This is a genomic window from Shewanella sp. 5_MG-2023 (assembly GCF_030547465.1).
In the GTDB taxonomy this organism is placed as follows: Bacteria; Pseudomonadota; Gammaproteobacteria; order Enterobacterales; family Shewanellaceae; genus Shewanella.
In genome coordinates this window covers 1-57,671 of the sequence record NZ_JAUORC010000028.1, presented here as the reverse complement: position 1 = coordinate 57,671, position 57,671 = coordinate 1, and the positions used below count along the sequence as shown (strand labels likewise).

45 protein-coding genes and 1 pseudogene (1 of these 46 running past the window's edge) are annotated in these 57,671 nt (G+C 42.4%); 28 read left to right on the top strand and 18 right to left on the bottom strand.

Annotation, left to right across the window (positions count from 1 at the left end):
- The 3 genes from Q4557_RS16120 to Q4557_RS16110 all read right to left on the bottom strand — a co-directional run.
- On the bottom strand, positions 1-1,290 hold the 5' portion of the coding sequence (locus Q4557_RS16120) for a mechanosensitive ion channel family protein (RefSeq protein ID WP_102437613.1). Its footprint begins 537 nt before the window's first position; 1,290 of the gene's 1,827 nt are visible here — the first part of the coding sequence; it begins with the start codon at positions 1,288-1,290; its stop codon lies off the left edge, out of view.
- A 268-nt stretch (positions 1,291-1,558) separates the two neighbouring features.
- Positions 1,559-2,089, bottom strand: a complete 531-nt coding sequence (locus tag Q4557_RS16115; protein ID WP_102530689.1) for a GNAT family N-acetyltransferase — start codon at positions 2,087-2,089, stop codon at positions 1,559-1,561.
- 2 nt (positions 2,090-2,091) lie between these two features.
- Positions 2,092-2,541 carry a cold-shock protein gene (locus tag Q4557_RS16110; protein ID WP_241900980.1) on the bottom strand — a complete coding sequence of 150 codons (450 nt, stop codon included), beginning with the start codon at positions 2,539-2,541 and terminating at the stop codon, positions 2,092-2,094.
- A gap of 168 nt (positions 2,542-2,709) precedes the next feature.
- Between Q4557_RS16110 and Q4557_RS16105 the strand changes: the two genes are divergently transcribed.
- The 6 genes from Q4557_RS16105 to Q4557_RS16080 all read left to right on the top strand — a co-directional run bounded on the left by Q4557_RS16105 (position 2,710) and on the right by Q4557_RS16080 (position 10,643).
- Positions 2,710-4,062, top strand: coding sequence for a M20 family metallopeptidase (locus Q4557_RS16105; RefSeq protein WP_303413939.1), 1,353 nt, complete (start codon positions 2,710-2,712; stop codon positions 4,060-4,062).
- Between the two features lie 101 nt (positions 4,063-4,163).
- Positions 4,164-4,658 (top strand): peptidylprolyl isomerase, encoded by a 495-nt coding sequence (locus Q4557_RS16100; protein ID WP_102437617.1) that lies wholly within the window; start codon positions 4,164-4,166, stop codon positions 4,656-4,658.
- Positions 4,659-4,709: 51 nt separating this feature from the next.
- Positions 4,710-5,489 (top strand): EcsC family protein, encoded by a 780-nt coding sequence (locus Q4557_RS16095; protein ID WP_102437619.1) that lies wholly within the window; start codon positions 4,710-4,712, stop codon positions 5,487-5,489.
- A 157-nt stretch (positions 5,490-5,646) separates the two neighbouring features.
- Positions 5,647-7,320 carry a VCBS repeat-containing protein gene (locus tag Q4557_RS16090; protein WP_303413936.1) on the top strand — a complete coding sequence of 558 codons (1,674 nt, stop codon included), beginning with the start codon at positions 5,647-5,649 and terminating at the stop codon, positions 7,318-7,320.
- Positions 7,321-7,619: 299 nt separating this feature from the next.
- Entirely contained in the window at positions 7,620-9,281 is a 1,662-nt protein-coding gene (gene hcp / locus Q4557_RS16085) for a hydroxylamine reductase (protein ID WP_303413934.1), read from the top strand.
- 102 nt (positions 9,282-9,383) lie between these two features.
- Positions 9,384-10,643, top strand: coding sequence for a hybrid-cluster NAD(P)-dependent oxidoreductase (locus Q4557_RS16080; protein WP_303413932.1), 1,260 nt, complete (start codon positions 9,384-9,386; stop codon positions 10,641-10,643).
- Between the two features lie 106 nt (positions 10,644-10,749).
- On the opposite strand, the gene Q4557_RS16075 is transcribed toward Q4557_RS16080, so the two are convergent.
- The gene (locus Q4557_RS16075) at positions 10,750-11,076 is read right to left on the bottom strand and encodes a DUF2956 domain-containing protein (RefSeq protein WP_102437626.1); all 327 of its coding nucleotides are present in this window, start codon (positions 11,074-11,076) and stop codon (positions 10,750-10,752) included.
- Between the two features lie 186 nt (positions 11,077-11,262).
- Between Q4557_RS16075 and Q4557_RS16070 the strand changes: the two genes are divergently transcribed.
- A complete protein-coding gene (locus Q4557_RS16070; RefSeq protein ID WP_102437627.1) occupies positions 11,263-11,529 on the top strand; it encodes a YecH family protein in 267 nt (88 codons plus the stop codon).
- A gap of 114 nt (positions 11,530-11,643) precedes the next feature.
- On the opposite strand, the gene gltS is transcribed toward Q4557_RS16070, so the two are convergent.
- From gltS to Q4557_RS16055, 3 genes are all read right to left on the bottom strand, one after another.
- A complete protein-coding gene (gltS, locus tag Q4557_RS16065) occupies positions 11,644-12,867 on the bottom strand; it encodes a sodium/glutamate symporter (protein ID WP_076538815.1) in 1,224 nt (407 codons plus the stop codon).
- Positions 12,868-13,434: 567 nt separating this feature from the next.
- Positions 13,435-13,644, bottom strand: a complete 210-nt coding sequence (locus Q4557_RS16060; protein WP_076538818.1) for a molybdopterin-binding protein — start codon at positions 13,642-13,644, stop codon at positions 13,435-13,437.
- A 306-nt stretch (positions 13,645-13,950) separates the two neighbouring features.
- Positions 13,951-14,958, bottom strand: a complete 1,008-nt coding sequence (locus Q4557_RS16055; RefSeq protein WP_303413927.1) for a class I SAM-dependent rRNA methyltransferase — start codon at positions 14,956-14,958, stop codon at positions 13,951-13,953.
- A gap of 430 nt (positions 14,959-15,388) precedes the next feature.
- Between Q4557_RS16055 and Q4557_RS16050 the strand changes: the two genes are divergently transcribed.
- Positions 15,389-17,347, top strand: a complete 1,959-nt coding sequence (locus tag Q4557_RS16050; RefSeq protein WP_303413925.1) for a tetratricopeptide repeat-containing diguanylate cyclase — start codon at positions 15,389-15,391, stop codon at positions 17,345-17,347.
- Between the two features lies 1 nt (position 17,348).
- Here the strand turns inward: Q4557_RS16050 and Q4557_RS16045 are convergent, their stop codons facing one another.
- The 3 genes from Q4557_RS16045 to arfB form a co-directional block, all read right to left on the bottom strand.
- Positions 17,349-17,741, bottom strand: a complete 393-nt coding sequence (locus tag Q4557_RS16045; RefSeq protein WP_102437633.1) for a DUF3859 domain-containing protein — start codon at positions 17,739-17,741, stop codon at positions 17,349-17,351.
- A gap of 37 nt (positions 17,742-17,778) precedes the next feature.
- The gene (gene aroQ, locus Q4557_RS16040; RefSeq protein ID WP_076538836.1) at positions 17,779-18,222 is read right to left on the bottom strand and encodes a type II 3-dehydroquinate dehydratase; all 444 of its coding nucleotides are present in this window, start codon (positions 18,220-18,222) and stop codon (positions 17,779-17,781) included.
- Between the two features lie 129 nt (positions 18,223-18,351).
- On the bottom strand, positions 18,352-18,768 hold the full coding sequence (gene arfB / locus Q4557_RS16035; RefSeq protein WP_076538839.1) for an alternative ribosome rescue aminoacyl-tRNA hydrolase ArfB: 417 nt from the start codon (positions 18,766-18,768) through the stop codon (positions 18,352-18,354).
- A gap of 172 nt (positions 18,769-18,940) precedes the next feature.
- Here arfB and Q4557_RS16030 point away from each other — a divergent pair, with 172 nt between their 5' ends.
- The 12 genes from Q4557_RS16030 (at position 18,941) to Q4557_RS15975 (ending at position 37,263) form a co-directional block, all read left to right on the top strand.
- Entirely contained in the window at positions 18,941-19,294 is a 354-nt protein-coding gene (locus Q4557_RS16030) for an STAS/SEC14 domain-containing protein (RefSeq protein WP_102437635.1), read from the top strand.
- 34 nt (positions 19,295-19,328) lie between these two features.
- Positions 19,329-19,514 (top strand): DUF3012 domain-containing protein, encoded by a 186-nt coding sequence (locus Q4557_RS16025; protein ID WP_102476524.1) that lies wholly within the window; start codon positions 19,329-19,331, stop codon positions 19,512-19,514.
- Positions 19,515-19,672: 158 nt separating this feature from the next.
- Positions 19,673-20,083, top strand: a complete 411-nt coding sequence (locus Q4557_RS16020; RefSeq protein ID WP_241903494.1) for a hypothetical protein — start codon at positions 19,673-19,675, stop codon at positions 20,081-20,083.
- 226 nt (positions 20,084-20,309) lie between these two features.
- Positions 20,310-21,677 carry a TolC family protein gene (locus Q4557_RS16015; protein ID WP_241903495.1) on the top strand — a complete coding sequence of 456 codons (1,368 nt, stop codon included), beginning with the start codon at positions 20,310-20,312 and terminating at the stop codon, positions 21,675-21,677.
- A gap of 162 nt (positions 21,678-21,839) precedes the next feature.
- Complete coding sequence (locus Q4557_RS16010) at positions 21,840-23,189, top strand: efflux RND transporter periplasmic adaptor subunit (RefSeq protein WP_241903496.1); 1,350 nt, start codon at positions 21,840-21,842, stop codon at positions 23,187-23,189.
- A 13-nt stretch (positions 23,190-23,202) separates the two neighbouring features.
- Positions 23,203-26,397 (top strand): efflux RND transporter permease subunit, encoded by a 3,195-nt coding sequence (locus Q4557_RS16005; protein ID WP_303413919.1) that lies wholly within the window; start codon positions 23,203-23,205, stop codon positions 26,395-26,397.
- Positions 26,398-27,175: 778 nt separating this feature from the next.
- Positions 27,176-28,732: an ammonia-forming cytochrome c nitrite reductase subunit c552 gene (locus Q4557_RS16000; protein WP_303413917.1), complete on the top strand. Its 1,557-nt coding sequence runs from the start codon at positions 27,176-27,178 to the stop codon at positions 28,730-28,732.
- A gap of 401 nt (positions 28,733-29,133) precedes the next feature.
- Complete coding sequence (locus Q4557_RS15995) at positions 29,134-29,508, top strand: BlaI/MecI/CopY family transcriptional regulator (protein WP_102436565.1); 375 nt, start codon at positions 29,134-29,136, stop codon at positions 29,506-29,508.
- The gene (locus tag Q4557_RS15990) at positions 29,505-30,731 is read left to right on the top strand and encodes a TonB family protein (protein ID WP_241903462.1); all 1,227 of its coding nucleotides are present in this window, start codon (positions 29,505-29,507) and stop codon (positions 30,729-30,731) included. Before Q4557_RS15995 ends, Q4557_RS15990 begins: the two co-directional genes overlap by 4 nt.
- 138 nt (positions 30,732-30,869) lie before the next feature.
- Complete coding sequence (locus Q4557_RS15985; protein WP_102436567.1) at positions 30,870-31,139, top strand: hypothetical protein; 270 nt, start codon at positions 30,870-30,872, stop codon at positions 31,137-31,139.
- Positions 31,140-31,594: 455 nt separating this feature from the next.
- The gene (locus Q4557_RS15980) at positions 31,595-34,429 is read left to right on the top strand and encodes a hypothetical protein (RefSeq protein ID WP_303413913.1); all 2,835 of its coding nucleotides are present in this window, start codon (positions 31,595-31,597) and stop codon (positions 34,427-34,429) included.
- Between the two features lie 161 nt (positions 34,430-34,590).
- On the top strand, positions 34,591-37,263 hold the full coding sequence (locus tag Q4557_RS15975) for a TonB-dependent receptor (RefSeq protein WP_303413911.1): 2,673 nt from the start codon (positions 34,591-34,593) through the stop codon (positions 37,261-37,263).
- A gap of 339 nt (positions 37,264-37,602) precedes the next feature.
- Here the strand turns inward: Q4557_RS15975 and Q4557_RS15970 are convergent, their stop codons facing one another.
- Positions 37,603-39,537 (bottom strand): radical SAM protein, encoded by a 1,935-nt coding sequence (locus tag Q4557_RS15970; protein WP_303413909.1) that lies wholly within the window; start codon positions 39,535-39,537, stop codon positions 37,603-37,605.
- 307 nt (positions 39,538-39,844) lie between these two features.
- Here Q4557_RS15970 and Q4557_RS15965 point away from each other — a divergent pair, with 307 nt between their 5' ends.
- On the top strand, positions 39,845-40,897 hold the full coding sequence (locus Q4557_RS15965) for a hypothetical protein (protein WP_303413907.1): 1,053 nt from the start codon (positions 39,845-39,847) through the stop codon (positions 40,895-40,897).
- Between the two features lie 50 nt (positions 40,898-40,947).
- Here Q4557_RS15965 and Q4557_RS15960 read toward each other — a convergent pair whose 3' ends face one another.
- The 3 genes from Q4557_RS15960 to Q4557_RS15950 form a co-directional block, all read right to left on the bottom strand.
- On the bottom strand, positions 40,948-41,532 hold the full coding sequence (locus Q4557_RS15960) for a protein tyrosine phosphatase family protein (protein WP_241904995.1): 585 nt from the start codon (positions 41,530-41,532) through the stop codon (positions 40,948-40,950).
- A 23-nt stretch (positions 41,533-41,555) separates the two neighbouring features.
- A complete protein-coding gene (locus Q4557_RS15955) occupies positions 41,556-42,569 on the bottom strand; it encodes an aldo/keto reductase (protein ID WP_303413905.1) in 1,014 nt (337 codons plus the stop codon).
- Positions 42,570-42,649: 80 nt separating this feature from the next.
- Positions 42,650-43,012: a DUF4156 domain-containing protein gene (locus tag Q4557_RS15950; RefSeq protein WP_303413903.1), complete on the bottom strand. Its 363-nt coding sequence runs from the start codon at positions 43,010-43,012 to the stop codon at positions 42,650-42,652.
- A 166-nt stretch (positions 43,013-43,178) separates the two neighbouring features.
- Here Q4557_RS15950 and Q4557_RS15945 point away from each other — a divergent pair, with 166 nt between their 5' ends.
- Positions 43,179-43,496 (top strand): GRAM domain-containing protein, encoded by a 318-nt coding sequence (locus tag Q4557_RS15945; RefSeq protein ID WP_102436583.1) that lies wholly within the window; start codon positions 43,179-43,181, stop codon positions 43,494-43,496.
- Positions 43,497-43,611: 115 nt separating this feature from the next.
- Here Q4557_RS15945 and Q4557_RS15940 read toward each other — a convergent pair whose 3' ends face one another.
- The 3 genes from Q4557_RS15940 to Q4557_RS15930 all read right to left on the bottom strand — a co-directional run bounded on the left by Q4557_RS15940 (position 43,612) and on the right by Q4557_RS15930 (position 47,908).
- The gene (locus Q4557_RS15940) at positions 43,612-44,538 is read right to left on the bottom strand and encodes a manganese-dependent inorganic pyrophosphatase (protein ID WP_102476533.1); all 927 of its coding nucleotides are present in this window, start codon (positions 44,536-44,538) and stop codon (positions 43,612-43,614) included.
- A gap of 178 nt (positions 44,539-44,716) precedes the next feature.
- Complete coding sequence (locus tag Q4557_RS15935; RefSeq protein WP_303413900.1) at positions 44,717-47,080, bottom strand: aminotransferase class V-fold PLP-dependent enzyme; 2,364 nt, start codon at positions 47,078-47,080, stop codon at positions 44,717-44,719.
- A 366-nt stretch (positions 47,081-47,446) separates the two neighbouring features.
- The gene (locus Q4557_RS15930) at positions 47,447-47,908 is read right to left on the bottom strand and encodes a YhcH/YjgK/YiaL family protein (RefSeq protein ID WP_102436589.1); all 462 of its coding nucleotides are present in this window, start codon (positions 47,906-47,908) and stop codon (positions 47,447-47,449) included.
- 158 nt (positions 47,909-48,066) lie between these two features.
- Here Q4557_RS15930 and Q4557_RS15925 point away from each other — a divergent pair, with 158 nt between their 5' ends.
- The 6 genes and pseudogenes from Q4557_RS15925 (at position 48,067) to Q4557_RS15900 (ending at position 54,475) form a co-directional block, all read left to right on the top strand.
- Entirely contained in the window at positions 48,067-49,122 is a 1,056-nt protein-coding gene (locus Q4557_RS15925) for an alpha/beta hydrolase (protein ID WP_303413897.1), read from the top strand.
- 338 nt (positions 49,123-49,460) lie between these two features.
- Positions 49,461-50,063, top strand: a complete 603-nt coding sequence (locus tag Q4557_RS15920) for an LON peptidase substrate-binding domain-containing protein (RefSeq protein WP_303413895.1) — start codon at positions 49,461-49,463, stop codon at positions 50,061-50,063.
- A 177-nt stretch (positions 50,064-50,240) separates the two neighbouring features.
- Entirely contained in the window at positions 50,241-51,206 is a 966-nt protein-coding gene (locus Q4557_RS15915) for a pseudouridine synthase (RefSeq protein ID WP_303413893.1), read from the top strand.
- A gap of 120 nt (positions 51,207-51,326) precedes the next feature.
- A pseudogene (locus Q4557_RS15910) lies at positions 51,327-51,554 on the top strand (pseudouridine synthase); the annotation flags it as partial.
- Positions 51,555-51,628: 74 nt separating this feature from the next.
- Positions 51,629-53,134 (top strand): EAL domain-containing protein, encoded by a 1,506-nt coding sequence (locus Q4557_RS15905; protein WP_303413891.1) that lies wholly within the window; start codon positions 51,629-51,631, stop codon positions 53,132-53,134.
- Between the two features lie 351 nt (positions 53,135-53,485).
- On the top strand, positions 53,486-54,475 hold the full coding sequence (locus tag Q4557_RS15900; protein ID WP_303413889.1) for a lipid A deacylase LpxR family protein: 990 nt from the start codon (positions 53,486-53,488) through the stop codon (positions 54,473-54,475).
- Between the two features lie 94 nt (positions 54,476-54,569).
- On the opposite strand, the gene Q4557_RS15895 is transcribed toward Q4557_RS15900, so the two are convergent.
- Positions 54,570-57,671, bottom strand: a 3,102-nt coding sequence (locus Q4557_RS15895) for an Ig-like domain-containing protein (protein WP_303413887.1), incomplete at its 5' end; no start/stop codon positions are given.

Genomic DNA, 57,671 nt, shown 5'->3' with positions numbered 1-57,671 from the left:
GTTTTCTAACTCTTGGGATGAAAATACCGAGTTAGGGATATGCACTACGGTGCGATCGAGTTTTCTGATCCGTGTCGAGCGTAAGCCAATTTCTTCAACTACGCCCATAGTGGTGCCAAAGCGGCAAAAATCCCCCGGTTTTATTGGTCTTGCTGCATATAAAGTTAATGCGCCGAAGACATTTTCTAATGGTTTTTGCGCCGCCAAGGCAATGGCTAAACTGCCGACACCTAGGCCGGTTAAAATGGTGGCCATGTTGTATCCTGAGCTTTCAAACCACATTAAGGCAATAACCACCACAATGACGATTTTTAATATTGCTACCATAGGCCTGAGTAAGGCCACGGAGTAGCTTTTATCTTGATCGTTTAATTGCTTGGATTTTATTGCGGAATACAATTCCACTAAACCTAAAATTAGAATGGTGTTGGCGATATACAGCAAGGTGCTGTTATCAAACCAAACCCTTGCCCTAATCGATAAACCTAATGACAGCGCCACATATTGCAAGCTCGAAAGATATAAAAACCAGCGCAAGCTGTTGCCTGAAAAACGGGTTAATCCAGCCAGTTTATGTTCAAATTTAGCGGCAATGGTTTTGGCGGCAATGCTGATTAATCCGGTGGCGATCCAACCAAAGAAAATACACAGAATAAAGATCAGCAGTTGCCAGTTTTCCATATGGAACATGGTGAATTGCGGTAAAACGTTAGCCAGTGCTTCGATTTGCGGGCTGTAGCCATATTCGTCCCATAGCTCAGGAACTTGGGCTATAGTGGCGTTAGAGATCTTCCAAATTTTGCCTTTTTTACCGTCTGGAACTCGCTGTAAATAGACCGGAACAGGGCCTTTACTGGTTTCTAGTACCCCTAACAAATCACGATAGCTTGGCAGTTTATCGTTAAGGTGTCCTTCTGGTTGATCGCTGATCTGCGAAAGGTCGAGGATGTTTTGTTTATTCCATAATATCGCCAGTTTACGCAGTAAATCGGCACCATCTTCGGGATTAATATCTTTGGGCAGGTAACGCAGATCAATAAACTCAGTGGCAGCTTCCCAGTCGTTTTCTTGTACCGCTCGACCGATTTCAATGAGGGCTGATAAAGGAGTTTCGCCATCTCGGGCGAGGGTGAGTCCACCTTGAGCTTCGGCTATGGCTTCACTGCGCTTTTCTGCTTCAGCAACTTTTTTTAAATTGATATCGTCCGCAGCCATGGCGGTTGGCATTAGGCTCGACATCGATAACAACACAAAAGCAGTAAAAAGCGTTCGCCATGTTGTTTGCAGCATGATTTTATCCCTAAAAGTGCAATATCTAGCTCAAATATATGTGTTTTAGCCTCAGACTGCTAGGGCGGCACACTTCTAAGTAAGTAAAAGTTACATAAATGGGTGTCTCAACTTTATCACCAAGATAACTTTTCATATGATACAGCTTCCCAAGGTTTTGTTATCGGCTGGGCAGCGTATTTTTAGCCTTAACTAACGATAAAGAGTTGGATGGATAAAGGGCGCCCTAATAGAAGTCGTTGGCGCTTTTTTTGTGCTTTGAATCCAATTAATCAGCTGGCAGCGGATTACCTTTTAACGAGATTGCGTATCGTAGCAGGGTAAAACCTTCGTCTTCATATTGTCTGATAAACGTCATACCTAACTTTTCAATGATGTTGACTGAGCCAAGATTAAGGTTGACGACTTCGCCGTAAATAATATCTAAATCCATATGTTTCTTAGCATACTCAATACTGGCAAGGTTAGCTTCTGTGGCATAGCCCTTACCCCAAAAATCTGGGTGTAAGCGATAGCCTATATCTACTGCATTAATACGTAAATCATATTTAAACCCACAAAAGCCTATGACTTGTTTGGTTGCTTTTAATTCTACAGCCCAACGAGCAAAACCATATTTCTGGTATTCTGCTAACCAGATGTCCTGAATAATGTTTTTTGCATCTTCGATGTTATTACACATGCCTGCATCGCCAGTGTAGCGGTTGACTTCCTCTGAATTAAACTCAAGCACAGCCTTTGTATCGCCAAGATTAAATTCACGAATGATTAGGCGTTCAGTTTCGATTATTATTGTCACTTTTATTTCCTTGGTTCTTGGATTGGTGCATCTGCTCCAGATGCACCTGCTCCAGATGCATTAGTGATGTCATAGTAAGCTTGATAAGCAAAGCGGCCGATGGCGATAACGATCAGAATAATAATGATCCGGCTCATGGTGCCAGAAGCCGTGGTGGCTTTTTGCATTTTGATCGGCGATCTTTTTTTGCCACTGTTATTTCGTGTTGAGTTTTGGTGAGCATGGCTGTCTGATTTTGTGGCAACTCCCACTATTTGCGCTTCGATCGCCTTAATTTTACCGTCAGCTTGCTGCGCTACGATATACGCAATTTGATCACCTTGAATGGGCTTTCTCGCCATATGTTTAAGGGTTGAAATATGAATAAACACGTCCTTGCCACCTTCATCAGGCTCAATAAAACCGAAGCCTTTACTGCTATTCCAGCGAACTAATCGACCTGTTTCCATCATCACGAGTATGTTTCCTTTTTGAACGGCTAAATGTTTACAACACATTATAAAATTGACCAAGGCTATGCTAGGTTATTAATTCAATATAATAAATAGTAATTATCAGCGACTACGACTTTTAGCAGTCAAGCTTCTCAGTCAAGATGAACAGTCAACAAGGAAGACACCATGACATTATCAGCACGCTTAACAGCCATACTAACAGCATTGTCGATATCACTGGCTTTAGCAGCAACGATAACCACCACCTCGTTACGCGCTGTAGATCTTGATGATTCAGTGACCAAAGCATTACCACAACTTGAACAGCTTTATACTCACCTTCATCAACACCCTGAACTGTCCTATCAAGAGAAAAATACCAGTGCCAGAATGGCAAAAGAGTTACGGCAATTAGGTTTTGAAGTCACTGATAATTATGGCGGCTACGGCGTGGTGGGCATATTCAAAAATGGCGACGGGCCTACGGTGATGATCCGCGCCGATATTGATGGTTTACCTATTATTGAACAAACGGGCAAAGCTTATGCATCGACAGTGACAACCCAAGATGCACATAACAATACTGTGGGCATTATGCATGGCTGTGGCCATGATATTCATATGACCAGCATGATTGGCGCAGCCGAGCAATTGATGTTGCACAAGTCAGCTTGGCAAGGCACTTTGATGATGGTAGTCCAGCCTGCAGAAGAAATGGGCGGCGGCGCAAAAGCCATGCTCAAGCAAGGTTTATTTAGCGAGTTTCCCACTCCTGATAAGGTGTTAGGTTTGCATGTCAGTGCATCTATTCCTGCTGGTAAAGTCGGCTCTATTAGTGGTTATGCATTGGCCAATGTGGATTCGGTGGATATCAGCATTAAAGGCAAAGGTGGCCATGGTGCTTACCCCCATTTAACTATCGATGCTGTGGTTCTGGCGGCGCGCACAGTATTAGCATTGCAAACCATTCCAAGCCGTGAAGTGTCACCCCTTGAGCCAAACGTGGTCACAGTGGGTTCAATTCATGGCGGCTCAAAACATAATATTATTTCCAATGAAGTGAAGCTGCAATTAACTCTGCGATCATATAACCCTGAAGTACGTGAGCAGCAAATCGCTGCCATAAAACGTATCACTAAGGGCATTGCGATTAGTGCGGGTTTACCTGATGAACTGATGCCTGAAGTGTATGTGCATGAAGATGAAAAAATACCTTCGACCTATAATGACCCAGCATTGGCTGCCCAAGTTAAGGCCAGCATTGAAGCTGAACTAGGAAAAGATAATGTGGTGCTAGCGCCACAGGTTATGGCCGGAGAAGATTTTGGCTTATATGGCCGAACTGAGCAAAATATTCCGATCACTTTATTTTGGTTAGGGGCTGTTGAGCCAAGCGTGTATCAAGCCAGTATTGATAGCGGCGACAGCTTGCCATCATTGCATTCGAGTAAGTTTGCCCCAGATTATCCGTTAACTATCAGCACCGGCGTGCGGGCAATGACACGCGCGGCAATGGATTTGTTTAATAGTAGCAAATAAGCTTACTTTATCTGACTTAAAGCATGACGCTTATTTATAGCCTGAAGCATAGGATAAACGCTATAATTGAGCTTAACTTTTCGTTGTTAAATTGAGATCCCATGACCGTTATTTTTACCACCAATGTTGGCGATATCCATATTGAACTGGATATGGAAAAAGCCCCTGTTAGTTCGAAGAATTTTTTACAGTACTGTCAGGATGGCTTTTATGATTACACTATTTTTCATCGGGTGATAAAAGGCTTTATGATCCAAGGGGGTGGTTTTACTGCCAAGATGAAAGAAAAGCCCACTCGCGATCCTATCGTTAATGAAGCTAATCGTGGCTTGAGTAACACACTTGGCACCATAGCAATGGCAAGAACCGATGCGCCGCATTCGGCCACCGGGCAGTTTTTTATTAATACTGCTGATAATAGCTTTTTAGACCACACAGCGACCACCAACAGCGGTTGGGGTTATGCGGTTTTTGGCAGAGTGGTTGCCGGTATTGAAGTGGTCAAAGAAATTGAAAAAGCTAAAACGGCCACGGTAGCAGGTCATGACGATGTGCCTAAAACGGCGATAGTGATTGAGAAAGTCACCATTATCTAGTGAGCTATTAGCGCTGTTGTTAATCGTGCGGCTGTGAAAGAAGGGAAAGCCATGAGTCTATCTGTAGAAGATAATGCCCAATTAGTGCAGGCTAAGCAGTTACTTGAAAACCCCGGCTTAGCAGCCAAAATCACAGATTTTATTGGCTCGCCCATTGAGCAAGGTTTTGCGCTACTGCCTAAAAGTGTCAGTAATGGTATTGGCAAAGTCACAGAAATGGCGTTGATGAAAGCCTCGGATGCGGCGCTATTTACCATGAAAAACATCCCCCATGAGCAATCTTCTGATCGTTGGCACAAACTCGGTGTTGCAGTGAGTGGTGGTGTGGGGGGCTTTTTCGGCTTAAGCGCATTGGCATTAGAGCTACCGATTTCAACCACCATCATGTTGCGATCCATTGCCGATATTGCTCGCAGTGAGGGTGAGCAACTCGATGAAGTGGCCACTAAAATGGCCTGCATAGAAGTCTTTGCCCTAGGGGGTGAGTCAAATGATGACGATCAAGCTGAAAAAGGCTACTTTGCGGTGCGCACCGTGTTAGCCAATTCAATTGCTGAAGCCGCTGAATACGTTGCCACTAAAGGCTTTAGTAAAGAAGCTGCGCCAATGATGGTTAAATTAGTGACCGTGGTGGCAGAGCGCTTTGGCGTGCAGGTGACTCAAAAGGTGGCCGCTCAAGCTGTACCTGCCATAGGCGCTGCGGGTGGGGCGATCATTAACACCTTATTTATCGATCATTTTCAAGACATGGCAAGAGGTCACTTTATCGTGCGTAAACTTGAGCGTAAGTACGGTGAAGAACTAGTAAAGCTAACCTATCAGACACTTTGATCTTGGCAAGATAAGTTGTTAGTCAATTCCTATTCCTTTTACAGCTTGAATCGTTCTCGATACGTAAGTGGTAACAATTTCACTGTATGAACTTTATTCAATCAAGGTTATCTTAACTATATAAGTTAAAGATAATGTTTAAGGATATGTTTTCAGGATGAATAAATTAACCCGCGCGCTATTGGTAGCAAGCTGTTGTATTTTACCTTTTATCCATCCAGCTTTTGCTGCAGATACAGAGCTAAAATTCACCACTTTTACAGTTGATACCGAATTTGAACTGACTCATCCAGTATTAAGCGTTAACTTACTCGATAATGAGGGCAATGAGTTACTAGCACTGGGTGTTGATGATGAACATCAGCGCTGGTTTGCTGTATACGGCATTGTCGATAAGCAATTAGTGATGCTAGATAAAGTATTATTAAACAAAGATATTTATAGCTTTGATATTAATGAAATCGACTCTAATACTGATAGCATGCTTGCGCTGCAACAGCTGTATTTCGTCACTGCAGAGCAATTACTACGTTATGCCCCAGTTACGGCTAATAGCGCTATTAACAAGCTAGATGTGAGTATGCTCCCAGCAGATGCGATCTCCGCTGATGACATGCTAGTGCAAGATCCTTCAGCTTCACTTTCACCTAAACAAATTACCAGCCAACAAACAGATACTGCAGCAAAACCGCTTTCTGGTGAGTTAGTTGCCGTTGCTGATATTAATTCATTAGCTGTTACAGGCCATGCTGATTTTATCTCTCGTGGTGATTTTGTCAGTGATATTAATAATGATGATATTGCTGATGTACTGATAAGTGACTTTAGAGAAATGCATGTATTGCTCGGTGCTGGTAATACTCAATTCATCCGACAATCACTGCCGTTACTGCCTCAAGTTGAGCTGACCAATAATGGCGCTGAATATAGCCGCGCTACGCTTTATCACAGTGATATGAACTTTGATGGTCGCGATGATATTGTCAAAGTCGGTGAGGGCTCGCTCGAAGTGTATTATCAAAACGATCAAGGGCAGTTCGCCGCGATCGCAGAATATATTTCGGTGAGTCAACCCATCAGTGGTATTGATTGGTGGAATAAGCGTGATGCCTATGGCAAATCATTAGATCAAAGTGATTTGCTATACCGTAAAGTTGAGCGTATTGGTGATGTGAATGGCGATGAGATTACTGACTTGGTGGTCAGATATACCAAAAGCTCTGGGGTGTTTGATCGTACCAATGACTATGAAATTTACTTAGGACGTAATAACGATGGTGTGGTGGCTTTTGGCCGCGACCCTGAGACGGTTATTAAAGCTGAAGGCACCTTAACAGGGCTGCGCTTTGATGACATTGATAATGACAATGTCGATGAGGTGATTGTATCAGGCTTTGATATTAGCATTTCGCAGATCGTAAGCGCCTTACTGTCAGGCAGCATTGATCAAGATGTACATGTATTTAAAATGAACACAGCGAGCCAGTTTGCAGATAAAGCCAATGTCAGTAAAGAGGTTGAATTAAACTTCAGCTTAACTTCAGGCCAAAGTGGTGAACCTGTAGTGGCGTTAGCGGATATCAATGGCGATGGTTATAAAGAGTTATTATTGTCTGATGACAATGAAACCTTAGACATTTATCTGGGTCAGGCTGGTAGCGCGCCTTTTAGTAAACGATCTCAGCAATGGGATATGATCATTCCAGTTGAAGGTTCGATGCTGTCGGCAACCGATATCAATGCCGATGGTAAAGATGATTTATTACTTAAATTTGGCAAACAAGATCCTGACAATCTGCAGCGAAGCTTCTCAGTACTATTGGCGCAGTAATCAGTTTTAAGGCTTATAACGCCTCAAAACACACACGAAAAGAACCAGCAATCACTTGCTGGTTTTTTTGTGCTTTCAATTTGGTTTTGGCGATTAAATGAACTACAAAATGACTAATTAAATGATGCCTTTATTGATAAAACCGATGTGAATAGGGCTAAATATTAGTGAATACTGAAACTGATCTAGATCATAAAATCGATTAAATATTGTAAAAATCAGTTTAGATTTTTGCTGATCTAAGTACACTGCATCTAAACATGTAAATATTATGCATGATTAAATTCAGGAGCAAAGTGATGTTTTGTATTCAATGCGAACAAACAGTTAGAACCCCAGCAGGCAACGGTTGTAGTTATTCTCAAGGTATGTGCGGTAAGTTAGCATCTACGTCAGATCTACAAGATTTATTAATCTACATGTTGCAGGGCGTTTCTGCTTATGCGGTTAAGGCGCGTCAGTTCGATATCATCGATGCCGAGATTGATACCTTTGTTCCTAAGGCATTTTTTGCCACATTAACTAATGTGAACTTTGATGATGGACGTTTAGCTGATTACGCACATCAAGCTCAAACTTACCGTAACAAGTTAAAAGCGGCATACGAACAAGCCTGCGCTGAAAAAGGCGTTGCTGCTGAAGAAGTGATAGCTCAAGCTGAATTTAACTTAGCGGCTTCTCAGCCTGAAATGCTACTACAAGCTCCAGTTGCACTGCCAAACCGTGGTGACGATGTTAATGAAGACATCATGGGCTTACGTTTACTTTGCTTATATGGCCTTAAAGGCGCAGCAGCTTACATGGAGCATGCACGTGTACTTGAGCAAACTGATGCCGATGTGGCCGGTGAATTTCACCAAATCATGTCATTCCTTGGCGAAGACTCAGTTGATGGCGACAAGCTATTTGCTACCGCAATGGAAATCGGTCAATTAAACTATCGCGTAATGGCGATGTTAGATGCGGGTGAAACGACGGCATTTGGCCACCCTGAGCCAACTGAAGTAAACACCAAATCATTTAAAGGTAAGGCGATTTTAGTGTCAGGTCATGACATGAAAGATTTAGAACTTATCTTAGAGCAAACCGAAGGTAAGGGCATTAATGTCTATACTCACGGCGAAATGTTACCAGCATTAGCTTACCCAGCATTTAAAAAGTTCTCACATTTAGTGGGTAACTATGGCAGTGCTTGGCAGAACCAACAGCGTGAATTTGGCACTTTCCCTGGCGCTGTTGTAATGACTTCAAACTGTATTATCGACCCAAATGTCGGTGATTACTCAGACCGTATTTTCACTCGTAGCATTGTTGGCTGGCCTGGTGTTTCTCACATCGAAGGTGAAGACTTTAGCGCTGTGATTGATAAAGCGCTTGAGCTTGAAGGTTTTAGCTACGATGAAATTCCACATACCATTACTATTGGTTTTGCGCGTAATGCCTTAATGGAAGCGGCGCCAACAGTAGTTGAAAACGTTAAGAATGGTTCTATTAAGCACTTCTTCTTAATCGGCGGTTGTGACGGCGATAAATCTGAACGTAGCTACTTTACTGACTTAGCTAAATCAGTGCCTGATGACACCATTATCCTGACCTTAGGGTGTGGTAAGTACAAGTTCAACAAACTTGAGTTTGGCGATATTAATGGTATTCCACGTTTATTAGATGTGGGTCAATGTAACGATGCTTACTCTGCTATACAGTTAGCGTTAGCATTAAAAGATATTTTTGACTGTGATATCAATGAACTGCCTTTAAGCTTGGTACTGTCTTGGTTTGAGCAAAAAGCGATTGTGGTGTTACTGACACTATTATCACTGGGCGTTAAAAACATTCGTACAGGCCCAACTCCGCCAGCGTTTTTGACTGAAAACTTAGCAAAAGTGTTAGAAGACCAATTTGGTTTACGTAACACCACTGATGTTGAGTCAGATCTTAAAGCGATGATTAATGCGGCTTAAATAGTGGTTATTGGGTGATATAGGCTTAGCGCTTATATCACCTTTTTATTGTCTGTTTTTTACTTTCTACTTCTAACACATGGTTTCCCATACAGGTGCAATATGAGTTCATCAGGATTTTCATTTTCAGCAGCATTATCAGTAGCCCAATCAACTAAAGATGACAAAAAGCCAGCTGATAAGGTAAAAGCCACCCCGAGTTTCTCAATGTCGGGTGCACTTGCTGCTAAAGCAAAGACACCGGCTGAGATTACAGCCACTGCTGATAATAAAAAGACCACGAACTCCCATGAATCTCTACTCAAAGCGGATGATTGGCAACGGGGTGAAGTGCAATTGCGCTGTACTGAAAAATGGCATGAAACCCATGATGTAGTGAGCTTTCGCTTTCAAGGCTTATCACCAGTTAAGTTTAACTATAAGCCAGGACAATTTATTACTTTCAAGTTAGAGATTGATGGCGAGCTGGTATACCGCAGTTATACCATGTCATCGTCTCCATCTAGACCTTATTCTATTGTGGTGACGGTTAAACGTATTCCTGGTGGTAAGGTTTCTAACTTCTTAGCGGATAGCGTTAACGAAGGTGATGTTATTACGTTAATGGGGCCGGACGGCGCGTTTAACTTAGTGGATATAGCAGCTGAAAAGTATTTATTTTTAAGTGCAGGCAGCGGTATTACGCCAATGTATTCAATGTCTCGTTGGCTGCTCGATACCAAAGTCGGCAGTGATATTGCGTTTGTGCACAGCGCTCGAACAGATGAAGATATTATCTTTGCTGATAGCTTAGGTGCGATGGCTTATCGCAGTGCTCAATTTCAATTAAGTTACCTGCTTGAAAATGCAGATGAGCTTGTTGAAGGCGTTAATCATACTGGCAACGACAGCCGTATGTTAGGCCGTATCGATATTGAAAAGCTGCAAGCATTAGTGCCTGATTTTATGACTCGCACCATTTTTGTGTGTGGCCCAGAGCCTTACATGGTGTCAGTTAAATCCTTGATTGAAACCAGTGGTTTCGAGATGAAAAACTTCCATCAAGAAAGCTTTACTGGCGCGGTTAAATCACCCCCAAGCAGCACAAATACTGCGGCTACAACTAGCAACTTCATGCTTTCAATCAAGGATAAAAAAGTTGCATTATCGGCTGAGCAAACCTTACTTGATGGCATAGAGTCTGAAGGGCTACCGATAATCGCAGCGTGCCGAAGTGGTGTGTGCGGCGCCTGTAAGTGCCAGGTGACCTCAGGGACTACTGAATCTAGCAGTACCATGACATTAACAGCTGAAGAAATTGCCGCAGGGTATGTATTAGCGTGCTCGACTAAAATCACTTCAGATGTCAGCTTAAAAATGTAAGCTAATTTGCAGCAAGATTTAATTTAAGAACAGTCAGCTATGCTGACTGTTTTGCTTTGTGGCAAAAATAATAAATGGGGCGCCTTATCCCCTTAGCTAAGAATGATCAGTTTGCTTGCAGGACATGAGATGCAATAAATCCGACCCAACTGGCGATAAGCAACACCCAGGGTAAATATGACTTCTGAGACTGTGGCGGCTGCTGCTGTTCAACTACATCATGGTTGAGCTGGTTTTTAGCTTTAAGATTCTGTTTCCGCTGTTTATCAGCCCCACGAGCTTTGGCTTTCTGCAACTTCTTATATTCAGCTATACCTTTCTCAATACCTTGAGCGATGAGTTTGGTCTGTTCTTTGGTTTGTGAAGGTTTTTGAGTAGCCTTAGCCATTTTCATTGCTTCAGCTTGGGTTTCTTGAGAGATACTTTTTGCCATGTTGCTCTACTTCTTGATTAGATTGCTGCTTAGTTACTACTTTAACAGCCTCGTGGGCGGCTCACTATAGCCAATCAGCGTCTAGATGATAATTCAGTAGGTTAATTTTTGTTAAACCATGAGCTAACGCAATAGTGGAATAGTGATTGTGTCGTAAAATAGCTTTTTAACTGTTGAGGAATTCTAATGTCAAAATCAATTCATGGTCGTAACGTTATCAAATTGATGAAAGATCAAAATACCCCGCAGCCACAACAACAATGGCTGGCGTTGATGGCAGCAGAATTTGGTGAAAATGCAGAGTTTCATACTTGTCGTGCCAGTGATATGAGCGCCGCACAGTTAGTTGAACTGTTTATTAGCAACGGTCGTTTAACTGAAACTGAAGCTGGTTTTGTGATTAATCAATGTGGCCACTGTGCAGGTAAAGAAACCCAAGAGGCAACGGCTTAGTCGCGGATTCGGTTTTCTTTAAGACAAAAATGCCAGTCACTGACTGGCATTTTTGTATCTGTGTTTAGCTTTAACTAAGCCCTAAAGCGAGCGGTTAAACTCGCGTATTAAGCGCTAGCCCATAAAGCTTAAATAGCCTTGCAAGATAATGGCATTCACAATATCAATAAAGAATGCCCCTACAATAGGCACTACCATAAAGGCTTGTGGCGACGGACCTGTACGTGAAACTAATGCGCCCATGTTCATTACCGCAGTTGGGGTTGCGCCCATACCAAAACCACAATGACCACCAGCCATCACTGCAGCGTCATAGTTTGAGCCCATTAATCTAAAGGTAACAAAGTAGGCAAACACCGCTAAAATAGCCGCTTGAGACACTAAGATGATTAATAGCGGTACCGCTAAATCAAATATTTCCCACAGCTTTAGGTTCATCAATGCCATTGCTAAAAACAGTGACAAGGACACAGTACCTAAAATATCAACACATTCACTGTTGATTTTGTAGCCGCGACTCAACTCAGTGGCGTTGGTGATGACCACGCCAAAGAATAAGGCATAAACAAAGTCAGGCATTTTTAACCATGCAATATCCATGGAGCTAACAAATTTGCCGAACCACTTAGCCCCTGCCACACATAGCAGCAGAATGAATAGCACTTCTAAAATTTTCTTACCGGTAACGCGATCAATTTCTAATTGGTCATAGGTTACTAAGTCAGGATGATCTACGTGATGATTACCACCCACACCATATGAAGAAACAAGATTATGTTTATTGATAAGGCGCTGGGCAACTGGACCACCAATAATACCGCCCATGACTAGACCAAAGGTGGCCGCTGCCATGGCAAACTCTAAAGTATTAATACCATAGTTGTCTTGGAAGGTTTGCGCCCAAGCAGCACCCGTGCCGTGACCACCTGATAAGGTAATTGAACCAGCGATTAAGCCCATTATCGGCTCTAGCCCTAAAGCGCTGGCTAAGCTAACGCCCACCGCATTTTGAATAATGATATATAAAGATGCAATGCCTAAAAAGACAATGACCTTAGTACCGCCTTTCATTAATAGCTTATAACTTGCCGCTAACCCCACGGTACTGAAAAACATCAGCATCAAGGTATTTTGCATTGAAAGAGTAAATTCTAAACTGATTTTGTTGAAGTGTAATATGGTGATTACGCCTGCAACGATAAGTCCACCCACGATGGGTTCTGGGATATTATATTTTCTGAAAGAAGGTACGTGTCGATTAATTGTATGGCCAATGAATAGTACCAAAATTGCCACGAGGAAAGATTCAAGCTCTCCAATAGAATAAACAGTATTCATGGAACTCCTTTTGTTTTGCACTGAATGAGTTACACAATGTGATTAGATATCACAATTAGATATGCATAAATATTTTGCTTTAATTTATTAGTTATATTGATTATAGAGGAACTTAGCGGTAAATATCATGGGGATTGCCTTAAAAGGCCAAGTGTCGTTCATTTGTTGAGCTGATTTAACAAGTTATTAAAAGCTAAACCCTTGATGTTAATTGCAAAGGTGGTTTTGTTAGCTTAATTGCACTGCTTATGTTGTGAATTTGCAGGTGGAGAATCTGAGTTTTGAGGAATAAAAAGTCACTTTAGTGACTGTATCTGGCTCTGTTTAAGATAAATAATTGCCGCTAGACTCAATCAAAGCAGATTACATAGTATGTTTTATGGTGTGTGCTATTTATTCTAAAACTGAAAAATTGCTCATTGGAGTGGTTTGCCGATGCTGATGTTTATAGATATATGAGCGAAATAAAAGGAAGTTCATTTCGCTCATATAGCGCTGGCTAGAGCGGGCGAATAGGTACTTTTATGTACTTTAAATAAACCTGTAACAGCCAAATGCTAAAGGGTATTAATCAACAGCAACCATGACATTACTGGCTTTAATAATCGCGTAAGCATTGCCGCCCACGGTTAAGCCAAGTTGCTGACAAGACTTTTTAGTGACTACTGATGTGATCTCAACTCCTGGTGCAAGTTCAATGACCACTTCATTGTTTACAGAACCCTCTTCGATTGAGGTGATTTTACCAACCAGTGAATTACGAGCGCTGATTTTCATAATATTTAAATTTCCTATTAATGAGTCAATATGCTGATATTAATTATAAAAATAAGGTATTTATAATTTTTAAAGCGAAATGTATGGCTCGTTCCACTGTGCGTAAAAATGAACCATGAGCCTAAGTTTAATTGATAAATTCAATTTTGCTTGTTCAGAGGTTAACTTTTGCGAGGGATAAGTGCTAAAAAATTAGTAAAACCTAATGGGTTAATTGATGGGCGTTATGAATAGAAAATAATGGCCTATAAAGTAAAAAGCCAGCTTGTATCTATGATGCAAGCTGGCTTTTTTTATCATTAAGAATCAATCAATCGTTAGTGCGACAATCTTAAGGGGATGGTTGTCATCAAAAGAAGGGAAGTCTTCATGGCAATTTAACCATTCAATTGAGCTGACACTGCGGTCTTGTTTTTCAACACAGCGCACTAAGCTGTTGAGCCAGGCTTGTCGTTCCACTTTGGCGACATTGTTACAGCACACTATGGTGCCACCACTTTTTGTTGTTAGCATTGCAGGCTTAAATAAACCTTGGTAATCATTAATCAGATCAACGGTGCCAAATGGGCTTTTTGCAAAACGTGGGGGGTCCAGAAAGACTAAATCAAATTGAGTCGCGGCTAGCTTGGGATATTTAGGTAATTTTTGCCCGCGGCGGCCACCGACCTTAAGACCAGCTAATTGACGCAGCGCAGGAAAAGCATCGCTTTGAATAAACTCACAAGTATCTGCTACCTCATTGAGCTCAGCATTCTTTTGGCCTGCAGCCAAAGCAAATGATGAGAAATCCACATTAACTGCCCGAGTTGCACCGCCCATGGCTGCTGCAGTGCCAATACCGCAAGTGTATGAAAATAGGTTTAGCACGGTTTTGCCTTGGCTATTGGCTCTTACATATTCTCTACCGATACGCATATCGAGAAACAATAACGGGTCTTGGCCTTCATGGCGTAATTTTGAGGTGAACTTGATGCCATTTTCTTGGATAACTTGCTCTGAACAGGCAAAGTCATTGAAGTCATCAGCAAGATTATTTTCAATGCGTGAATTACGTTTAGCACGGTCATTGTAGATAATAGGTAACTCAATATGTGCGTTAAGGACTTCAGTTATTTGCGCAAGCTGTTGCTCAGTTAAGGTCTGATGGAATGTTTGAATGAGCCATGCATTACCATAACGGTCAATATTAAGACCATTTTCGCCTTCAACTGTGCCATGAAATACCCGAAAACAATCGGTTTGTTGAAGCGCTGCTTGTTTAAAAAATTCAGCGCGTTGATTAATGGCGTGAGTAAGAGAAGACTGCAATGACATAATTGTGCTCGTTAGCATTAAAAAGGCAAAAAGGGATTATATCAAGCTTCGAGTTACTTGTCGGTATGTGTTACCGCTTCTGAAGGAGGATTTATATGCCCTCTGTAACAAGCACTGAAATCAAGCTCTCATATTTATTTTTAAAAGTAACAAATTGTAGCCTTAGCCATATTTTTCATCGAAAATATCCACACTCTTTAACGAAATCTGTTACCTTTTTACATCCTGTAAATATCTGAAAATAATCGAAATAGTTTTTTATATTGTAATTGTCGAGCGAAATAGCAGATGACTCTAAGTTGGGGTTGTAAGACCATTTATGCTCCGTCAACTCAAGAGTATGCCGTAGCGGTTCTCTGCTTTAGTTATTCCAAGTATTCGCTATTTGATTAATTTTTCGATTTAGTTAGTTGTAAACGACGAGGTTCACTTGAATCACCTGCTGCGCCATTCACTATTACCCGTATTATTGCTTTTTTTTTGCGGTATTTTTTCGACCGCAGCAACTGCAGCAAAGCCGCCAGTTTTCGATTTATTAGATGAGATTGCCTGCATTGAACACGGGCCGCAATTAACGGCGTTATATCTTGGGGCTGATAAAGACCCTGAAGGCACCTTAACGGCTTTAGAGCAACTAAAATCCCAAGGTGTTATCGATGGTAATGACTATTTTAAAACCATTTATTATCTGATCCTTTATAACGTTCAATTTGTACTGTCTGATGTTGAGGCGGCAGAAAAAACCACTAAAACCTTATATCAATTTGGCCTAGATAGCGGCCAAGACTGGATTGTGGCCGAAGGCCTAACCATTAAAGGCACCTTGGCGGCGAGAAAAAGTGAAGGTAAAAAAGCGCTGCGACTGATAGAGCAAGCGATCAGCTTAGCCGAACAACTGCATTATGACCGCTTACTGGCTCGTGCACTTAATATACGAGGCATAATTCACTCACGTAGTTTAGCTTATGAATTAGCGATTGAGGATTATCAAAGAGCGATTAAACTGGCTGAAACCACCAATAATAGCGATTTTGTATTTAAGTTATATTCAAATATATCAGTGCTTTATTCTATGGTTGAAGATTGGCCTAGCGCGATTGAATACAATAAAAAAGCCACTGAGTTATATCTTAAAAGTGATAATGTCAGCTTTGAGTATTTAGTGATTCTATACAGTAATGCTAGTAACAATATGCTAGAAATTAATGATATAGAAGCGGCGACCCAATACAGTGAAAAAAGCATTGCCGTGGCACGGGAGTCCAATAATAACCAGCTTATTGTCAATGCGCTAATGACCCAGACCCACTTATTAATTAGTCAGCAACTCTTTGCTGAGGCTGAGCCAGTGGCAATGGAATGTGTTGAGCTCGCGAAGCAAGTGCATGATCAATTACCTTATAACGAATGCTTAATGGGTCTCGGCGAGGTCAGTTTATTTAAGGGTGATAGCGCCACTGCTGGTGATTATGCCAACAATGCCATGGCCGGGCTTAAGGCCATTGATAACCAGGACTCACTATTAAAGTCCTATGAATTATTGGCGCGAGTCTATCAAGCACAGCAGCGATACCCTGAGGCCATTGAGCAATTAACCACTTATTATGAAGGCACCCAAAAGCTGCTTTTCAATCAGCGTGAAGAACAGTTATTTGCCTTAAAAGCCTTGTATGAAGGCCAGCTTCAAGATGAAAAAATTGCCTTATTAACCGCAGAAAATGAACTGAAGGCCGCCACACTTGATAAAAAAGAGCTACAAGAAAGAATATGGTTGTTAGCTTTGGCTATTTTAGCTATTGGCTTAGTGTTATTAATTAGACGTTACTTTTTAAGTGAAAAGAACATCGATAGCCTGCGAACATCAAATAAAAGTTTGTATAAAGCTTCAAATAACGATCAACTCACAGGACTACACAACCGCCGCTATATCGAGCACTTTATTCATCATGAGCTAACCGCATTTCCGAATGCTTATTATTGTATGTTGATGATTGACTGCGATAACTTTAAAAAAGTGAACGATAATTATGGTCATGATACTGGGGATATCGTGCTCACAGAAATTGCCAAGCGTTTATCGAACAGCATTCGTAAAGGGGATGTATTAGTACGATGGGGCGGTGAAGAGTTTATTATATTATTGCAAGTTGACGAAGCCGACCCCACCTCTCTGGATGAAGTGTTAAGTCGTTTTAATCAGGCGATTAGCACAGAGGCTATTACAACCCCAACAGGCGATTTAATGGTGACAGTATCGATAGGAGCAAGCCAGCCGACTACTGCTAAAAGGCTAGTAGAAGAGTGGGATTCAATCCTCAAACTTGCTGATACGGCTTTATATCAAGCAAAAGATGCTGGACGCAATTGCGCGGTTATTGCAGATAAATAGCTTATTCAGGTAAATGTACTTTAAAGGTTTTATCGGCGATAACTTTGCCGTTTAGCTCTAGGGTCATGCGCCAGTTGCCGACTTTGTTGTCAATTGGCGCCCAAATACAGTCTCCAAGGTAAAACTTCCAATCGTTTTCTTTGATGTACACTTCACCATCGAAAGGCGCTTGAATATTGCCTTCTGCATCGGGAATATCGGGGTGATAAATACAGTAACCTAACACTTGATTTTTGGCTTTGCGAATACGGGTGACAAAGCCAAATTCAATGTCTATTTCAGCAGGCACATGTACGGTGGCTTTTAAAAATCTTGGCAGTTCATCACTATCAGAATCCCATTGACTGAAAATCCCCGCTTGAATAATACTGACATCTGCTTTTAATTTACTCATATCTTGTAGATCTCTATAGCTAACGCTAGTCCTTTCTTTAATCCTTGCTCAGCTGGCTAATAGCGGCTTGCATTGCAAACTCATAGCCCTGAATGCCTAAGCCGCAAATTACCCCGACCGCTTTATCTGATAAATAAGAATGATGTCTAAAAGGCTCGCGAGCATGAACATTTGAAATATGGACTTCAATAAACGGAATATTCACCCCAAGCAGTGCATCGCGCAGGGCGACACTGGTGTGGGTAAAGGCGGCAGGATTGATCACAATAAACTTGGCATCAGTGGCATGAATCGCATTGATAAGTGCATGTTCGGCATTAGACTGGATATGATCAAAGTCTAATTCGGCACCATGGGCTTGAGACTGACACTTTGCCACAATGGTGTCTAAGTTATCGCTGCCATAAAGGCCTGGCTCACGACGGCCTAATAAATTTAAATTAGGGCCATTAACTAGTAAAATCTTGGCTTTGGGCGTCATGCACTTTCCTTAAAATTGCTACTGATGAGTATTGATAATACCGAATAAGGTTAATTTATCATGTAATTATTGCCATAAGTGGATAAATTTTCATGGCTGTATTAAGGCGAGTTTGAAAACGATTGCAGCTTAATAATCAGATTTGTTTTTTCGTAGCGCTTTCGTAGCGCCGCGTTGCTTTTTGGCATCGACTCTGCGGCGTTGACTGCCTTTAGTCGCTTTGGTGGCAATACGTTTTTTTTGCACTATACCGACACTTTTTACTAGCTCAATAAACTGCTCTAATGCCAGCTGACGATTAAAATCTTGGCTGCGGCTTTGTTGGCATTTTATGATCACTTTACCGCTCTTAGTAATGCGATGATCGGCTTTGGCTAATAGCTTTTGCTGATAAAACTCAGGTAGCGATGACTGACGTATGTCAAAAATAATCTGCGCTGCAGTGGAAACTTTATTAATGTGCTGCCCACCAGCGCCGCTTGAACGGATAAATTGCCATTCAATTTCATTATCTTCGATGCTGACGCTGTTGGTTATCTTGATCATTATATGATTCTACTTTTTACCATTTACTTGGGTCTATTTAAGGGGGCTGATTCGAGTTTATTGTTTGTTACCACTTGAGTTTAACAAACTTTTGTTTAGTACTGCGGATAAGATTTGTTACTATCAATAATTATCTAGAAACTAGGCCACATTGACCGTTTGGAGTTGCTTTATGTTGTGCCAAATCCCCGATATCGCTAAAGGCGTTATTAGCTTATTCGTTAGTGGGCGTTTATCTACCCAAGACTATCGCACTCAACTACAACCTTTAATCACAGACTATCGCGAGCAAACTGGTAAGGTTTTCTTATACATAGAGGCGGACGTGTTACTTGAAGGTTGGGATGTCAGCTCCTTGTCTGGGGGCGATAAAGTGCAATTACCCCATTTTGATGCATTAGTGTTTGTCGGTGGCCCTGACTGGGTAGGCAATGCGGTTAATTTACTGGGTCCTTTCATGCAAGGTGAGGTGGCTTGGTTTCCATTAGAGCAAAAACAGCAAGCCATAGCCTGGCTACAACAATAATTTATTTGATTAACCATTCAGGGAATTAGAAAGTATGTCATTAACTCAATCATCTTCAAAAATAGCGGCAGTATTAAGCGCAGGTTTATTAATTATCGGTCTAAGTGCCTGTTCACCAGAAGTAGGCAGTGAGGCGTGGTGTAAGCAAATGAAAGAAAAACCTAGCGGTGATTGGACTGCTAATGAAGCGGCTGATTATGCGAAGCATTGTGTATTTTAATTGATTTTTTAGCATGATAATTTGTGATCTAAGTATTGCTTGATGAATTTAATGGTCGCGAGTGGTGAACTTTCAGTTACACTCGCAGTCATATTTACCGATTCAGTTACACAACTTAATCGCTAAGATTTAATCACTCAGAACCACTAAGGTACGCTTTGCACTCATTGGTCGTTATTCAAAAATATGCCAAGTATATGATCGCCGTTATGTTACTGCAGTTTTTCAGTACTAACTTTGGCGGGCATCAACTGCATCTTGGAGAAAGCGAACAAGAAGACGTAAATCATTCACATTTGGTTTTTTCTGCCCCAGTAGATATTTGTGATAAGAATGATGTTGATAGTTTATTTGCCGTAGCAGACCATCAACATGCGACCAATGATAATACTCAAAACCAAAGCTATGAGCTTTGTTTAGATTGTCAGTGTCACGGTGGTTCAGCCACTGCCATTGGCATTGTGGCTAATCTGCTGCCAAGTATTCCCTTTTCTGAATCACCAAAAACCTTCATTGAAGATTACTTACCGCCTGAATCTCGTCTAAGTTACCGCCCCCCTATCGCATAAATCCTTTTTGATTTTTATGTGATTAATATTATTTCTCACCATTATCTAATTTGTATCAATTCAGCTCAGTAGTGCCATCTAGTCTTTATTGGCTAAATGAGAAACTGTGTATGTGTCTGTCGCTTTTAGCAGTACTAACACACTGAACTTAGATAATTTTTTTACTGAAAAATATTAATCGTAAATTTGACAATAGCGTTTCAGTTAATACTGAAATCTAGGATTTATGATGAGAAAAACCCTCATTGCGACTGCAATTGCGATACCGCTATTTGCAGCTAACGCGCATAGTTCGACACCTGATGTCGACAAAAATATTGGCTCTAATGGGAGTCTCGCGGCACTAACGCAATCACAAACAGCAGTTCATTCAAGTGTGAATGTGTGGCTCCCCGAGTTAATGACGCAATTTGAGCAACTGCCTGAGGTGAGAGCCCAGAAAGTGTTGATGAAGCAAACTAAGCTGGCGTTAACTTCGGCAGATAATGCCATTTATAATCCAGAGCTTGGCTTGGATTATCAAAACGCCCCCGGTGATGACACTTACTCAATCGCAGTGAGTCAAACCATTGATTGGAGTGATAAACGCGGTGAAGCGGTTCGAGTGGCACAGTTAGAATCTGAAATGGTGCTAGCGTCAATTGAACTTAACCGCAGTCAGTTATTATCGCAGCAGTTACTGGCATTGGCTAACCTACAACAGAATCAGAAATTGTTGGCATTTAATCAGCAGCAATTTGATTCAGCCCAAAGGCAATTAGCGCTTGCTAAACAGCGTGCTGAAGTGGGCGATATCTCAATGGTTGAGCTGCAACTGATGCAATTGGATGTGGCCAATAATGCTGCTGACTTAGCGATTGCAGAGCAAGAAATGCTCAACGCAGAAACTGCCGTTTATGGCCTATTAGGGCCAATATTATTTTCAAACCCATCTCAATCTGCTGAAGTCATGACCCATAATTTACTGAATATTGACTACCTTGCCTTAGCTAAAATTCCGAGTTTTCAATCGGTATCGCCGCAATTGCCAGCATTAAAAAGTGCTTATCAACAAGTGATGCTCACCAAGCTGACAGTAAACCAAATGAAAGCTGATCTCGCTGAAGACCCAAGCATTAGCTTAAGTGCTGAGCGCGAAGGCAGTGACAATAAGTTTGCTGTTGGTGTCTCAATTCCATTGCAAATTCGCAATAACTACAGTGATGCAATCGCCACCGCCAGCGAAGATATTAGCATCGCAGAGCAAGCTTATTTAGTGGAAGAGCGACTCATGCAGCAGCAATGGATGCAATTTAATCGAGCGGTGCCGCGGTTGTTACAACGATATCAGCAGTGGGAGGATTTGGTGCAAAAATCAGGTCAGGCTGCATCCTCTGCTTTATCGACGCAATGGCGTAGTGGCGATATTGCCACCAGCGACTATTTGCAAAGTCAGCAGCAAATGAGCAGTAGCTACATTGCCGGCTTAAGGCTGGAGGCAAGCTTGTATGAAAATTGGCTTGCTTGGATGGGCAATAGTGGTCAGCTTGAGCAAATATTGCGTGAGCAATTGACCTCAAGGGATATGACCCAATCACTAAAAATAGCCAATTAAACCCACTATATTAGTTACTGAATATTAAGCATTCTTATGTTGTTGATTGACGTTTATGAACCGATAAACAGTCGCAAATGAACGCTATCGCAAAGCGTTATCAATAACCGCTTTTATATCAGTAAACCCCCGCAATAACTGCGGGACACATAGGTAATAAAGATGAAAAATATGCAACTAAATCCTTCTACACAGGCGATTTATCAATTTAAATCGGATGACATAAGTGCGACCTACTCAAACCGTCTCAAAGGTGGTTTTTTAAGAAGTATTAGCTTTGGGTTATTGATGGCTGTGACTGTTGGTATGGCTGTTGGTATGAGCGGATGTGTTTACGCTAATACGGATGCTGCACAGGCAAATATCCACAGCAGTGAAGAGCATGCTGCAGAAGCTCATGTGACAGAAGAGCAGGCTCCTGAAAATAATGAACCCCAAGATGAAAAAGGCGTAACTGAGACAGCTGCAGCTCTAGTCGAAAAAAGTAATGACACAGTCGATGATCACAGTGATGAAGCGCTGGTATTAAGCGAACAGCAACAACAACTTGCTGGTATTAATGTTGTCAGCCTCAGTGCTGGCACGTTTAATTTAGATGACGTTGCTACTGCCACATTGATTGTCGATCGCGATCGCACCATGACCATAGCGCCGCAATTAGATGTCAGAGTATTAAAGCGCCACGTCGTACCGGGGCAAGAAGTGACTCTAGGACAAGTACTGTTGACCTTAGGGGGGGTCGCAGTTGCGCAAGCTCAGGCTGATTATATTACAGCGGCCGCTGAGTTGAGCCGAGTAAATCGCATGAATAAGAATACCGTAACGGCCAGTCGGCGCTTACTGGCTCAAGTTCAAGCCGAGTTAACCCGAGCAAACCTTGAAGCAATTAAAATGTCGCCTGAACAGATAGTGGCGTTAACTTCAAAGCCGAGTGAAATAGGTAGTTTCAAATTACTGGCACCCATTAGTGGCCGTGTTCAACAAGATGTCGCCATGTTAGGGCAAGTATCTGCAGGCGGTGCGCCATTAATGCAGTTAACTGATGAGTCGCACTTATGGGTTGAAGCGCAACTGTCAGCTATACAAGCTGATGGTATTGAATCTGGCGATAAAGCCATGGTAAAGGTGGGCAAGGTCTCGATTGAAGGCACGATTATTGGTCGTTCGCATGAACTCAACCCGATTACACGTACCGAGCAAGTGCTTGTCAGTATCAATAATACTGAGTACGGCTTGCATGCAGGGCAATTTGCCGAATTATATTTACCTAATGCGCTTAATGGCGGTGTGGTGTTACCCGACGCAGCACTAACTCGCGGCGGTGATGGAGATTGGCAGGTGTTTATTCAAGTTGAGGATGGCTTTGAAGCGGTAGAAGTTGAAGTCGTTGAACGTCAACGTGGCATGAACATGGTTACCGGACTGGCACCAAACAGTCAGGTAGTGATTAGCGGTGCTTTCCTGTTGGCATCTGAATTGGCGAAAGCCGGTTTTGATATCCACAACCACTAGGAAGGAATAAGCCATGTTAGCTAAATTAATAGAGTCTGCCATCCGTAACCGATTGCTTGTCGGCTTAGCCTTGCTATGTATCGCTGTAGCCAGTGCGTTTATGTTACCCAAACTCAATCTCGATGCTTTTCCGGATGTCACCAATGTACAAGTCACTGTCAATACCGCGGCTGAAGGTTTGGCGGCAGAAGAAGTTGAAAAACTGATCAGTTACCCGGTTGAATCGGCAATGTATGCCTTGCCTGCAGTGACTGAAGTGAGGTCATTATCTCGCACCGGTTTGTCGATAGTGACAGTGGTATTTGCTGAAGGCACCGATATTTACTTTGCTCGTCAGCAAGTGTTTGAACAACTGCAAGCTGCCCGTGAAATGATCCCAGACGGCGTCGGGGTGCCAGAAATTGGCCCTAATACGTCAGGGCTAGGGCAGATATATCAATATATTTTGCGTGCAACACCAGAGTCAGGTGTCGACGCTGCAGAGCTTCGTAGTCTTAATGATTACTTAGTCAAATTGATCATGATGCCAGTGAGTGGTGTCACTGAAGTGTTATCTTTTGGCGGTGATGTTCGTCAATATCAAGTACAAATTGATCCCAATAAATTGCTCAGTTATGGCCTGACAATGCAGCAAGTCACCGATGCATTAGAAAGCAATAACCGTAATGCGGGCGGCTGGTTTATGGATCAAGGTCAGGAACAGCTAGTTGTTCGTGGCTACGGTTTATTGCCTGCTGGTGATGCAGGGCTTAAAGCCATTGGCCAAATTTCATTAACCGAAGTCAGCGGCACGCCTGTACGGGTAGCAGATATTGCGACAGTGGCTTATGGCAGTGAAATTCGTGTTGGCGCCGTGACTATGACTAGAAAGCAAGATGATAAAGTCGAAGTCTTGGGTGAAGTGGTCGCGGGTGTCGTACTTAAGCGCATGGGCGCAAATACTAAAGCGACCATTGATGATATCAGTGACAGAGTGGCCTTAATTGAACAATCGCTACCGGAAGGCGTATCGTTTGAGGTGTTTTACGATCAATCTGATCTGGTTAAACAAGCAGTGACGACCGTGGTGAATGCTTTATTAATGGCATTTTTCTTTATTGTCATCATCTTAGCGTTATTTCTAGTCAACATCAGAGCGACCTTACTGGTATTACTGTCTATCCCGATCTCTATTGGTATGGCACTACTTATCATGTCGTATTACGGCATGTCTGCTAACTTGATGTCTTTGGGCGGTTTAGCTGTTGCCATCGGGATGTTAGTTGATGGCTCAGTGGTGATGGTTGAGAATATTTTCAAGCATTTAACCAGAAAGGAAGGCACCTTAGCGGATGGATCAAATACTGATTCCAAAACGACTGACTTAACATCTACCGTTGCCAAAGTGATGAAAGCAGCTAAAGAAGTATGTAGCCCAATCTTCTTTGCTACTGCGATTATCATTGTGGTATTTGCTCCGTTATTTGCACTTGAGGGGGTAGAAGGTAAATTATTCCAGCCAATGGCGGTAAGTATCATTCTGGCGATGATTTCAGCCTTGTTAGTGGCATTAATAGCCGTACCCGCGATGGCGGTATATCTATTTAATCGTGGCGTTACCATCAAAAAAAGCGTGGTTTTAGCGCCGATTGAAGCAGGTTACCGTAAATTACTCGCATCAATCATGAATCGTCCAGTGACAGTGATGGGCACCGCCGTGGTGTTGTTTATTGCCAGCATGATGTTAGTGCCACGTTTAGGCACAGAGTTTGTCCCTGAACTTGAAGAAGGCACCATCAACTTACGTGTCACGCTTGCGCCAACGGCAAGTCTAGGGACATCGCTCGACATTGCTCCTAAAATTGAAGCCATGCTAATGGACTTTCCTGAGGTGGAATATGCGCTAAGTCGTATTGGCGCACCTGAGCTAGGCGGCGATCCTGAACCAGTGAGTAACATTGAAATATACATTGGCTTAAAGCCCGTCAGTGAATGGCAAAGCGCCAGCGATCGCTTTGAGCTACAACATTTGATGGAAGAAAAGCTGAGTATCTTCCCTGGATTATTGTTTACTTTCTCACAGCCTATTGCCACCCGCGTTGATGAATTATTGTCAGGGGTTAAAGCGCAATTAGCCATTAAGATTTTTGGTCCAGATTTAGATGTGCTATCTGAAAAAGGTCAACAACTTACTGAGCTTGTCAGTGCTATTCCTGGCGCTGTAGATGTATCACTTGAGCAAGTCAGTGGTGAAGCGCAATTGGTTATTAGGCCACTTCGCGATCAACTGGCTCGATATGGGTTAAGTGTCGATCAAGTGATGAACCTTGTTAGCCAAGGTATTGGTGGTGTGAGTGCTGGCCAAGTGATTGATGGTAATGCACGCTACGATATTAACGTACGTTTAGCGAAAGAGTACCGTAGCTCACCTGATGTATTAGGTAATTTGATCATGATGGGCGTAAATGGCACCCAAGTGAGATTAGGGGAAGTGGCTGAAGTGGGCGTTGAAATGGCGCCACCGAATATTCGCCGTGATGATGTGCAAAGACGTGTTGTGGTACAAGCAAACGTTTCGGGTCGTGATATGGGTTCAGTGGTTAATGATATCTATGCCATTGTGCCGCAAGCTGAATTGCCTGCAGGCTATACCGTTGTCGTTGGCGGTCAATATGAAAACCAACAACGCGCGCAACAAAAATTGATGTTAGTGGTGCCAATATCAATTGGCCTAATTGCCTTGTTATTGTTTTTCTCCTTTGGCTCGATCAAACAAGTCGCCTTGATTATGGCTAATGTGCCGTTAGCCTTGATTGGTGGTGTAGTAGCGCTTTATGTCACGGGCACTTATCTGTCTGTGCCTAGCTCTATCGGGTTTATCACCTTATTCGGCGTTGCGGTGCTAAACGGGGTGGTGCTGGTGGATTCGATTAACCAACGCCGGTTAACTGTTGAAGCTACTGACGGTGATGAAAGTCTATTTGATAGCGTCTATGAGGGCACTGTTGGTAGATTACGTCCGGTATTAATGACCGCGCTAACCTCTGCTTTAGGCTTAATTCCCATCTTGATCTCATCAGGTGTCGGCAGTGAAATTCAGCAACCCTTAGCGATAGTGATTATCGGCGGACTGTTTAGTTCAACCGCACTGACGCTGCTGGTACTGCCGACTATGTATCAGTGGCTGTATCGAGAGGAAAACGTCACTAAACCGAAGAATGAGTCATGAAGTAATTTAATAAAGGTTAACTAAGCTAAGCCCAATCCTATAATTGGGCTTAGTAGCTATGGCCTATGTGTATTTTCAATATGTGTCACTACATGAAATAAAGACGATATAAGCAGGTCTGAAACGATTTTGTATGAGTGTATTTTAAAATATTTTTGATAAACTCTACTATTAATATTTTTAATATAATTTAATTTGTATAAATTATATTACCAAGTATTTATCGATTGACAATGCACTAAATAATATTATCAAATTTATTGACTATTGATATCTGGTAATAAACCGATTACTAATAAATCAACCTCTAATAAGTTGCCTTTTAATAAATTATGACATGTATTAGATAGATACTTTTATTTTAACAATATCGCTTCTTGTTAATTTTTTAATGCTGGTTTAATTTTCTTTTAAGCTTAATTTAAGAAAACATTTAATGTTATTCGGTATTTAAAATAAATATTAATTATGTTAACTTTCCTGTCATTGTTAGCTTATGTCTATGTTTTAATAGTTTTTTACATTATTTAGTCTTTCGTTATATTATAATTTGGTATTTGTATTATTATGTTTTATTTCTTTTTGTTGCGAATACCTCTAAAGTGGTATGGCTCTGTAGCAAGGTTATTGTATTGGATTAGAACATTGTCACATAAATGGTTTAAATAAATGTGTGTTTATATTGTCTGTGATATTAATTGTTAAGCTTTAATGAAAGAATTAAAGTTATAGCAATTGATGAATGCTAATAAATATAAATAGAGTTCCATTAGGAGTGATGATGAAATTACAAAAGCTAGCGCTAGCGGTGATGGTATCTGCAGTTTTTACAGGTACTGTAGTTGCTAAAGATGTTGATCTATACAAGAGTGAAAACTGGCAACAAACCTTCCCTGAGCAATATAAAACTTGGGCAGAAACTGAGCAGAGCACACCAGCTAATGGTGAGCTTGACGATCTTTTAGCGGCTAACCCAAACCTTGTTTCGGCTTGGGCGGGTTATGGTTTTGCTAAAGACTATAACCGTGCTCGTGGCCACCATTATGCATTAACCGATATTATTAAAACTTTGCGTGTAGGCCATCCAGTAGTTGGTCATGATGGCAAAGTGGTTGGTGAAGCAATGGCTGCTAGTTGTTGGTCATGTAAAAGCCCTGATGTTGCCCGTATGTATGACGAAGTGGGTGAAGGTAAATTCTCTGACAATGCATGGTCTACATGGGGTCATGAAATGTCTAACACAATCGGCTGTGCTGATTGTCATGAGTTAGGTAAAGAAGAGCTTAGATTGAGCCGTCCGTATGCCGATCGTGCGATGAAAACAATTGGTAAAGATTTCGCGAAGCAAGATTCAACCATGCAAGCCAGTCAAACCTGTGCTCAGTGTCATGTTGAATACTATTTTGATGGCACTGATAGCAAAAAAGTGAAATACCCAATGGATTACTGGGTACCAGGTGTTGAAACTGATTACAAAAAGTTTGTTAATTACACAGGTACTGACGGTTTATATGTAGGTTTTGCTGCTGAAGCACAACTTGCGTATTTTGACCAACGCGGCTTTAAAGATTGGACCAACGCAGTATCTGGTGCGCCAATGATTAAAGCGCAGCATCCAGAATTTGAAAACATGTTAGATAGAACAGAACATGCAATGGATGACCATTTAGAGTTTGGTTGTACCACTTGTCATATGCCGAAAGCGACTAACGCTAAAGGCGCTGAATTCTCTAACCATAAAGTGACTTTTGAAGCTGATAAATTGCCAGCAGACTGTCAATCTTGTCATGAAGCCGGTGACTTTAAAGAGATCCTTGATGAGCGTAAAGCTGAGATCACTAAGTTACGTTTCGATGCTAATGGCACCGACCCACGGTTAACTGAAGTACACTTTAAAGCACAAGCTATTTGGGCTGCTAATGGCATTAAAGGCCTAGAAGCTGGTCAAACTATTCCACAAGCAAAAGGCAACTATGAAGCTGCACTTAAAGCGAAAACACCATTAGCCGGTGAAATGAATAGCTTACTGACTAAAGTCAGAAATGCGCAATGGTTCTGGGATAGTGCAACAGCATCTCACGGTATTCATGCGCATAACCCGACTGAAGCAGTACGTTTGCTTGAAAAATCTAATAGCATTTTAGATGCAGCATTGACTGAAGCTAATGCATTACTAGCCAAGTACGCACCTAGCTACAAGTATGATGCGACTAAGTACGACACTAAAGCGAAGGTACAACCTTTAGTGGGTCTTGACTTAGAAGCAATGCAAGCGTCTAAAGAAATATTCTTAGATAAGCGCGTTAAAAAAGAATGGCCAGCAGAGCTTAAGTAAGCTCGCTAGTTGATTGAAATGAAATAGACTTTCCATACTGTTTATTTAAATTCAATCACAGTACAGATAGCCATTAAAACCAATGCCAGTCGATGTAAATCGACTGGCATTTTTGTTTTGATTTACATCACTTTATTGTCGCTTAAGCTGCATTTTCACTTACTGGCATGTTGGCCATAGTCTCCATTCACGAATATAGCTGTTCAAAAAAACTGCAAATAAGGTGTTGCTTAATTAGGATTACGATTGTAATCTTAATTGGAGATTACAACCGTAATCCTAATGTTTGAAGCAAACTTTATTGAAAGAAGCAGTATTTCAAACATCTTTTATCCAACACTGCATTGAAAAAACAGTATTGAAAAAATAGCATCGAAAACAAATAGCATTGGAAGTAAACGATGAAAGACATCAGCAATAGCGAACTATTAGTCCTTAAACAACTTTGGCAACGGGCACCTTTAACATCAACTGAAGTGGTTGATGCTCTGGCATTAAGTCATGACATGCATGAAAAAACCGTTAAAACCTTAATTAACCGCTTAGTAAAAAAGCAGGCGATTAGTTTTGAGAAGCAAGGTCGGGTTTACCATTATTCACCATTGATTGTTGAGCATGACTACACAGCTAAAGAGTCCGAATCATTTGTTGAACGTATGTTCTCTGGCAAGTTAACCCCTTTAGTGGCGGGTTTTGCAAAGAACAATAAGTTATCAGCTGAAGATGTTGCTGAATTAAAGTCATTACTTGATGATTGGCAGCAGGAGCAAAAATGATGCTGAATTGGTTTATGGAACAAACCGTAATATTAACGCTATTTTGTTTACCGATGATGGTGTTTCATCGGGTTATTTTGGCAAAAATCGGTGCCCATTATACTTATGTGTTATGGAGTTCAGTGCCGATACTATTGCTAATTTCAGTAGGTCAGCTGTGGTTTCCTGAGGGCTTTATGCACCTAAAGCTTTCATGGTTGTCATTGCCTGAGCCTGCTGCAGTCATGCAGCATTATCAAGTGCTTGCCACTGATACTATCAAGCTATCTTCTATGCTCATTAGCTCACTGTATCTCGACTACTTATACATCGCGATTATGAGCTTGTTATTATTGAGTATGGTGTACCAACAGACTCAATTTAATCCCATTGTGGCCTCAGCGGTTAAAGTCGCTGAAACCAATAAGGGGGTTGATATATTGGCTCATGAATCCGTTCAGTCTCCAATGCTGGTGGGGTTATTGTCACCTTGTATTCTGGTGCCGTTAAATTTCAAATCATTAGATATTAATCAACAGCAAGCAATCATCGCTCATGAAGCGTTCCATCATCAGCGTAAAGACTTATGGTGCAATGTCATTGGTTGTAGCGTGCTATTGATGTTCTGGTTTAATCCGTTGATGTGGTTTGCTTACAGGCGTTTTAGACATGACCAAGAGTTGTCGTGTGATGCTCAAGTAACATCAGAAATGGATAAAAATAATAAAATTGCCTATAGCCATGCGCTATTGGCCTACTCGCAACATGTTCCTTTGAGCATGTTACACACTCACTATGGAGATAAAACCATCTTAAAAGAAAGGATTATACAGATGAAAAAACAGCACGGAAAAAACACACTCGTCATCATGGGGATCACCCTAGCATTAGGTATCAGTGGATTAATAATAAACCAGCAAGTTCATGCCGGTTCACAAGCTAAGCAAGCGGAGACACATGTTGTCCCTACAATGCGTATAGACCCTATTTATCCTGCTAAAGCGGCAACTGCAGGGCTCAATGGCTATGTGCAACTGGAGTTTGATATTAGTCAATCCGGTAAAGTGTCGAATGTTGCAGTGATTAAGTCATCTCCTACAGGTGTATTTGACCAATCAGCTAAAGATGCCTTATCACAATGGGTTTATAACGAATCAGAAAATGGCGTTAAAAATGCACAAGTGCAGCTTGATTTTGTCATCCATGAGCCTGCTGCAGATGTAGAGCGCATTAAAGTGAACTAATGATAAGTGTCAGCAATACTCGTTTTTTTGAGTATTAACTGAGAGGTTTAGCTTGATCACCTAAACCTGAATTGATCATAAATTAGCATGTGAAATATAGGTTGTTGGTTAAGATAAGGCTTATTTATTATCCCCATCATGATGGCTTACACTGATTTACTTAACCCTGATGCCGGTTTAATGGCGTTTACGTTTGCCATAGTGCAAACCGCGACCTTTATTGTCGTGATAGCCATTTCGATAGAAGGTTATCTATTACGACCGCTTAAACCGATTGAGCGAGTGCTGGCAATAGCCGTGGTACCTTGGGTATTGTTTAACCCGTTAAGTACTGGCTTTGTGGGCGTATTAGTGATTTTAGGTCTGATTGGCGTGCAGTGGAAAACACGTGCTGTGGTAGCGGCTTAAATCGAAATAATAGCGAACCAGTTTATTCTAAAGTACTGTTATTAAGCAGTATTTTTAGGCTATTTTAATAAATCGGTTTGTTGTGTATCTTGCGTTTAATTTTCATTCCAACCTCAAATCTGCTTAGGGTAGTAACAATTGTCTAATTGAATGATGACTATATTGATAATTCAATTATTAATGATAAAACGTCACTTATTCAACTCAAAAAACAGACTTTTTCAACTCCAAAAAACACACCACAAGACACCTAGGTAAAATAATTGTTAATAATGTGACAATAAAAAGTAACTCAAACTGCTCAGTAAGTCTCTGTTTTTATTATCTATTAATATTTATATCATATTAGTGAAATTTCACTGTCATTTTTACGCAGTCTTTTTGTCATTTTTGCGGGTTAGTTTGTCGTCCATTGAAACAACTTAACTCGCTTACACCCGTCTTCGGAGATGACAATGGAACTGAAAAAAATGTTTAAACTTAGTGCTGTATCAGCTGCGCTTTCTGCAACCTTATTACTTGCGGGCTGTGGTGGCGATATCAATATTGATACGGGTTCACAAGAGCCGACTAACCCTACAAATCCAACGGATCCAACCACACCGACTGAAACGGACCAACAACTTGCTTACGGCGGCTTTGCAGAAAAAAGCACTACGATAGCGGCTATCGATGGTAAAGAAGTGTGGGTGTTAACAGGCACACTGGCACCTTCTACTGCAGCTTCAACAGTAAAGGTAGGTGGTCAAGATGGCGCGAACATCATTTTAGGAAACGATGTGGTGTGGATGCTTGATGGTGCAGTTATCGCTGGCGGCGATAAAGCTGACTCGGTTGAATTATCAATTATGGCTGGCACTAAAATTATTGGTGGTAGCGAGTCTTATTTAGTCATTAGCCGTGATTCAAAAATTATGGCCGAAGGCACAGCTGACGCGCCAATCGTATTTACTTCCCTTGAAGCGGCGCTAGGCCAAACTGGCGAAGCGGGTCAATGGGGCGGCTTAGTCGTTTTAGGTAACGCACCTGTTAACTCATGCCCTGATTTAACCAGTTGTGATGCTGCATTTGAAGTGGGTAACCACAACTACGGTGGTGATAACACTGAAGATAACTCAGGTGTTATTCAGTATGTTCGGGTTGAGTTTGGTGGCTTTAAAATCAACGACACCCAAGAAATGAACGGTATTAGTTTCGCGGCAGTTGGCGCAGGTACAACTGTTGATCATATCCAAATTCATAAAAATAACGATGACGGTGTTGAGTTTTGGGGCGGTAACGTTTCGCTTTCACATGTGGTGTTAACTGAAAACTTTGATGACTCTCTAGATTGGACTAACGGTTGGCAAGGTAGTGCCCAGCACGTTTATATCCGTCAAGAGGATAACGGTTCAAACCGTGGTATCGAAGGTGACAGCAACAGCAGCGCTGATGCTGAACCACAGTCTATGCCTACATTAGCTAACTTCACCATTCAAGTGGCTAACGGCACTAACAGTGGTGGTGATGACGCTGAAGGTATTTTACTGCGCAAAGGCACGGCTGTTAACGCATACAACATGCTGGTTAAAGGCGATGTTGATTCTGGCGAATGTTTAGAAATCAATGACGACAATACAGTTGATACCGCTGAAGCTGGCAACTTAAACATGCAAAACAGCTTAATCGATTGTGTTGAGCCGTTTAAGAGTGCCAAGGTTGATGCTGATAAAGGTTACACCAAAGCTTACGACGTTGAAGCTTGGTTTATGGCCCAAGAAGGTAACTTAGCCGGTGCTGCAGATTTATCAGGGTATATGCCTAATTCATCTTCTGTTGCTTTAACTGGCGGCGCAGCTGATTTAGCTAACATGGATGACCGTTTAGATGATGCCCAATATATCGGCGCATTTAATGGCAGCACTGACTGGACGGAAGGCTGGACCACGGCCATTCATGAAGATGTAGCGCCTGCACCAACTGAATTACCAGTTTTAACATCTTGCCCTGTAGGCACAACTTCAGAAGATGTGGTTGCAGGCCTTTATAAAGATGACAGCGTGACTTTAGTCTGTTCAATCGAAGGTAACATCACCACCAATACAACACTGCTTGCTGGTCAAAACGTGATGTACAAAGTAGATGGCGGCGCGGTGATTGTAGGTGGTGATAACGCAGACTCTGCAACACTGGCAATTCAAGCGGGTACGCAATTATTTGCGACCGACAACAGCTACATCGCCATTAGCCGTGGCTCTAAAATCATGGCCCAAGGCAGTGCTGAGCATCCAATCGTTATGACCTCTCAGCAAGATGTAATAGCTGGCGCAGAAGGTGAGCGTGGTCAGTGGGGCGGTTTAGTTATTCTGGGTAATGGCGAAACCAACAAGTGTCCTGATAAAGACAACTGTGATGTGTCATTTGAAGTGGGTGATTTCCCATACGGCGGTAATGACAATGCAGATAACAGCGGTCAAATCAGCTATGTGGTAGTCAAATACGCCGGCTTTAAAGTCAATGATACCCAAGAAATGAACGGCATCTCATTTGCGGCAGTGGGCAGTGGAACCCAAGTTGACCATATTCAAGTCCATGCAAATGGCGATGATGGTGTTGAGTTTTGGGGCGGTGCAGTCAATCTTAAATATGTTTACCTAACGGATAACTTTGATGACAGCTTAGATTGGACTAACGGCTGGCAGGGTAAAGCACAGTACGTGTATATCACCCATGAAGATGGTCAAGCTAACCGTGGTATTGAAGGCGATAGTCATAAAGGCACTGACGACACGCCGATTTCAAACCCAACTATCTCTAACGTAACAATTCTTCCTGGTGCTGATATTGAAAATGCCAGTGGCGATAAAGGCGAAGGCATCATTCTTCGTGTTGCTACTCGTGCATCAATTCACAACCTATTGATTCAAGGTCGCAAAGGTGCAACTTCTGAGACTGAATCAGGTGAGTGTTTAGAACTAGACGGTACTTACGCAGGTCTTGTTACCAACGTTAACGATGAAACATTAGTGATGTCTCACTCTGTTATCGACTGTAACGAGCCATTCAAATACAGCTCTGACAACACAGATACAACCGATGCGGTAGACACGCAGGCCTGGTTCTTAGCTCAAACAGGTAACTCTGCTCAAGAAGTGACGTTAACTAATGGCATGCCTGCTGGCACTGACACTGTGTTATTGGGTACGGGTCTTGATATGAGTACGACTGACACCTTCTTCGAATCAACTGATTATATCGGTGCATTCGATGGCCAAACTGATTGGCGTGAAGGTTGGGCTTTTATTAAATAAAAGCGAGTAGTAAACCTTAGGCATCGGGGAGTGAGTACTCCTCGATGCTGCTTAAAGTCCGATTAGATAATCAAAATAGTTAGTTAAATTTACATTAATTGTCACCGGTGTATCACATCTTAGTGGCGCGACCTGAACTGTGTACAGGATTGAAAAACGTTATGAAAACCAAGCCGAGTTTTATCGCTAATAAGCTAAGCCTAGCTGTTGTTACTGCTATTTCTGCAGCTTCTCTTTTTGCAACACTACCAGCTTACTCGGAAGAGACACCAGCTTATGATCCTGGTGAAGATTTCCCTATTGAAGTCATTGCGGTAACGGGGCGTTTACGTAGCTCTGCCTCAGAAGCGATGGAAGAGCGCCGTGAGCAACCCGCCGTGGTTGATATTATGGGCGCAGACCAGATTTCTCGCACCGGAGATAGTGATGCCGCCGCCGCGCTTCGACGTGTTACCGGATTAACCCTGAAGGATGGCAAGTTCATTTATGTACGTGGTTTAGGTGAGCGCTATTCTAGTACATCATTAAATGGTGCGGTTGTACCATCGCCAGACCCTACCCGTAATGTGGTACCGCTGGATATGTTCCCAGCCTCTATCATTGAATCTTTATCAGTACAAAAATCCAGTTCAGCCAGCACGCCAGCTGCATTTGGCGGTGGTCATGTTGATATTCGTACTAAATCTATTCCTGCAGACTTTTTCTTTAAAGCGTCAATAGGTGGCCGTTATAACACTAATGATTCTGATGACACTTATACCTATAACGGTGGCGGCGATGATTGGACTGGCCAAGATGATGGCACTCGGGCAATGCCAAACAGCATTAACGAGGTGACCAATCAATATGGCGGAATTAGCCCCATTGATATTGTTACTGGTTCAAATGGCACAATTGATTTTGCCAGTGCTCAAGCCATTAACCGTGGTTTAGCCAATGATATGTATCGCGACATGACGGTATTTACTGAAAGTACGGACCCTGGAGTTCGCGGTAATATCGCCATTGGCGATCGCTGGGACTTAAGCGATGACATCATTTTCGGGATGATGGCAGCAGGCTCATATAAACAACAAGCTGAAAACTACACCAAGCGCGAAGTTGAGCTAGATGGTGATGAGAACAAGGTACAAATCGAAAACTCAAAAGACGTCATGGGCACCGATTCAATTGTACAAATGTCAGGCATGGTTAACTTAGGTTTAGAAATTGGTTACGACCATAAAATTCAAACCTTCTCGACTTATTTACGTGATACATCTGATGATGTTTCAGTGGCCATCGAAGAAACCATTGATACCATCGCCGAGCCTAATGCACTGCAGGTTTATGATATTGCTTATGAAGAACGTAACCTTATCAGTAACCAAATTCAAGGTGAGCATTTCTTTGAATACTTATGGGATTTAGAAGCCAACTGGATGTACTCCAATGCTAGATCTAAACGCTACGCGCCTAGCGAATTATCGTACACCTATAATGTAATACTTGATGATGCAGATGGTATTACTAGCCGTAACTTAAATACCCAAGATGCGCCTAAATATGTTTATAGCCGCCTTGATGATAATACTGAAAACTACAAATTTGATTTAACCCTACCCGTTGAGTTTGGCATGAACGTGCTAAAAATCAGTGGTGGTTATGAGTACTTTGAACGTACCCGTGAAAGCTTTGCCACGCGATTGGGCTTTGATGTCGGCTTAAGCCCAACAGACCCCAATGGCGATATTCTAGCGGGTGACTTTGACAATATATTTTCTGATGACAACATTGCCAATGACACGCTTGATTTAGAATTAAAAGACGCCTCAACCGACACCGAAGATTATGTCGCCGCTGAAATGATAGACGCCAGTTTTGTCAATTTTGATGTGGATTTTGATGATGTATGGCGCTTAACCGCAGGTGTGCGTTATGAAGATTTTCGCCGCGTGACATTGCCATTAACCCCAGATGGTGAGATTTCAGATGAAGGTGGTCGTTACGATATTGAAGACTACGCAATTGCAGAAGACGGCTGGTTTCCTTCATTGGCATTAACCTGGAAATCATCAGATGAAAGCCAATGGCGCTTTGGTGCCAGTAAAACCTTGGTTCGCCCAGACTTACGTGAAGTGGCGCCAGTGCGGTTTCAAGACCCAATTACCGGATTTGATTTCTTTGGTAACCCAGAACTTGAAAGCTCAGATATCTATAACCTAGATGTACGCTGGGAATACTACTCAGAAGATGGCGCAAACTTAAGTGTTGGTGGCTTTTATAAAGACGTTGCAGCACCCATAGAAGCGATTCAACGTATCTCAGAAGCGGGTCGTCAGCTTAAGTTTTACAACGCTGAGTCAGGTTATATCTACGGTATCGAAACTGAGTTTTTACATGACTTAGGCTTTATTGGCAGCAATGGTAGTGTTTGGGAAGACTTTTTCGTAGCGGGTAACTTAACCCTAAGTGACTCAGAAATTGAAATTGCCAGTAATGGTGAAATTGACCCAACCAATAATAAGCGCCGCATGACAGGCCATTCTGAGTGGGTTGCCAACATGCAGTTAAGCTTTGATTCGTCTAATGAGTCTCACAGTGCAACCTTAGTGTATAACGTGTTTGGTGAGCGTATTGCTTATGGTGGCCGTGGCGGTTTAGATGATGTGTACGAGCAACCCTTTCACAGCTTAGATTTTAGCTATAGCTTTTTACCTACTGAAAGCTTTGGGGTGAAATTTAAAGTGAAAAATATCCTAGGTGAAACCACCGAATACGACCAACAAGATGTGGTGGTATACGCGAAAGAGCCTGGCACAGAATTCACTCTGCAATTTGATTACCAGTATTAATACTGGAGATTAACAAGAGTGACAACAGGTACTGGTTTTTAGCATTTTTACCTCATCCTTTAAATGCTAAAAGCCAAGTGCACAGTGTGATATCTAGGTGTTTGGAACGCGCCAATATCGCACGCTTCTTTATCAGTAAGCGTTATTTAAGACTACGTGACTTAACAAAGAAGTTGGCAGCTTTGCAAAAGGCTGTATGCAGTATGTAAAATAAGCTGTAAAAGTAACAGGCCACTTTCTTTTGGAACAAGAAAGTGGCCTTTTTATTGGCTAGCGCTTTTAGTTATAAGCGCTGTGAGTTATAAAATTAGCTCGTTAGCTATGAGCCTTAATAGCAGATCATTCTTCACTGCTGTCGATCAGATTGCTAATCGCTTTTGAGATCAGATCTTTTTTCATGCTAGTGCGAGCGACACCTTGTTCAAACCAAAAACTCATCGGCTGATCAAACCCAATACCATGCATGTAATTGTAAATCGCTTTACGCAGCCCTTCACCTAACATCTCATGATCAGTACCGGTAGGATCGCTAAAATCGACATCATTTTCAGCGAATAAAACTTCAGGGCGATCGCTAAGAGTAATACCAAATTTTTCTGGATTCATACCAACAGGGCTGTGGATCGTGGCCACAAAACGGTGCCAATAGGCAGACTGGAAACAACCTTGCTGCATCATCTGTCGCACCATTTCCAATGAATCCACCGTTTCTTGCTCGGTTTGAGTCGGAAAGCCATACATCAAATATGCGTGCACCATAATACCGGCATCGCTAAAGGCTTTAGTGACTTGGGCAACGCGCTCAACACTGACGCCTTTTTTCATCAGTTTCAATAAACGATCAGACGCCACTTCAAGGCCGCCACTGACCGCGATACAACCAGAGTCGGCTAGCAATTGACAGCGGGCTTGGCTAAAGGTTCTTTCAAAACGGATATTACCCCACCAACTGATCACCACGTTGCGCTCAATTAAGCGTTTTGCAAAGGCAAATAAGGTTTTTGGTGGCAGCGCTTCATCGACAAAATGGAACCCTGTTTGTCCGGTTTCTTCAATGAGTTGCTCAATGCGATCAACCAGAATATCAGCGCCAGCAGTATCGTAGCGATCGATATAGTCCAAACTGACATCACAAAAGCTACATTTACGCCAGTAACAGCCATGGGCGATGGTGAGTTTATTCCAGCGGCCATCACTCCAAATACGGTGCATTGGGTTGAGCATTTCACACAAAGACAGATATTCGCTCAATGGCAAGCCATCGTATATCGGAGCGCCGACTTCCACCTGCGGGATATCGTGGAGTTCTGGGTTTTCATTAAAGTGAACGTAAGGCTCGCCATTGTCATCTTCGGCAAGGAAGTAAGTTCGCACTAAATCATCGACTTCACGTTGGCCTTGAAAGTATTCCAGCAGGGTGATTAACGGGCGTTCGCCGTCATCAAGACAGATAAAGTCGATAAACTCAAATACCCGAGGATCTTTGAGTGCCCGTAGTTCGGTATTGATAAAACCACCGCCGATGATGATGGGGATCTCTGGATTAATGGCTTTACAGGTTTGGGCAATACGTAACGCGCCGAGCATATTACCGGGAAAAGGCACGGTTAAGGCTACAACGCTAGGTTGGGTTTCTTCTAAATAGTGCTCAACCAATTGCGCTAAAATTTCTGAGCTAAAGGTTGGCTCGTCCATCAAGGTATCGTAAAGGTTATCAAAGCTTGGATTAGCCGCAGCTAACTGCTCGCCATAGCGGCTCACTTCAAAGTAAGGATCAACCCCTTGAGTGATGACGCTGGAGAGATCGTTAATAAATAAGGTCGCGAGATATTTGGCTTTATCTTGAACGCCAAGATTACCAAAAGCGGCTTGCAGTACATCGCCTGATACCGCTTCCATTTGCGCAATGGCTTCAAATGCTGGGCCTTCAGGTAAAAATCGGCGCGAGTTAATCCGCAGTGCAAGACTGGGATCTTTACCCTGTAAAAACCGAATCGCGCTCTCAACAGTCAAATGATAACGATCAAATTCAGCCAGAAAATTATGGATAGCATCAGGTAATTCATCGTCTTCAAAGTGCTCGAAATTAGCTTCCACATGTTGACGAATAATGTCCAGCGCAGGCGCAGTCATCATTTCTAGGAAAAGCTCAATGGCAGGATCACGCTGCACTGCTTCATAGCCTCTCGTACGCAAAAAACCAGTCAAATAGGCTGTTGCCGGATAGGGCGTATTTAACTGGGTCATAGGTGGAGTCATTAGAAGAACGGTCATAGCCTGCCTTTAATAGTAAAACTTGAGTGCACTGAACTAAACTGATTGTCAGCCCGAGCTAGGTAAAGAATGTGGCAATAATACAGTTGCCAAAAAATAAGCTGGGATTCTAACAAATGGCCAAGGGAAAAACCCGTAAATTAGCCAATTGAAGATTAATTTATCACTGTCTGTTTGTTTGTTTTTAGATCGAATTTAATCTCTTTCTAGCACAGTCTAGATTTAAATATTAGCAAGGCGGTTAAATATTACGCTAACTGTGTCATTATCAAATTTCGCATCTCAGCTAATGGATTAGGTTTGACACATGGCCGCAAAATTTCAAAATCAATTTTTACGTCTCTGTTTATATTTAGTATTTGCCGTTGCTATTACGGCATGTTCGGTCAAAACCGAGCAAGCTAACATTAGCCAAGTGGGCAATATTAGCCATAAAAAAATTGCTGAAGCCAGTGGCTTAGCTTACTCAAATATACACCATGATGTGCTGTGGCTGCACAATGATGGCGGCGATAGCGCCGCAGTGTATGCGATAAATTTATCCGGTGACGTGCTGGCGACGGTGAACATTGAAGGGGTAAAAAATATCGATTGGGAAGATATGAGCTCGTTTATTATCGATGGTAAAGCGTATCTGTTAATCGCCGATGTCGGTGATAATCGTGCCAATCGAAGTCAATATTTCATTCATATTATTGCAGAGCCTGATGTCAGTAAACTTGCGTTAGCCGCATCAATTAAGCTCACCCCGCTTGTGTCATTGGCATTTAATTACCCAGATGGTCCAAAGGATTGTGAGTCTGTTGCTGTTGATGTGGTTAACCAGCAAATTGTATTACTGAGTAAGCGGCACACCCCACAAACCCTATATCAATTGCCGTTACCGTTACAGTTAGCGCAATCACCGGCGTTATTGCCTTCAGAATTTCCTTCGCAATTACCTATGCCATTACCTATGCCATTACCTAAGCAAGAAAGGGACACGCTAGTGGCAACACCTTTAGGGGCACCGCCGGCATTACCAGAATCATTCTCAGATTATTTCGGCAGTATACGCTTAGCACTTTTTGCCGGAAACTCGACAGCAATGAGCTTTTCAAAGGATGGCTTATCTGCGGTGGTGTTAACCTATGGCCATGCTTATTACTTTCAGCAGCAACAGCCTACAGGCGCTTTAACACTGTTATCAACCACGCCAAAGATTATTGATTTTCCGACACTATTTCAAGCAGAAGCGGTGAGCTTTAATCACGATGCCAGCCGCTTTTATATCACCTCAGAGGGTAGCCCAGCGCCGATATATGAAGTGAATATCGCCGCTTTGTTGGCTAATTCTGATTACTCACTACTGAAATACTAACGACTGAGTAACTCGCTACTGAAAACTCACAGCTAAAATATCAGTATTTATTACTGATATTTGCCGCGTACTTCATCGATTAAGGTTTTCCACTGCGGGTATTTAGCAAAGCTTTGGGGTAAATCGCCCCAAGGTGATAACGCTTGCATCATGGCATTTTCTGAGTGATCAGCGCCTTGGCTCAGTTGATATAAATAGTAAAAAGCCGAGGCGCGATAATTTAACGCACAATGGACTAAAATCGATTTATCGTTATTGCGCTCCATGATGCTAATAAACTGCGCTACATCTTCCATGGTGGGTTGCTGCCAATCGACTTCAATGTTGTGGTAAACCATGCCAGCATCTGTGACCAGTTTATCTTCTGCCGCTAAATAATTTGAGTTGTTTTTGGGGATTAAATTGATCACCACCTCTACCCCTGAATTTTTAAGCGTCTGAAATTGCTCTGCTGTGGGCAAGCCTGCGGTTATCACTTGGCTGTTATTGAGCTTGAGCGCTTTGATGTTATCAAGCTGGCTTGGGTCAATTTGCGCCGCTGCAGGATTGACTAAACTAACGCTTAATAAGCTACTGGTTACCATTGTCATTAACGCGGCTCCCATGATGCTGTTTTTCATCTGTAATCCTTTCATCTGTAATCCTTGGATTTGAGCAATTACATAACAATGTCATCAATGGCGGCTAATTCAGCTGCACTAAAGTTAAGGTTATCTAGTGCGGCCACCGAATCGAGAACTTGTGCTGAGCGACTTGCACCAATCAAGCAACTGGTTACCGCATCATTGTTAAGGTTCCATGCGATCGCCATTTGCGCTAAAGATTGATCCCGGGTTTGGGCAATGGTATTTAATGCCTGCACTTTGGCGATTTTCTCTGGAGTTAGATCGTTATCAGCTAAATAGATTTGATGGGCTTGGGCTGCCCGCGAGTCTTTGGGAATACCATGGAGGTATTTATCAGTGAGCACACCTTGATCCAATGGCGAGAATACAATTGAGCCAACGCCTTGATCTTTTAATACCTCGGTTAAGCCATCTTCAATCCAGCGATCAAACATATTGTAGCGTGGCTGGTGGATTAATAATGGCGTGCCTAGCTGTTTTAAGATACTGATCGCTTGCAGCGTTTCTGCTGGCTGATAACTTGAAATACCCACATACATCGCCCGGCCTGAGCGGACAATATAATCTAGCGCTTGCATGGTTTCTTCAATGGGAGTGTCAGGATCCATGCAGTGATGATAAAAAATATCAAAGTAATCTAGCCCAGTACGTTTAAGGCTTTGATCGCAGCTAGCGATCAAATATTTTCTCGAGCCGCCAATACCATAAGGCCCTGGCCACATGTCGTAACCCGCTTTACTAGAAACGATTAACTCATCTCGATATGGCTTAAAGTCTTGTTTGAAAATATCACCAAAAGTGGACTCCGCCGCGCCGTAATGGGGACCATAATTATTGGCTAAATCAAAGTGGGTAATACCGGCATCAAAAGCTGTTTGCAGGATGTTTCTCGCATTCGATTGGGGGTCTGATGCGCCAAAGTTTTGCCATAAGCCTAATGAAATTTTTGGCAAGCGAATACCGCTGTTACCACAACGGGCATAAGCCATTTTTGTATAGCGTTCGTCGCTGGCAAGGTACTGCGGGTTTGGATCGTGGGTAATCATTTATCATCCTACAAATGAATTGTTACTAAATTGAATTAGCTTTGAATTTAAGGCGTGTTTTAAATATCTGTTTTAAATCTTTACTTCAAATCTACTGTACTAGAACAATCATAAGCATTGGCCAATATCGTCACAGAAGTGGCAAACGACTGCGGCTTAAGCAAATAAACCGTATTTGCCCCTAGCGTTAATGCTTCATTTCTCAGCTGATTAATCGCCCCTTGAGTTAAATCCTTATTCGAAATAAACAAGTAATCATACCAATGCCCTTGGGAGCCAATTATTGGCCCTTTTAGTTGGCAATCATCAAGCTGTTGTCCTTGCCATAAAATTTGCACATGTTCGCTTTGATAATGAGGGACGTTAATACAAGCCGTGAGTCCTATTGGCATGAGTATCATTAATAACCCCATTAATCTGGCACTGCGATTGACTGGATTCATATAGGCCTTAAAAATTTGCTGTTAATTACGCCATGTTCATATAGCAAGTCTATACTTAATCAGCAGCGTAGTAGAGTTAAAGTCAACTTACTTGGTTAAGCTTCGCTATGCAATCAGCATGTTGGCGTTCACTGTTTCATGAAAGAGTAAACATAGGGATATACACATGGGTAGCATCAATTTAGCCAATGAAACCGTGATTAAGTCTACTTTTGCTACTGCGCAAAACGGTGCCTTTAGCGGTGATGGACAACTATATTTGACTGAAACACGGTTATGTTTTGAAGCCTTTAATAAAATCTTTGAAATGGGTCCTTATGAGATAGACCTTGAGGATATTGTTAGTGTTGAAAAATGTTGGGGGACCGGTGGTGGAGTGTTACCCCTTACCGCAGATGCGATTAAAGTGGAACTTAAAAACCATCAGTCCTATAAATTTATGGTGGCTGACTCTGCTGAATGGCTGGAGCGATTGAATCGTTAACTCATTACCTTAAGCTATGTGAGAACCGCTTACTGATGAATTTAGGCTAATAAAAAGCTGAATCATTGATTCAGCTTTTTAGTTGGGCGACTCGCTATATTGCTAAAAACGCATATTAAGCGTTAGCAAATACATCTTGTAGCGATGGCACCACTTGCTTCTTACGGCTTAATACACCGTCTAGCCAGACTCGGCCTTCAACGGTTGCTTTACCGTAGGCTTTTTCAGTTAAGTCAGCGTCATCTGAAACCACTAACATTTCTGAGCCTTCTTTCATGATATCGGTTAGCAATAATAATACGCTGTGACGGTTACCTTCAGCTTTCAGCGCTGCGATATCAGCTTCTAAATCAGCTTTGATATCGTCAAATACTGATAAGTCGATAACTTCTAATTGACCGATACCCACTAGGTTACCGTTCATGTTGAAGTCTTTAAAATCACGCATGACTAAGTCACGTGCTGGCGTACCTTCAACAGCTGATTTAACTTTGAACATTTCCATGCCCACAGCTTTGAAGTCTTCAATACCGGCAATTTCAGCTAATGCTTCAACGCAGCGGATATCAGCAGTAGTACAGGTTGGAGATTTGAAAATCACAGTGTCACTTAAAATAGCGCACATCATGATGCCAGCAATGTTAGCTGGGATTTCTACTTGGTAGAAATCGTACATCATTTTAATCACTGTGTTACTACAACCTACTGGGCGGATCCAACACTCAAGCGGAGTAGAAGTGGTTAAGTCACCTAATTTATGGTGATCAACAATACCTACGATGGTTGCTTCGGCAATATCATCTGGTGCTTGAGTTAATTCAGAGTGATCAACGATATACACTTCTTCGCCAGCGTAGCTTGTTTTGTACTCTGGTGCTTCAAAACCAAATCTATCTAAGATATACGCTGTCTCAGGTGAAAGTTCACCAAGACGGGCTGCAATAGCAGGCTCTTCAATTTGATTTTTTAGGTAAGCAAGTGCGATTGCACCGCAGATTGAATCTGAATCAGGGATCTTATGACCCACTACATACATTGCCATTTGGTACGCTCCTATAAATTTTCAGCGATTTTAACAAGAAATAACCGCCTGACCAATCTTTACCAATAAAAAAGCCCCAGAGAACGTCCTGAGGCGATTCAAATCAAGCAATATTCATCTTAAGTTGTCAGCTATTGACTAGTTATTTACTCAGTGGTCAATGCATTCACAATGGCTGTTAACTTAAAGCATAACCACCTTTAAGGTGGGCAATATTATCAAAGCCTAAACGCTGCATGGCTTGGGCGGCCACCATGGAGCGGCTACCACTGCGGCACACTAAAACCCACGGCTTGTGCTTTTGGTGTTGATGCTGCTGAATAAACTGCACTAAGCGGGTTAGTGGCACATTCTCAGTGGTGCTACTGGTGGGTTGCAGCGCGTATTCATGGGGCTCACGAATATCAATTAAGCTGACTTGTTGTGATGATAAAGCGCTGCTTAAGCTCTCTGTGTTGTATTCGGTAATATTCACTTTAGCTGCAGCGTTAGCTGGCAATGCGCCACAAAGAATTTCACTGCCTGACTCATCACACAACTGACTATCAAGCTGGGCTTTTAGGCTTTCAAATTGGCTTTGGCTTAATTGGCCATTTAAGGTGTTGGCCAGCAGTGCATTACGGCTAGATTCAGCTGCTAATGAGGTCGTAAACTCATTGTTATAGTCATGGCTGGCACAAATCAGGGTGTTGTCACCGATAAGCTGATGCAGTCGCTTAAGGCTGGTAAACATGGCTTTAGCGCAGCTGCTGTCAAAGTTAGTTCTGCCGAGACTGCCCATTAAAATCGTGTCGCCAGCAAAGGCAAAGCGGCATTGCTGGCTAAGTGGTTTAGAGCTTAATACTGCCTTAGGTAATTCATCAGTCGATTTATTAGGTAATTCATTAGATAATTCATTAGAAAATGGGTCACATAACAGCAAGCTAATACTGTCGGCAGTATGGCCTGGGGTGGCAACGTTAAGCAGTGCTTGATTGCCAATAGTGATGTACTCAAACAACTCGCCCGCTTGGGTGACGTTGCTGCAGTTTTGCGGCCAGCCTAAATGATCGCTTAATTGATCCGGCAAATGTTTGTCGGCAAGGTATTGGCGACTAGAGACATGATCGGCATGACCATGGGTGTCGATCACCGCCACTAATTCAAGTTGCTGACACTGCAATAGGGTATCTAAGCGTTCATTTAGTTCTGGCAGTGGATCGATGATGATTGCTTGCTTACTTTGTTGATCGGCATAAATCCAACTACAGCTCGGGCCTGAGCGTAATTGAACCAAACCATTTAATGGCTGTTTATCGCTTATTTCACCACTGTCTAAAATCATACAGCTATGGGTTAATGCATTGGCGGCAGATTGAATTCTGATGCAGGCTTCATCCACCTGCGTTTGAGTCATGGCGGGGCCAAAAGACATTCTGATGGCTGACTCGCTTTGCCACTTGGGTAATCCCATGGCATCTAATACAAAGCTACGGGTGACTTTTGATGAACAAGCAGAGCCTGAACTGACGCGAATATTGGCGGCATCAAATAAATCCATAATCTCTTTGCTACTAAAGCCTGCAATAGCAAAGTTGATGGTTGTTGGCACGCTATTGCTAAAACTGTGGTTAAACACTACAGCAGGAAAAGCACTTTCAAGGGTATCAATTAATTGTTGTTGATAAGCCCTTAAGGTGTCGACATCGGCAAACTGGTTTGTACCCATCGATTGCGAGTTATTTAACAGCATATCGAAAATGACACTTATGGCTGCCATTCCCGGCAGGTTTTCAGTACCCGAGCGCAGGCCGCTTTCTTGGCCGCCGCCAGCAATAATCGGCGTAAATGGAGCACCTTCGCGGATGTAAACAAAGCCAATGCCTTTAGGGGCATACAGTTTATGGCCGCTAAAAGGCGCGTAATCGATACTGGTGTTGGCTAAGTTTAATGCCGTTTTACCCAGTGCTTGGACACAATCAACTAACCAATAAATATCAGGGTTAGCTTGGCGGATGATGCGATCAAGCTGAGTTAAGTCTTGGTAAACCCCGGTTTCATTGTTTACTGCCATGGTGCAAATCATTAATGCATTGGGCGCTTCTTTAGCAATAAAGTCCTGATCAAGTTTACCCATATGATCAACGGGGATCGCTTTAATTTCTGCGTTTATTTCAAGAATGGCATTCCAATGCTTTAAGGATTCTGGCACCGCTTTATGCTCAGTGGCGCCATATAACAAGCTGTATGTTTGATCTTGCTTGAGGCTAGTTTTAGCGGCAGCTTTAGCCGCGACTAAGGCGGAAATGATCGCGGTTTGAATCCCTTCTGTGGCGCCGCTGGTAAAAATTACGGTACCTGTGTCAGCGCCAATCACTTGTTTAGCTTTTACCCGAGTTTGCTCCATCAGGTTTTTGGCTTTAAGGCCGCTGATATGGCTACTACTTGGGTTACCAAATAGGGTTTCCATTGTAGTTAATGCTGCCGTTGCAGCTTGGGGTAGCACAGGAGTTGTGGCATTAGCATCGAGATATATTTGGCTTAGTTCAGTGGCGCTTTTCATAGGGGTAAGACTCGCATGTTGATTAGTTGTTATATAGCTTTTAGTTATAACTAATTTCTTGTGGTTATATTAACAGCTTAATAACAACGATCAAGATCACATTTTTGCTTAGATTAAAAAATACAGCTATAAATTGTCATTTTAGTAAAGAGAGTTTTTAAATTGGTGTGGCGGCAACTTTGTATGGAACCAAAGGTCACTAGAGTGAACTAAGATTTGAAGTTGTTTTGTTATTGATTTTAAGAACGATAAAAAAAAGGAACAAGGCGGTTAGCGCTTATTCCCTTTTTATTTGTGATGAGCAGACTAGGCTTAAGTTTTGCTTCAGATTTTGAAGCAGACGTAAACTCAACGGCTGACTGAAACTCAAACTCTCACTTTGATGACTACTTTTCTGACATCTTTGGCTGTATCACTGGTGCCGGGCATATGCATATCTTCAGGGAAGAAAATCGCAAACATACCCGCCTTTAAGGGTATAAAAGCCGCATTAGCTTTATTGGCTTCATAATCGTACTTACTGTAATCATGCTCATTGTGATAAGGCGCTAACGGCGCTTGATCTGCAAGTGGTAAATAGCCAAATTCTTCTTCACCGCTAACCACAAATTGCACATCAATATAACGCTGATGACTTTCAAAAGACTCGGTGTGTTTCGGCTTAGTTTGGTAATCATTGACGATAGCAAATATATCTTTGCCTTCAATGGGGTAATTACCTAATTCATATTGGCTAAAATCAGTGGCTGCGAGGTGAGCAAGTGCAGTGGCTAATCTTGGGCTAATAGCATGATAAAGCTGATGATTTGCTAGGGTATCGACAATCATGATAAGTCTCTAAAAGTTAAGATAAGTCATTATCGCTTAATTTAGCATGCTGCACCATGACAGATATATTTATACAGGGCTGTGAAAATAATCAGCTTAGACAAAGCGGCGATCAGTTGGTTATGATGATAGTGCGGTTGACATGAATAGGATATCAAGTGGCAGCATTACGATTATTAGCAGGCAAAACGGCATTTGAACAAATTGAACAAAACGGCATACAGCAGTCGATGTTTACTCAATTGTTTGCAGCATCAGGTGGCCCCAAATGGATTGGCGTCGCAGGGCTCGATAAATACTTGTTCAGTGAGTTTTTTAGTGACAGGCAAGCACCACTTTATACCATGGGTGCTTCATCTGGAGCCTGGCGTTTAAGCTGTTTAGCGCAAAAGAATCCGTTAGAGGCCTATCATCGCTTTGAAGGCTATTATATCGATCAGCGCTACGAGACTGTGCCTTCTCGTCAAGAGGTGACTGAGCAGGTAGAGCGAATTATTGCTGGCATATTAGGTGCTAATGGCGCCATGGATATAGTCAATAACCGTATTATTCAAAGTCATTTTGTGGTGTGTAAGGCCAAGCATTTAAATGCTGGGCGTTCCAAGGGAAAATTAGCAATGGGGCTGGCTGCTACTGCAGTGTCTAATGCTGTTAGCCGTCGCAGTTTAGCTTGGCACTTTGAAAGACTGGTATTTAGTCATCAGCAAGTTAAATCGCCTTTTTCACAATTATCCGATCTGCCCACCGAGCATGCTCAATTAACTCGCAGTAATATCAATCAAGTGCTGCTAGCCACTGGCTCTATTCCATTACTGCTCTCGCCAGTGACCCAAATCAATGGCGTTAGTGACGGTCATTATTACGATGGCGGCATTACTGATTATCACTTTGATATGCCTTTACCTGCCGCAGAAGGCTTAAGTTTATATCCGCACTTTTATCCTTACATGAGCCCTGGCTGGTTCGATAAATCACTAAAATGGCGCCGTGCTAAAAAGCATTATCATAATGCGCTGATCCTGGCGCCGACCCCAGAGTTTATTGCTTCTTTGCCTTACCAGAAAATTCCTGATCGTGAAGACTTTAAAAAGCTTGATAGCGACAGTCGTATCGCTTATTGGCGCGAGTCAGTTAAGCGCAGTGAGCAACTGGCGATTGAGTTTGCCGGCATCATTGAAAACCAGTCGGTGATGAGTCATTTAGAGCGGCTTTAAGCTGCTTTATTGATTGTTTTTAACCTCCTATTTAAGGGTTATCTTAAGCGCTATCTGATCGCTTTTTGAAACTATTTCGTAAAACACCCTGTCTAATAATTAATCGCTTAAGTCTGCGTTATTTGTTAATTACAGCTATCATTAAAAAGAATGATAAGCGGATGGTGACTAGCAAATAAACTATCAAGCACTAAACTTAATTTGCTCATATCTGTGACAACTAGTTGATTATATAGGCTGAAGCGAGCTAGTTGTCATCGGCGATATAAATATGCTGCGCCTTGTGGTGTAAGCCCTAAATGAATATTTATCAGCATTTCTATGGTCTGGAGGCTGCTATGAAAACATTAGAAATGGCCTTGGTTATTCAAGAGGCGGTTATTCTTCCTGGCGGCCGCCAAGAGATCAGAGTGGTATCGCCAAATCAGCTGTTAATGGTTGCTAGTGTGCTGAAAGGAGACTACCGCTTAGCCTTAGCTGCGAGCAAAAGTAGCGGTAAAAGTAGCGGTAAAGGTAATAGCAGTCCGCCATGTTATAGCACAGCAACAGAGTGTGAGATTATCGACTTTCATCAACTCGACGATGACTCATTAAGTATTGTGATTGAAGGTCGCCAAAGGGTAAAAATTCTGTCTGCGGCGCAACTAAGGGATGGAAGTTGGATTGCGCGCACATTAGCCTGTCAAAATTGGCAAGATGAACCCATAGGCGAAAAGTTTGGAATTATTAGTGCCGCTTTAGAGCAATTTTATGAAGTAAACCCAGATTTATTGGAATTATATAATCAGGTGCATTTAGAAGATGCCACCTGGGTAAGCCAGCGTTGGTTAGAAGTGTTACCTATGTATAACAAGGATAAATTACAGCTTGTTGAGCAACCTAATTGCCACAAGACTATGGCTTTTGTGCTGCAGCTATTAAAGTCCCATGTAGATGCCTAAGTTACCGCTTTACAGCAATGACGAGCAAGTCGCTGTGATTGTATTTAACTCGCCAAGTTTGGGCTAACTGTGCTGGATTTTACTTCAAGTGGCTCGTTAACAGGAAAGCTTAGGTTCATTTATATTACTCATGTCCGTTATACTGACGGGATATGTAAGTCACTAATCATTGTAACTATGTCTTCTGATACCTCAGCTAGAGCTGCACAACCTTCTTATGTGGTGTTACCACAACTGACTCATCCTTCGAAAAATGCAGCAGCAAGTTCAACAGCGCCAAAAACCGTGGTGGAATTTTTAGTGTCGCATTTTGCGCAAATCCCACCGCAGGTGTGGTTAAAGCGGATTGAGGACGGCAAAGTGCATTGGGCCGATGGCAGCTTAATTACTGTCGATACTGTCTATAGACCTGCAACAAGGGTGTATTACTACCGCGAAGTTGAGGCTGAAACTAAGATCCCTTTTGTGCAGAAAATTTTGCATCAAGATGAGCATTGTATGCTGGTGTTTAAACCACACTTTTTGCCAGTAACCCCCAGCGGAAACTTTGTTAATGAATGCTTAATCCATAGGCTAAGGATTGGCACCGGCATTGACACTATAACTCCTGCCCACCGCCTTGATAGGCCAACTGCAGGCGTCATGCTAATGACAGTTAACCCTGAGTCTAGGCATGCGTATCATGCTCTTTTTAGTGATGGCAAAATTACAAAGCAATATCAAGCGATTGCTAAGTTAACAGCGGCACTATTGGCACAATCCCAAGCGGGTGAATTAACCTTGCCAATACACTGGACGGTTAAAAATAGGATGGTGCGCTCAACCCCAAGCTTTTTAATGAAAGTGACCGAAGGTGAGCCCAATACCCATTCTGAAATTAGCCTTATTGCCATAAAAGGCGATAAAGGTTTATTTGAGCTGAGCCCGATCACCGGGAAAATGCATCAACTTAGGGTACACATGATGTCGTTGGGAATGCCGTTAGAAAACGATACTAATTATCCTACTTTAGCGCCAAAGAGTGCCGATGATTTTTCAAAACCGTTACGGTTAATTGCTAAATCACTGCAGTTTATTGACCCGATTAGCCATATTGAGCGTCAGCTGAGCTGCGAAGGCTATGAAGCTGAATTTGATCTTTAACCTGCTTGATTAAATGCTATATCAGCATGAGTCACGCGCAGCGATAACTGTTTAGTGCGCTGAATATATGAATTTTATGAGCTGTGACGAACGACTGTCGACCAATGACTCACTATTAGTGGTTTGTTTGAGCTTAGTCCGATTACAGGTAAAACTCATCAATTAAGAGTGCATATGCAAAGCATTGGTATGCCATTGCTTAACGACAGGTTTTACCCTGTGCTACAACCGAAAGGACCTGATAACTTTGCTAATCCACTAAAGTTATTGGCACAACGATTACAGTTTATTGATCCTATTACACAGCAAAGTAATGATTGGCGCTGTGATGAATTAAATTTCAATTAATATAGATATTTACACTACCGTAACAAACTCAGTCAGGTTATATTGTGACTAATTTATAGGATTTAGGTGCTGTCATGGAACGAATCACATATTGCCTGATTTTTTTAGTTGCATTACTTATCAGTGTTGGTTTACTGCGTGGTGTCGATCATTTATTGGCCAAGCAAGTCATTGCCCGTGACGCAGCAATTTTAACGGATAAGTTTGAGCACTTAATTAAAACCAGTGCGGCAGAATTAAATGAATTACCCGAAATCACTTTTGATTCGTTTGTGTGTAGCACTGAGGTAGAGGCGCAGTTAAAGCGCGCAGTATTTGATGCAAGCTTTATTCGTTGGATTGGCGTAACGAAAGGGCTAAATATATATTGTGAATCTAACGAGATTATTCGAGAACTTCACGATGTGAAACATCATCAAATTAGTCAAACCTATAGTTTAGGGATACTAGAGTCTGAAAGTGATGAGCATCTGGAATTAGTGCTTATTCGCAATATGGGGGATATTTTTTACGCCGCGAGCATACTCCCGTTAGAGCCGAGTTATTTTGTTCCGATGAGCTGCGAGAAATGTTTAGAATATCGATTATCGTTCGATTCGAGTCCTTTTTTAACATTTGGTTATGAAAGCTTTGATGGTGATTATTACGTGAGTGAGGCGGTTAACTTAACCACCGACTATTTTGACGCAACCTTTGAATTATCAGGTAATCGTGAGTTTTATGAGCAATATACCTACTTTTCTTGGTGGATTGTTTTAATCATTGCCAGCATTTTGGCTGCTTGGGTCACGTATATCGCCCGTTTATGGTTTAACCATAGTCAATCTGTTCATAGCCAAATTATTCAAGGGATTAAGCGGTCTGAGTTTATTCCTTTTTATCAGCCTATTGTCGATTCTCGCAGTCAAAAAGTCATTGGCGCAGAAGTGCTCATGCGTTGGCAACGGCAAGATGGCAGTTTAATGCCACCGAATCAGTTTATTCCTTACGCAGAAGCCAATGGCTTAATTGTTGATATGACCAAGGTGTTGTTGGCGCATGTTTTTAATGATGTTAAGCAACTTGCGGTTACACGAGAACCATTATTTTTTAGCGTTAATATTGTGCCAGAACATTTAGATAATGATGATTTGTATCAATTGCTAAAAGGCGTTGTTGAATCAGGCGAGTTGAAACAACATCGCATTTCATTAGAAATCACTGAGCGTCATCCTATTAGTGACTTAGTTGCTGCGCGTAAAATGTTAGATAAGTTTTATGCTATCGGCATAGATTTAAAATTAGATGATGCCGGCACTGGTTATGGTGGTTTTAGCTATGTGCAAAATTTAGGGATCAGTACCCTCAAAATTGACAAAATGTTTGTTGATACTATCGGTCATCAAGATAACTTTAATGCGAAAACCATTGAAGCTATTATTTCATTTGCGCAAAAATCCAATTTAAACATCATTGCAGAAGGTGTAGAAAGCCATGAGCAAGTGGCTTATTTAAGTGAGCATGGTGTTTACTCTATTCAAGGCTATGTGTTCTCTAAACCTTTATCATTTGATGATTTTTGTGCTGGTTACAGCCATTAACAGTGAATGATATTAGCGACCAGTGCTTATTTTAACGTATGTAGCCGCGAGTGAATCGCGGCTTTTTATTGTCAGTAATTTAACACTTACATCTGGTAATGTTTGACGTTTTATTGTGCTAAATGAAATGTAAATTGCATAAATATTGCTTAAATTGGAATGCTTTGTAGAGCGGGCTGACTATAAAAGCCGTTGCCGAGGCTGTTTAATTAATGATCATTGAGTGGGGAGGCTAAAGAGGTAAACTAAAATCGCTTACTCATTTTAATGACAGTAATGTTTAGATTTTGGTGATAACTTTACGTTGTCGAGCTAACGTAGTGAACTGACGTATTTGATAAGGGGGGTATATTGAGCAGAAAAAGCCTAAATGCGGCAGGTGTATTGCTGTTATCAGCGAGTTTAGCGCCGATTAGCGTAACAGCAGATCAAATTTATTTTAGCTTCGATAATGATATCGTTACCGGCTCAGATGGTGATTACTCCAATGGTTTTGTCATAGGTTGGCATGCAAAGCCAGAACACAATTTTTCAGCGGCAGCATCGGTCTTTCAATGGCAGTCTGCACTTTTATTCCCCCAACAAACACAGCAAGCACACCGTGGGGCTCAGTTATATAGCCGAATGTGGACCCCAATTGAAATCGCCTATGACTATCCACAATCAGAAGAAAGACCTTATGCAGGTCTATTGGAGTTAGAAAGCTATACCGGTGTGTTTAGCCCATCACTGGCACAAAAAAATTGGTTGTCTGTTGGTGTTATGGGACCTGCGTCAGGGGCTGAAATGCTGCAATCAGTGGTGCATAACATTACCTCATCAACTAAACCGGGTGGTTGGGATTATCAAATAGAGAATCAGCTGACATTTCAACTTGCCTATGAAGTCGAAGCTTTACTCACTCGTCAGCAAGCATTTGAAAATAGTCAGTGGGATTTAAGCGCATTTAATCATTCGATGGCTGGGAATTTTCGTTCTCAATCGAGTGTCGGTCTCACCTTGCGTTGGGGTGATGACTTAGACCAAACCTTTGGCCAACTTTCAAGTCAGGCTGGTCACTTAGGAAATTATACTCATTCCGCTAACTCTGATGGTAGCTGGACGGCTTATGCAAGGGTGCAGGCTGGATATCGGTTTAATGATTTAACCATTGATGGTGATTTACCCTATGACTCATCGCTTGAAATCAAGCATGAACAAGCGCAAGCAAGTTTAGGGGTGATATGGGCATTTCCCACATGGTCTGTGAGTTGGAGCTTTGATTTTTATAGCAAAGAATATCAATCAGATGTCGATGACTGGCATGGCTATGGGGTGATTAGTTACACTAAAGTGCTTTAATTCTGGTTATAAAAAACGATGTTTAAAAGGCGCACCATGATTCATCATGGTGCGCCTTTTCAGTCTATTACAGAGTTATTATGACTAAAGTTTTTTAGACCTGATTGTGCATGTCATTTAATGCTTGATGTAGCAAATCATCGTCATTAGCCTGATTAGTATCACTTTGATCAGGTTGGTCATTTAAATCTGCCAATAACTCATCTTTATGCTGCTGATGGTTATCATCATCTAACGGGTTTTCAAAAGCGTCGACCTGATTGGCATCTAACATATCGGCATCAGGTGCCGCTAGTGTTTCCGCCACATTAGCTAAATCATTCACTACTGTTGCTTGTGGAGTTGGATTCATATCAGCATGACTAACGCCTACCATCTGTAGATAGTGATCAATAGGAGAACTCGCCCCGGACTGGTTAAGTGAATGAGCACCTTCGGGATGCTCGGGGCTGCTTTCATCATCAGCGCCAATATGCGCTAGCACCTCATCAAATGAAGGTTCATCTTCAGTGATGCTTGCGCTAAAAGTCATTATGTCGTCAGGTACGTCGTTCATGTCCGCTGCAGGTGGCGGAGCGGCAGATGTATCGGGTGTGATTGTCATGCCAACAAGGTGAGTAGAGGTTTGGTTATGACCACTGTGGCCATGAACATAAGTCACATCTACATTCACTTTGACATCAACATTGGACGCATGTGCATCATGATACACAACTTGAAATACGTCATGATGTTCTTCTGAAGTGGTTTGCCCTGCCCAATGGCTGCCGCCTGTCGCCTTATTACCGGCAGTCGGAGCTTGCCTATAAACATAGTCCACGTGGCCAGTTACGGGATCGATGCTTAAGGTACCGTATTGGCCTTGCAAACTGGTTGAAGTATGACCGTGGCCATCAGTGATTGCCCACCCAGCGCCAGATAAACTAGGGCTGAGCTGTTGTATTATTGGAGGTGCAACCAGATCGCCTGAGATATGTGAGCCAATGCTACCACTACCTGTTGGTGTGGGGGGGGTCTTAAAGCTCAAAGTGGGTACAGGGTTAGCGCTATCGCTAATAAACAGAGGGCTGTGTATTGATGCTAAATTACCCGCTAAATCTTGAACAGATGCGGTGACATCAACCGTTCCCCCTGGCAGCGCCTGAACCTCCGCTGCGGTTAATGAAGTGTGCCAAGCGCCTTGAGTTACCACGGCTTGATGCTGCTGACCCGCAATCGTTACTGTAACCGTTTGCCCATCTTCAACGCCAGATACTGTACCGGTTATATCAACCGCTTGCTGGTGTTCGCTGGCTTCAATGATATTGTCGCTAGTGATTGGGTTAACCCTAATGGCCGCGTTAGTATCGGTGCTGTAGTGATGATTATCCGTCGCAGTAGCGTTGTTTCCTGCTGTATCCGTTATGGTGACTGATGCGCTAATGTTGGTGTGGCTGCTCAGTTGATTGGCTGGGATGTCGATTGAGAATCTATGTTGTGCATCCACGGCGCCAGTGTAAGTGTGTGTGCCTAGTGTAAGGGTGATATTGTCGCCAACGCTGACTTCACTCCCCACAGTACCAGTGACTGGCACGCTGCCACTGAGCTCGGCCTGATTGAGCACGTCATCAGCAGTGATAGGGTCAAGGCTAATGTGTGGCGCTGCTACATTAGTGTCTAGCGTAAAATCAATACTGGTGGCTTTTGATGTGTGCCCAGCGTTGTCAGTTTGCCTTACCTGTAGCTGATTAAGTCCCTCGACAGGAGTAAATTGGCTGCTCCAATGGGCACCACCATCTGTGGAATACTCCACCTGCATTCCAGCGGTTTGACCTGAGATGCTAAGCGCCCCATCTTGAGTGATCAAGTCTGTGGCCGAGCTGCCGGTATCATGGGCCAGCGAGACTGCTAATGGCGCAATAATGATCGGGGCTTGATAAGGGTCTATATGAATAGTTAAGTTGTTCTGACTATTGTCTGCATAATCACCACTCGTGTCTGTGACGCGGTAGATAAGATTAGGCACTTGCCCGCTAAATTGACTGTTTGGGGTAAAGGTGTAGTCGCCGTTGGCTGAAATTGCGATAACCCCAACACCAGTAATGTTATGAGTTTGCCCAGCTTGAACCGTTACATAGTGATGCGTTACTGGGTCTTGAAATTGCACATCATCAAGCACTAACTGTGCGCCATCATCAACATCCGTAGCCCCCTGCAGTAAGTTGCCTGTAACGGGGCCGTTATTCTGCTGAGAATGTGGGTTAAAACTGTGGATGATTGGACGATCACTGGTGCCTGTGACGACGACTTGAGCTTGCTGCTGCGATGTCTGCACATTGCTACCAGCTCCTTGTTGTAGCTCATACTTAATGTCAACTTTTAAGGCGATGCCGTTGGCCAAATGGTTGTAGCTATTGTGCGCCGGATCGACCTGTAATGTATGGCCGTCGCCGGCTAGCATAAAGCCATCGGGTACCTGATTAGTGTAATGAACACCGTCGGTCGAAAATTGCATGTGGCTTACAGTGCCACTGCTCAGTCCACCGAGTAAATCGAGAGATTTAACCGCGCCACCTTCATTAACGCTCACGCTTGGCGTGTCATCATGGCCATGAATTTGCACATTGATGGTGTGGCTAGCAGTGCCGTCCGGTGAGGTAAGGGTAAAGCTTTCGGTCACAACTTGCCCGGCAACCAAACCATTAGTGGTAGCGAGTGAATTGTCTAAGGTATAAGACCAATTGCCTTGCTGATCCATTGACAGATAACCATACTGCCCCGCTAACTGGCTGATTGTGGCAAACTGATTTTCGCCACTGTCGACATCTGTCAGTGTTAACTGCCCCGTCAGACGACTCGTTGCACCATCTTCGAAGATATCGACGTTCGATGATGCTTGTGACTGGCCATTGATCAGGGCTGCATCGTTCACCGCTGCGAGCGTGGTGCTAGCAGCTGTATGGGTCACACCACCGTGGGCATCCTTAACGTCATAGCTAAAATGGACATCGCCGTTATAGTCTTTTTCTGGGGTAAAGGTGAAGGTGCCATCGGCATTTAACGCAATAGCGCCATGATCAGCCTGTAGGTTTTCAATGGATAATTTGCCAATATCGTTGTCATCGATATCAGTTGTGTTAGCCAGTAGCTGTGCTGGGGTGAGGACTATCTGGGTATCTTCTAAGCCATTCGCTAAACGTACTTCAGCTGATGCAAC

Coding starts and splice junctions, on each gene's coding strand:
- Q4557_RS15980 (WP_303413913.1), top strand. CDS start 31,595: ATGGAACTGAAAAAAATGTTTAAACTTAGTGCTGTATCAGCTGCGCTT.
- Q4557_RS15935 (WP_303413900.1), bottom strand. CDS start 47,080: ATGAAAAGCGCCACTGAACTAAGCCAAATATATCTCGATGCTAATGCC.
- Q4557_RS16075 (WP_102437626.1), bottom strand. CDS start 11,076: ATGGCAAAAAGTATCTCTCAAGAAACCCAAGCTGAAGCAATGAAAATG.
- hcp (WP_303413934.1), top strand. CDS start 7,620: ATGTTTTGTATTCAATGCGAACAAACAGTTAGAACCCCAGCAGGCAAC.
- Q4557_RS16000 (WP_303413917.1), top strand. CDS start 27,176: ATGATGAAATTACAAAAGCTAGCGCTAGCGGTGATGGTATCTGCAGTT.
- Q4557_RS16055 (WP_303413927.1), bottom strand. CDS start 14,958: ATGTCATTGCAGTCTTCTCTTACTCACGCCATTAATCAACGCGCTGAA.
- Q4557_RS15955 (WP_303413905.1), bottom strand. CDS start 42,569: ATGATTACCCACGATCCAAACCCGCAGTACCTTGCCAGCGACGAACGC.
- Q4557_RS15920 (WP_303413895.1), top strand. CDS start 49,461: ATGAAAACATTAGAAATGGCCTTGGTTATTCAAGAGGCGGTTATTCTT.
- Q4557_RS16045 (WP_102437633.1), bottom strand. CDS start 17,741: ATGAGTAAATTAAAAGCAGATGTCAGTATTATTCAAGCGGGGATTTTC.
- Q4557_RS16025 (WP_102476524.1), top strand. CDS start 19,329: ATGTCATTAACTCAATCATCTTCAAAAATAGCGGCAGTATTAAGCGCA.
- Q4557_RS15970 (WP_303413909.1), bottom strand. CDS start 39,537: ATGACCGTTCTTCTAATGACTCCACCTATGACCCAGTTAAATACGCCC.
- gltS (WP_076538815.1), bottom strand. CDS start 12,867: ATGAATACTGTTTATTCTATTGGAGAGCTTGAATCTTTCCTCGTGGCA.
- Q4557_RS15985 (WP_102436567.1), top strand. CDS start 30,870: ATGATGGCTTACACTGATTTACTTAACCCTGATGCCGGTTTAATGGCG.
- Q4557_RS16005 (WP_303413919.1), top strand. CDS start 23,203: ATGTTAGCTAAATTAATAGAGTCTGCCATCCGTAACCGATTGCTTGTC.
- Q4557_RS16095 (WP_102437619.1), top strand. CDS start 4,710: ATGAGTCTATCTGTAGAAGATAATGCCCAATTAGTGCAGGCTAAGCAG.
- aroQ (WP_076538836.1), bottom strand. CDS start 18,222: ATGACGCCCAAAGCCAAGATTTTACTAGTTAATGGCCCTAATTTAAAT.
- Q4557_RS15990 (WP_241903462.1), top strand. CDS start 29,505: ATGATGCTGAATTGGTTTATGGAACAAACCGTAATATTAACGCTATTT.
- Q4557_RS16030 (WP_102437635.1), top strand. CDS start 18,941: ATGTTGTGCCAAATCCCCGATATCGCTAAAGGCGTTATTAGCTTATTC.
- Q4557_RS16110 (WP_241900980.1), bottom strand. CDS start 2,541: ATGATGGAAACAGGTCGATTAGTTCGCTGGAATAGCAGTAAAGGCTTC.
- Q4557_RS15960 (WP_241904995.1), bottom strand. CDS start 41,532: ATGAAAGGATTACAGATGAAAAACAGCATCATGGGAGCCGCGTTAATG.
- Q4557_RS15930 (WP_102436589.1), bottom strand. CDS start 47,908: ATGATTGTCGATACCCTAGCAAATCATCAGCTTTATCATGCTATTAGC.
- Q4557_RS15915 (WP_303413893.1), top strand. CDS start 50,241: ATGTCTTCTGATACCTCAGCTAGAGCTGCACAACCTTCTTATGTGGTG.
- Q4557_RS16100 (WP_102437617.1), top strand. CDS start 4,164: ATGACCGTTATTTTTACCACCAATGTTGGCGATATCCATATTGAACTG.
- Q4557_RS15995 (WP_102436565.1), top strand. CDS start 29,134: ATGAAAGACATCAGCAATAGCGAACTATTAGTCCTTAAACAACTTTGG.
- Q4557_RS16090 (WP_303413936.1), top strand. CDS start 5,647: ATGAATAAATTAACCCGCGCGCTATTGGTAGCAAGCTGTTGTATTTTA.
- Q4557_RS16080 (WP_303413932.1), top strand. CDS start 9,384: ATGAGTTCATCAGGATTTTCATTTTCAGCAGCATTATCAGTAGCCCAA.
- Q4557_RS16070 (WP_102437627.1), top strand. CDS start 11,263: ATGTCAAAATCAATTCATGGTCGTAACGTTATCAAATTGATGAAAGAT.
- Q4557_RS16060 (WP_076538818.1), bottom strand. CDS start 13,644: ATGAAAATCAGCGCTCGTAATTCACTGGTTGGTAAAATCACCTCAATC.
- Q4557_RS15940 (WP_102476533.1), bottom strand. CDS start 44,538: ATGGCAATGTATGTAGTGGGTCATAAGATCCCTGATTCAGATTCAATC.
- Q4557_RS16015 (WP_241903495.1), top strand. CDS start 20,310: ATGATGAGAAAAACCCTCATTGCGACTGCAATTGCGATACCGCTATTT.
- Q4557_RS15945 (WP_102436583.1), top strand. CDS start 43,179: ATGGGTAGCATCAATTTAGCCAATGAAACCGTGATTAAGTCTACTTTT.
- Q4557_RS16010 (WP_241903496.1), top strand. CDS start 21,840: ATGAAAAATATGCAACTAAATCCTTCTACACAGGCGATTTATCAATTT.
- Q4557_RS16105 (WP_303413939.1), top strand. CDS start 2,710: ATGACATTATCAGCACGCTTAACAGCCATACTAACAGCATTGTCGATA.
- Q4557_RS15975 (WP_303413911.1), top strand. CDS start 34,591: ATGAAAACCAAGCCGAGTTTTATCGCTAATAAGCTAAGCCTAGCTGTT.
- arfB (WP_076538839.1), bottom strand. CDS start 18,768: ATGATCAAGATAACCAACAGCGTCAGCATCGAAGATAATGAAATTGAA.
- Q4557_RS15965 (WP_303413907.1), top strand. CDS start 39,845: ATGGCCGCAAAATTTCAAAATCAATTTTTACGTCTCTGTTTATATTTA.
- Q4557_RS15905 (WP_303413891.1), top strand. CDS start 51,629: ATGGAACGAATCACATATTGCCTGATTTTTTTAGTTGCATTACTTATC.
- Q4557_RS15950 (WP_303413903.1), bottom strand. CDS start 43,012: ATGAATCCAGTCAATCGCAGTGCCAGATTAATGGGGTTATTAATGATA.